The 52,304-nt window shown below is 42.1% G+C and carries 46 protein-coding genes and 1 tRNA gene (1 of these 47 cut by a window edge); 27 read left to right on the top strand and 20 right to left on the bottom strand.

The window, feature by feature from the left end:
- Nucleotides 1–359: 359 nt before the first annotated feature.
- Nucleotides 360–1,271 (top strand): manganese catalase family protein, encoded by a 912-nt coding sequence (locus tag RMY31_RS04435; RefSeq protein WP_322657068.1) that lies wholly within the window; start codon nucleotides 360–362, stop codon nucleotides 1,269–1,271.
- A 209-nt stretch (nucleotides 1,272–1,480) separates the two neighbouring features.
- On the opposite strand, the gene RMY31_RS04430 is transcribed toward RMY31_RS04435, so the two are convergent.
- Both RMY31_RS04430 and RMY31_RS04425 read right to left on the bottom strand, forming a co-directional pair.
- Nucleotides 1,481–1,750: a hypothetical protein gene (locus RMY31_RS04430; RefSeq protein WP_409877304.1), complete on the bottom strand. Its 270-nt coding sequence runs from the start codon at nucleotides 1,748–1,750 to the stop codon at nucleotides 1,481–1,483.
- 98 nt (nucleotides 1,751–1,848) lie between these two features.
- A complete protein-coding gene (locus tag RMY31_RS04425; RefSeq protein WP_409877302.1) occupies nucleotides 1,849–1,974 on the bottom strand; it encodes a hypothetical protein in 126 nt (41 codons plus the stop codon).
- Nucleotides 1,975–2,400: 426 nt separating this feature from the next.
- On the opposite strand from RMY31_RS04425, the gene RMY31_RS04420 reads away from it, so the two are divergent.
- Nucleotides 2,401–2,598 (top strand): DUF2811 domain-containing protein, encoded by a 198-nt coding sequence (locus RMY31_RS04420; protein ID WP_322657066.1) that lies wholly within the window; start codon nucleotides 2,401–2,403, stop codon nucleotides 2,596–2,598.
- Here the strand turns inward: RMY31_RS04420 and RMY31_RS04415 are convergent.
- Together RMY31_RS04415 and RMY31_RS04410 are read right to left on the bottom strand one after the other, a co-directional pair.
- Complete coding sequence (locus RMY31_RS04415; protein ID WP_409877300.1) at nucleotides 2,595–2,756, bottom strand: hypothetical protein; 162 nt, start codon at nucleotides 2,754–2,756, stop codon at nucleotides 2,595–2,597. The genes RMY31_RS04420 and RMY31_RS04415 overlap by 4 nt on opposite strands.
- A 257-nt stretch (nucleotides 2,757–3,013) precedes the next feature.
- On the bottom strand, nucleotides 3,014–3,733 hold the full coding sequence (locus RMY31_RS04410; RefSeq protein WP_322657065.1) for a response regulator transcription factor: 720 nt from the start codon (nucleotides 3,731–3,733) through the stop codon (nucleotides 3,014–3,016).
- Nucleotides 3,734–4,400: 667 nt separating this feature from the next.
- On the opposite strand from RMY31_RS04410, the gene RMY31_RS04405 reads away from it, so the two are divergent.
- Nucleotides 4,401–5,027, top strand: a complete 627-nt coding sequence (locus RMY31_RS04405; protein ID WP_322657064.1) for a CPP1-like family protein — start codon at nucleotides 4,401–4,403, stop codon at nucleotides 5,025–5,027.
- Nucleotides 5,028–5,212: 185 nt separating this feature from the next.
- On the opposite strand, the gene RMY31_RS04400 is transcribed toward RMY31_RS04405, so the two are convergent.
- Nucleotides 5,213–5,905, bottom strand: coding sequence for an HAD family hydrolase (locus RMY31_RS04400; protein ID WP_322657063.1), 693 nt, complete (start codon nucleotides 5,903–5,905; stop codon nucleotides 5,213–5,215).
- Between the two features lie 148 nt (nucleotides 5,906–6,053).
- Between RMY31_RS04400 and RMY31_RS04395 the strand changes: the two genes are divergently transcribed.
- Entirely contained in the window at nucleotides 6,054–6,659 is a 606-nt protein-coding gene (locus RMY31_RS04395) for a YdcF family protein (protein WP_322657062.1), read from the top strand.
- A gap of 132 nt (nucleotides 6,660–6,791) precedes the next feature.
- Entirely contained in the window at nucleotides 6,792–7,343 is a 552-nt protein-coding gene (locus RMY31_RS04390; RefSeq protein WP_322657061.1) for a hypothetical protein, read from the top strand.
- Nucleotides 7,344–7,407: 64 nt separating this feature from the next.
- On the opposite strand, the gene RMY31_RS04385 is transcribed toward RMY31_RS04390, so the two are convergent.
- Entirely contained in the window at nucleotides 7,408–7,653 is a 246-nt protein-coding gene (locus tag RMY31_RS04385; protein WP_322657060.1) for a hypothetical protein, read from the bottom strand.
- A gap of 396 nt (nucleotides 7,654–8,049) precedes the next feature.
- Here RMY31_RS04385 and RMY31_RS04380 point away from each other — a divergent pair, with 396 nt between their 5' ends.
- The 4 genes from RMY31_RS04380 to RMY31_RS04365 all read left to right on the top strand — a co-directional run bounded on the left by RMY31_RS04380 (nucleotide 8,050) and on the right by RMY31_RS04365 (nucleotide 15,616).
- Nucleotides 8,050–8,364, top strand: coding sequence for a hypothetical protein (locus RMY31_RS04380; protein ID WP_322657059.1), 315 nt, complete (start codon nucleotides 8,050–8,052; stop codon nucleotides 8,362–8,364).
- Entirely contained in the window at nucleotides 8,354–8,722 is a 369-nt protein-coding gene (locus RMY31_RS04375; RefSeq protein WP_322657058.1) for a pentapeptide repeat-containing protein, read from the top strand. Before RMY31_RS04380 ends, RMY31_RS04375 begins: the two co-directional genes overlap by 11 nt.
- 1,101 nt (nucleotides 8,723–9,823) lie before the next feature.
- Complete coding sequence (locus RMY31_RS04370) at nucleotides 9,824–15,220, top strand: translocation/assembly module TamB domain-containing protein (RefSeq protein WP_322657057.1); 5,397 nt, start codon at nucleotides 9,824–9,826, stop codon at nucleotides 15,218–15,220.
- Between the two features lie 195 nt (nucleotides 15,221–15,415).
- Nucleotides 15,416–15,616: a hypothetical protein gene (locus RMY31_RS04365; RefSeq protein ID WP_322657056.1), complete on the top strand. Its 201-nt coding sequence runs from the start codon at nucleotides 15,416–15,418 to the stop codon at nucleotides 15,614–15,616.
- Nucleotides 15,617–15,666: 50 nt separating this feature from the next.
- Here RMY31_RS04365 and RMY31_RS04360 read toward each other — a convergent pair whose 3' ends face one another.
- Nucleotides 15,667–20,259: an ATP-binding protein gene (locus tag RMY31_RS04360; protein ID WP_322657055.1), complete on the bottom strand. Its 4,593-nt coding sequence runs from the start codon at nucleotides 20,257–20,259 to the stop codon at nucleotides 15,667–15,669.
- A gap of 382 nt (nucleotides 20,260–20,641) precedes the next feature.
- Between RMY31_RS04360 and RMY31_RS04355 the strand changes: the two genes are divergently transcribed.
- Nucleotides 20,642–21,031, top strand: a complete 390-nt coding sequence (locus RMY31_RS04355; RefSeq protein ID WP_322657054.1) for a pentapeptide repeat-containing protein — start codon at nucleotides 20,642–20,644, stop codon at nucleotides 21,029–21,031.
- Nucleotides 21,032–21,209: 178 nt separating this feature from the next.
- Here the strand turns inward: RMY31_RS04355 and RMY31_RS04350 are convergent, their stop codons facing one another.
- Nucleotides 21,210–23,189 (bottom strand): protein kinase domain-containing protein, encoded by a 1,980-nt coding sequence (locus RMY31_RS04350; RefSeq protein WP_322657053.1) that lies wholly within the window; start codon nucleotides 23,187–23,189, stop codon nucleotides 21,210–21,212.
- 163 nt (nucleotides 23,190–23,352) lie between these two features.
- On the opposite strand from RMY31_RS04350, the gene RMY31_RS04345 reads away from it, so the two are divergent.
- Complete coding sequence (locus tag RMY31_RS04345) at nucleotides 23,353–23,841, top strand: hypothetical protein (protein WP_322657052.1); 489 nt, start codon at nucleotides 23,353–23,355, stop codon at nucleotides 23,839–23,841.
- Nucleotides 23,842–23,902: 61 nt separating this feature from the next.
- Here the strand turns inward: RMY31_RS04345 and RMY31_RS04340 are convergent, their stop codons facing one another.
- Entirely contained in the window at nucleotides 23,903–25,147 is a 1,245-nt protein-coding gene (locus RMY31_RS04340) for an LL-diaminopimelate aminotransferase (protein WP_322657051.1), read from the bottom strand.
- Nucleotides 25,148–25,399: 252 nt separating this feature from the next.
- On the opposite strand from RMY31_RS04340, the gene RMY31_RS04335 reads away from it, so the two are divergent.
- On the top strand, nucleotides 25,400–26,020 hold the full coding sequence (locus tag RMY31_RS04335; protein WP_322657050.1) for a Uma2 family endonuclease: 621 nt from the start codon (nucleotides 25,400–25,402) through the stop codon (nucleotides 26,018–26,020).
- 36 nt (nucleotides 26,021–26,056) lie between these two features.
- Here RMY31_RS04335 and purD read toward each other — a convergent pair whose 3' ends face one another.
- Nucleotides 26,057–27,334: a phosphoribosylamine--glycine ligase gene (purD, locus tag RMY31_RS04330; protein WP_322657049.1), complete on the bottom strand. Its 1,278-nt coding sequence runs from the start codon at nucleotides 27,332–27,334 to the stop codon at nucleotides 26,057–26,059.
- 421 nt (nucleotides 27,335–27,755) lie between these two features.
- Here purD and RMY31_RS04325 point away from each other — a divergent pair, with 421 nt between their 5' ends.
- From RMY31_RS04325 to RMY31_RS04315, 3 genes are all read left to right on the top strand, one after another.
- Nucleotides 27,756–28,706 carry an NAD-dependent epimerase/dehydratase family protein gene (locus RMY31_RS04325; RefSeq protein WP_322657048.1) on the top strand — a complete coding sequence of 317 codons (951 nt, stop codon included), beginning with the start codon at nucleotides 27,756–27,758 and terminating at the stop codon, nucleotides 28,704–28,706.
- Between the two features lie 354 nt (nucleotides 28,707–29,060).
- Nucleotides 29,061–29,474 (top strand): alternative ribosome rescue aminoacyl-tRNA hydrolase ArfB, encoded by a 414-nt coding sequence (gene arfB, locus RMY31_RS04320; RefSeq protein WP_322657047.1) that lies wholly within the window; start codon nucleotides 29,061–29,063, stop codon nucleotides 29,472–29,474.
- Nucleotides 29,475–29,482: 8 nt separating this feature from the next.
- Nucleotides 29,483–29,992 carry an N-acetyltransferase gene (locus tag RMY31_RS04315; RefSeq protein WP_322657046.1) on the top strand — a complete coding sequence of 170 codons (510 nt, stop codon included), beginning with the start codon at nucleotides 29,483–29,485 and terminating at the stop codon, nucleotides 29,990–29,992.
- A gap of 142 nt (nucleotides 29,993–30,134) precedes the next feature.
- Here the strand turns inward: RMY31_RS04315 and RMY31_RS04310 are convergent, their stop codons facing one another.
- Nucleotides 30,135–30,950: a DUF1838 family protein gene (locus tag RMY31_RS04310; RefSeq protein ID WP_322657045.1), complete on the bottom strand. Its 816-nt coding sequence runs from the start codon at nucleotides 30,948–30,950 to the stop codon at nucleotides 30,135–30,137.
- Between the two features lie 308 nt (nucleotides 30,951–31,258).
- On the opposite strand from RMY31_RS04310, the gene RMY31_RS04305 reads away from it, so the two are divergent.
- The 11 genes from RMY31_RS04305 (at nucleotide 31,259) to RMY31_RS04255 (ending at nucleotide 42,642) form a co-directional block, all read left to right on the top strand.
- Entirely contained in the window at nucleotides 31,259–33,004 is a 1,746-nt protein-coding gene (locus tag RMY31_RS04305) for a DUF3352 domain-containing protein (protein WP_322657044.1), read from the top strand.
- Nucleotides 33,005–33,369: 365 nt separating this feature from the next.
- The gene (locus RMY31_RS04300; protein ID WP_322657043.1) at nucleotides 33,370–33,681 is read left to right on the top strand and encodes a hypothetical protein; all 312 of its coding nucleotides are present in this window, start codon (nucleotides 33,370–33,372) and stop codon (nucleotides 33,679–33,681) included.
- A 598-nt stretch (nucleotides 33,682–34,279) separates the two neighbouring features.
- Entirely contained in the window at nucleotides 34,280–34,540 is a 261-nt protein-coding gene (locus RMY31_RS04295; protein WP_322657042.1) for a CTB family bacteriocin, read from the top strand.
- A gap of 51 nt (nucleotides 34,541–34,591) precedes the next feature.
- Nucleotides 34,592–34,852 carry a CTB family bacteriocin gene (locus RMY31_RS04290; protein WP_322657042.1) on the top strand — a complete coding sequence of 87 codons (261 nt, stop codon included), beginning with the start codon at nucleotides 34,592–34,594 and terminating at the stop codon, nucleotides 34,850–34,852.
- A 50-nt stretch (nucleotides 34,853–34,902) separates the two neighbouring features.
- Nucleotides 34,903–35,163, top strand: a complete 261-nt coding sequence (locus tag RMY31_RS04285; RefSeq protein ID WP_322657041.1) for a CTB family bacteriocin — start codon at nucleotides 34,903–34,905, stop codon at nucleotides 35,161–35,163.
- 151 nt (nucleotides 35,164–35,314) lie between these two features.
- Nucleotides 35,315–36,763: an HlyD family efflux transporter periplasmic adaptor subunit gene (locus RMY31_RS04280; RefSeq protein WP_322657039.1), complete on the top strand. Its 1,449-nt coding sequence runs from the start codon at nucleotides 35,315–35,317 to the stop codon at nucleotides 36,761–36,763.
- Nucleotides 36,764–36,866: 103 nt separating this feature from the next.
- Nucleotides 36,867–39,035, top strand: a complete 2,169-nt coding sequence (locus RMY31_RS04275; RefSeq protein ID WP_322657038.1) for a peptidase domain-containing ABC transporter — start codon at nucleotides 36,867–36,869, stop codon at nucleotides 39,033–39,035.
- A 53-nt stretch (nucleotides 39,036–39,088) separates the two neighbouring features.
- Complete coding sequence (locus RMY31_RS04270; RefSeq protein WP_322657037.1) at nucleotides 39,089–39,391, top strand: hypothetical protein; 303 nt, start codon at nucleotides 39,089–39,091, stop codon at nucleotides 39,389–39,391.
- 62 nt (nucleotides 39,392–39,453) lie between these two features.
- The gene (locus tag RMY31_RS04265; RefSeq protein ID WP_322657036.1) at nucleotides 39,454–40,428 is read left to right on the top strand and encodes a hypothetical protein; all 975 of its coding nucleotides are present in this window, start codon (nucleotides 39,454–39,456) and stop codon (nucleotides 40,426–40,428) included.
- 24 nt (nucleotides 40,429–40,452) lie between these two features.
- Nucleotides 40,453–42,270: a WD40 repeat domain-containing protein gene (locus tag RMY31_RS04260; protein WP_322657035.1), complete on the top strand. Its 1,818-nt coding sequence runs from the start codon at nucleotides 40,453–40,455 to the stop codon at nucleotides 42,268–42,270.
- A gap of 12 nt (nucleotides 42,271–42,282) precedes the next feature.
- On the top strand, nucleotides 42,283–42,642 hold the full coding sequence (locus RMY31_RS04255) for a hypothetical protein (RefSeq protein WP_409877290.1): 360 nt from the start codon (nucleotides 42,283–42,285) through the stop codon (nucleotides 42,640–42,642).
- 304 nt (nucleotides 42,643–42,946) lie between these two features.
- Here the strand turns inward: RMY31_RS04255 and RMY31_RS04250 are convergent.
- From RMY31_RS04250 to RMY31_RS04210, 9 genes are all read right to left on the bottom strand, one after another.
- A tRNA-Lys gene (locus RMY31_RS04250) sits at nucleotides 42,947–43,021 on the bottom strand.
- Nucleotides 43,022–43,484: 463 nt separating this feature from the next.
- Nucleotides 43,485–45,749 (bottom strand): GAF domain-containing protein, encoded by a 2,265-nt coding sequence (locus RMY31_RS04245; protein WP_322657034.1) that lies wholly within the window; start codon nucleotides 45,747–45,749, stop codon nucleotides 43,485–43,487.
- Between the two features lie 671 nt (nucleotides 45,750–46,420).
- Entirely contained in the window at nucleotides 46,421–47,248 is an 828-nt protein-coding gene (locus RMY31_RS04240) for a HEAT repeat domain-containing protein (RefSeq protein WP_322657033.1), read from the bottom strand.
- 138 nt (nucleotides 47,249–47,386) lie between these two features.
- Nucleotides 47,387–47,878, bottom strand: a complete 492-nt coding sequence (gene cpcA, locus RMY31_RS04235; protein WP_322657032.1) for a phycocyanin subunit alpha — start codon at nucleotides 47,876–47,878, stop codon at nucleotides 47,387–47,389.
- 101 nt (nucleotides 47,879–47,979) lie between these two features.
- Entirely contained in the window at nucleotides 47,980–48,501 is a 522-nt protein-coding gene (locus RMY31_RS04230; RefSeq protein WP_322657031.1) for a phycocyanin subunit beta, read from the bottom strand.
- A 592-nt stretch (nucleotides 48,502–49,093) separates the two neighbouring features.
- Nucleotides 49,094–49,840 (bottom strand): phycoerythrobilin:ferredoxin oxidoreductase, encoded by a 747-nt coding sequence (locus RMY31_RS04225; protein WP_322657030.1) that lies wholly within the window; start codon nucleotides 49,838–49,840, stop codon nucleotides 49,094–49,096.
- Nucleotides 49,841–49,851: 11 nt separating this feature from the next.
- Complete coding sequence (locus RMY31_RS04220) at nucleotides 49,852–50,586, bottom strand: 15,16-dihydrobiliverdin:ferredoxin oxidoreductase (RefSeq protein WP_322657029.1); 735 nt, start codon at nucleotides 50,584–50,586, stop codon at nucleotides 49,852–49,854.
- A 301-nt stretch (nucleotides 50,587–50,887) separates the two neighbouring features.
- Nucleotides 50,888–51,469, bottom strand: a complete 582-nt coding sequence (locus RMY31_RS04215) for a phycobiliprotein lyase (RefSeq protein WP_322657028.1) — start codon at nucleotides 51,467–51,469, stop codon at nucleotides 50,888–50,890.
- A 178-nt stretch (nucleotides 51,470–51,647) separates the two neighbouring features.
- Nucleotides 51,648–52,133, bottom strand: coding sequence for a glutathione peroxidase (locus RMY31_RS04210; protein WP_322657027.1), 486 nt, complete (start codon nucleotides 52,131–52,133; stop codon nucleotides 51,648–51,650).
- A 121-nt stretch (nucleotides 52,134–52,254) separates the two neighbouring features.
- Here RMY31_RS04210 and RMY31_RS04205 point away from each other — a divergent pair, with 121 nt between their 5' ends.
- Nucleotides 52,255–52,304, top strand: partial view of a pentapeptide repeat-containing protein gene (locus RMY31_RS04205; protein ID WP_322657025.1) — the start only. It continues 766 nt past the right edge of the window; 50 of the gene's 816 nt are visible here — the first part of the coding sequence; its start codon is at nucleotides 52,255–52,257; the stop codon falls past the right edge of the window.

Genomic DNA, 52,304 nt, shown 5'->3' with positions numbered 1-52,304 from the left:
CTATCGTAGATAGCTTGGCGGAATTTTTCTAGTTGTGTCAGGATCATCACGTCAATGATTTATCGATTACTTTCATTGACTTTACGGCAGTCAGTGTTACTGCTGACTGCTTTTCTCCAGCCTTTTAGTCCAAAGTCCAGTTAGTCTCTGGCTTTTGCTTTATTTATTATAATTTTTTGACTCTGCCATGAAACGATCTGACCTCAGTCAAGATACTTATTTTTTAAGTATTTTTTATGTGACTACAGAATGATGAACAGAAAAGATTTGATAGGTTTCCTAGAAAGCATAGGTAACTGCGCCACAAACACCAGAAAAGTTTGAATGGGTGCTAACCATGCAATCAATGAGGAATCCAAATGTTTTATCACAATAAGAAATTACAGTACTTCACACCACCAGAAAAACCAGATCCAGTCTATGCGAAAAAAATGCAAGAACTCATCGGCGGTACTTTTGGTGAAATGACCGTAATGATGCAGTACCTGTTTCAAGGTTGGAACTGCCGCGGCCCCGCCAAGTATCGAGATATGTTGCTAGACATTGGTACCGAAGAAATCGGTCATGTTGAGATGCTAGCCACGATGATTGCCCATCTGCTAGATAAAGCACCAATCAAATATCAAGAAGATGGTGCAAAAGATCCAGTTGTGGGTGCCGTCATGGGAGGTAGTAACCCAAGGGATGTGATTACGGCGGCCATGAACCCACAACATGCCATTGTCTCGGGTGGGGGTGCCATGCCAGCTGACAGCGTTGGTTTTCCGTGGAATGGTCGCTTTATCGTTGCTAGCGGCAATCTTCTAGCAGATTTTCGCTCTAACCTCCATGCCGAATCTCAGGGTCTCATGCAGGCTGTACGGTTGTATGAAATGACGGACGATCCAGGGGTGAAAGACCACCTCAGCTTCATGATTGCCCGTGATACTATGCACCAAAACCAGTGGCTAGCCGCGATTGAAGATTTGAAAAGTGAAGGGTTTGAGGAGACAGTTGTTCCTAGGGTTGCATACGAATATGGCAAGAACGAGTTTGCCTATCAGTTCTGGAATCATTCTGAGGGTGAAGAAAGTGCCCAAGGGCGTTGGGCAAAAGGCCCTTCAATGGATGGTAAAGGAGAATTCCAGTATGTTGCAAATCCCCAACCTCTAGGCCCTGAACCGCAACCACCACAGCCCGATCCAAAACTACATGCTACACCCCAAACTCCACAACAGCAGGATAATGGTGCCGACGCACCTCCCGCAGTTAGAGTTGAACGTATCGGCTAAATAGTGATACGCAGTTATTGCGAGATACTAGCACGGGCATCTTACCTGTGCTATTGCTTTATAAGTAAAATAAGTCTTCTACTCAAAGCAAGCTTGATGGGAACATATTGGTATTGATGGTGAAGTGCAGCGATCGCATCAAGGAAGTGTAATGTTGCTGTTGTTAGCGCCGATCTAGCTCACACCCCATATATTTAAGAAGTGTCGAGCTAATTAACCTTATTAATCCCAATTTTCAGTTCATTTTTGCTGTGTTTCAACTTTCTCCAGAGCATGTGGATCTGCTCGTAAGCTTCGTCAGGAGAAAGTTTTCCACCAGTTTCTAAGTTGGCGATGTAACTAACTTTGTGAGCAAATTCCTGAAGGTTGGCATTAAACACTAAGTTCTCTGGCTTGATTTCACCGTAGTAGCGACTACGAGGGTAAATAAAGCTGTCTTTGTCTTTTTGGTTAATCTGTACCATCAGCTTGCCCCACATTCACAACCTTCTTTTGAAGACTTATCGGGCATACTCTAAAAATTTACGCAACCTCATTTCATAAGTATTTCAAAGCAGCAAAAGCAGCACAAATGAGGTTAAGCGTCAAACAAAGTAAAGCCAGTATCAGCTTCCGTAAGGAATCTACCACTCGCTAAAATCCAGATTTGGGGATTTGCTTGGAGTAACCACGATAATAGTCGCGATTCTAGCGCAAAATTCATGGGATTTAGATGTCAGCAGAGGATAATATTTTTGTAATTCTTATCATTGACTACAATTTTCCTCACTGATTCCACAAGTTTTCCACAGAGATTTTACAGGTTTTCCACAGATGTTCTACGAGCTAATCAGTTCTTGCAGTTTTACTGGGGATTTTTACTCCCAGAGGGATGAGACAGAAAAGACCGAGTTTATATTAAGTAACGTAACAAAAAATAGCACCAAACATTGATAATTACGTACCAAAATATTTTTTATACAAGCTTTTTTAACATTTCGCAGCATTGACAAACCCACCCCCTATTGACGCACAATGATGCGGCTTGCCTTTTTTGTACTCTGTTCAACTATTGTTGCAGATTGTTAGGCAGGCAGTCTCATTACCAGCAACTTGTCCATCTTGATTGACCTCAGAGAAGGAAAATCTCATGAAAACAACGGTTAGCATCTTCACAGAAATTCCTGAAGCACTCGATGAATCTCTGAAAAAGTACTTAGAAACACATCCCGATTGGGATCAAAACCGAGTATTGACGGCAGCCCTGTCATTATTTTTACTTCAAAATGGAGACAGCGATCGCCGCGCTGCCCGCGTGTATTTGGAAACTTTGTTCCACCACAGCTAAATAGAAATGTTTTGTACCGATCTGCCAGAAACAGCTAATTTACCAGACACCCCCAAGCGCTGTTCTGGCTCATACACATACTTTATGGGCACGGCATACAGTGCCCCCTCAATAAATTGTAGGTATAGGAAGCGATCGTCGAATTGGGGCAATATCACAACAAAAAATAAATGGTATTATTCCTATTTTTTCACTTTGTGAAAGAAAAATACCATCTTTATGTGTATATACGCAAAGCAAATTGCCGCAGTCATCGCGATGTTTTTTATTTAAATCCCTTGTCGAAAAAGTAATTAAAAACAAGGGTTTGCGATTGTTTACTGCCGGATTTAAAAGCAGATTATTTACTTGTACTTACGTCCAGAGTCAAGAGTTAATTATACTTAAAAACTCTAGACTAGAGACGAGTGAAGATTCAAGAATTAGTTTCCAACTGCGGAGAGTGAGTAGGACATTCAAACTTATATCCCACACCACGTACAGTTTGGATTAATGCTGGTTGGCTAGCATCGGCTTCAATTTTCTTACGAATTTGACCGATATGTACATCTACAACTCGCTGATCGCCAACATATTCATAGTCCCAAACCTCTTGAATCAGCTCTGCTCGTCGCCAGACTCGACCAGGATGGCTCGCTAAAAAATGCAGCAAGTCAAATTCTAGAGCAGTCAAGGGCACTGGTTGGTTATTCAGTGACACCTCCCGTCGGACTGGGTCGATCATCAGCTTTTCAAATACCAGGCGTTTCTGTTCGGCGGTAGTTACAACCCGCTGTCGCCTCAAAATTGCTGCTACTCTGACTTCTAGTTCTCCTAGCCCAAATGGCTTGGTGAGATAGTCATCAGCACCTTTAGCAAAGCCACGAATCTTGTCAGCCTCATCTGCACGGCTAGTGAGCATGAGAACAAAAACACCATTACGACTTTGCATCTCTTGGCAGAGGTTGAATCCAATTACATCTGGTAGATTCACATCTAGAATCACCAAATCTGGATTAAATTGCTCAAATAACGCTAAGGCTGTTTTACCATCCTCAGCAGCTTCTACCTGATAGCTCTGCTTGATCAAAAAGCGTTGGATTAAATTCCGAACCGCTGGGTCGTCATCAACTACAAGAATCTTGGCGGGAGCCATGACCATCACTTTGCACAAAAATTCGTAAGATTAACAAGAGAATTGCGTAAAAACACAGTTTCCACTTTGGGGGTTGTTTAAGAATCTACAAGGGCTAGGAATAAATTTCCAGATTATCCAAATAATAGTGTAATCAGGATTTTGGACAATGAATGCAAAAAGATTTTGTTAGTTATCCCGCACTAAAGTACAGGTACTATATCTAGTTGCTCTATATTGTTTGAAGTTAGCCATAGTAGTTCGGTAACCTAGGACACTTTCCTATCCCAATTATGTGGTGATTTAAAACTTTTCAATTTTAAATCTATATGCGGATTGACACCACAATTTACTTTGCAGATAATTCATAAAAAATGTTCAAGGCACGGTAAATTGCCAAATCTGAAACAAAAAAGTTAATTTTTTCATAAAAAATACGTTTTAGGTATCCATAGCTTAAATTCTAGGGTAAATCCCTCAATGGTCAACGACATGAGGGGATACACGGAGTTCTGGCAATATGTTAAAGTGGCTGTAGTTAAAATGCCCAGGTTAATCTAACCCGTGCTACTATCCTGGTAGAGCATAAATATAGGTCGATGCGTTTAGTTTCGATCTAGATAAAACATAAAGTTGTTTTTCCTTAAGCGAAAGACTGCCGCTGACTAAGGCTAAAGTATAAACTCCCATGAGCGATCAAAATCCCTACGACAAACTTGGGGTATCAGAAGATGCTAGCTTCGATGAAATTCAGGATGCTCGCAATCGCCTATTGGAGCAGTACAGTGGCGATGGTAAGAGTGTAGAGGTAATTGAAGCTGCTTACGATGCGATTTTAATGGATCGCTTACGGATGCGTCAGGAAGGTAAAATAAAAGTGCCTGAGCGTATCCGGTTTCCAGAGCTACGAATACAATCGCCTCTTAAAGAAAGTCCAGCCCCTCGCGAGCAGTCACCTGCATGGCTGCAACGAATGCTGGATCGGCCATCACTTGCAGATGTACTGCTACCTGGAGCTTGGTACTTGGGTTTGAGTTCCATCAGTGTATTTTACCCAGCTGCTGGCGATCAAGTTTTGCAGTTGGTGTTAGTGGTTGGGGTAGGAATTAGTATTTACTTTCTTAATCGGAAAGAAGGTAAATTTGGACGAGCAGTTTTGTTCACACTAGTCGGACTAATAACAGGCTTAATTATCGGGGGAATCTTTGCTAGTTGGCTCTTGCCGCAAGTACAATTCCTCAGCTTGAGACCCAATCAGTTGGCTACGGTACTGACATTTATATTGTTGTGGTTGGTTAGTAGCTTTCTACGTTAAATCACTTTTTGGATGTTGGATGGGTAACGAGCAATAAGTAATTGGTAGAATTGTTTGTTATCTATAATTCTTGCTTTCAAAGAAACAGACTCAAGAAGATATCTGGGTTTTAACAAAACTGATTCAGTTATACTCTGGCTCGCTCCCCCTTCCCTAATAGGGAAGGGAATTTTAATTTATGATGATTAAAGCGATGCTCCAGACTTAAGGATTAAATCTACAGCAAAGTTTAAATCTTTCACAATTAGATCGGGGTGATAAAGTTCTAACTGAGCGCGATCGCGTATACCAGACTCTACAGCCATCACCTTAACACCGTGTTTTTTAGCAGCAGTGATATCGGCTTCGGTATCCCCCACCATCCAGGTATCAGCTGCGAGGGGTAGTTCTTCTAATGCCCTAGCCATCAACAAAGGCTTATCTTCGATATCACGAGTTTTAACATAGTCGTTGCTGAGGCAATAACAGCGGTTTTCTGGGAAAAATCTAGCTAAATCGTGTTTTTTAAAAGCATATTCTAATTCCCAAACTCGGCGCATTGTCATCACTGCCAAATCGATGCCAGCCTGTTGAATTTTTAACAGTGCCTCTACAGCACTTGGTACGAGGCTGTCGTAGTCGAAATAAGGTTGTGTATGCACTGTCTTTCGCCGTAACTGGGCGAATTCTTGTGCTTGTGCTTCATCTAGACCAGAATTTAAAGCAATTTGTTTTTCGGGAACCCGCGATCGCTTTAGCTGCCAAAATTCTGCTTTAGCAAGTTGTTGCACTGGTTGATCTGGTCGTCGGGTTTTCTCCAGGCAAAATTGATAAACGCGATAATATCGTTCGGAAACATCAATAATGGGGCCGTCGAAGTCAGTAATTAGTCTCAGCATCGGCGGAAAATGTTAATTTTCTTTAAGATTATCTTACCTAGGTGTCAATAGTCATTACTCAATGGTGAAGAAGGCAGAAGGCAAGGAGGTAGAAGGCAGAAAACCAGCCTTCTGCTTTGTTTTTTGAAAGCAAACTCATCTATTTACCATGTCCATTCACAAAATTAAAAAACAATGGCTAGTTCTGGTGGTACTGGCTTTCATATCTGCCCTACTGCTGGCGATCGCATCCACAGCATTGAGTATCTATTCTTACGGCAACAACAGTCATAATATCAAAGCAGAGGCGGCAATTGTTCTAGGGGCGGCAGTTTGGGGAGAAGAACCATCTCCTGTTTTCAGAGAACGAATCAACCACGCTATCAATCTATATAAAAAGGGGAATATTAGTAAAATCATTTTTACTGGCGGAGTTGGCGAAAGCAATGAACACGCTGAAGCCATAGTTGGTAAACGCTATGCTATGGCGCAACAGGTAAAAGCAACTGATATTCTTACTGAAACTGAATCTCGCACAACTCACCAGAACCTGAAAAACGCTCTTGTGGTAGCATCTGCTTACAAATTAACCAAGTTTCTCATAGTTAGCGACCCATTGCACCTGAAGCGAGCTGTGTTAATGGCACGAGATTTAGGAATGGATGCATATCCATCTCCCACACCTTCCACCCGCTATCGCAGTGTTCGCAGTCAGATGGAATTTCTCGTGCGAGAAACTTATTTTTACTTTGTTTACCTTGTGTTTAAAATTTAACTGCCAACTTGCAAATCAAAAATAAAGGATAAAAGCTAAAGTATATTTCATTGTTTATCGTTCTTCCTTCAACCCGGAAGGCAAGACGGAGTAGTTGAATAAGTACCAGTAACTGACCAAAAAATTTTGCTAATGAGAATGTGGGCTGCGACAGTTGTATTAACTTCTTCTTGGCTGATAGCTGGGGTCATGGCTTCTATTTCTAAGCCAATCAATGCTACTTTGGCTTTCACAGACAATGCTATGGCATCTTCTCAGTCAATTTCTCAGTTAAGTAATACTAAACCGATTGCTGTTAGTAAAGCTGAGTTTGGAGTACTGAGAGTTAGCTTGAATGGTAAAGGTAATTTTACCCCTACTACCAGAGTGCTACTAAATCAGGGTGGTAAATACGGCTGGCGTATTCAACTTAAAGACTATAAGGGTGAAGTAACGTGGCGAGAAGTTTTACGATTGCCAAAACGTCCAGAAACCTGGGCTACAGATGATGGTGAAAACTTCTCAGTATCAAAAGACGGTATTGAAGCTGTAACCAAGCGCACAGAATTAGTATCAAATGGTGTGATTGAGAATTTTTGGACAATCACTCCTGGCGATCCAGGTGGTAAGCACACAATACAAGTCTACGTTGACGATCGCTTGATTGCTGCTTTTGAGTTTGAAGTTATTTCTCTGAGAAGCTAATAAAAAGTTAATTTTTTTAATTAATAAATTTCTCTCAATGCTGAGAGAAATTTTCCTTTACAGCTTAACTACGGACAGTTAAAGCCAGACGATGTGCCAGCAATTCTTTGGCTCGTTCTGCCCATTGGCATTCTTGCTGTTGAATTTCACGGAAAAACTCGCTTAGTTCGGTATCTCCGTTTTCTTCTGCATCTTGGGAGTAAATTTCATAGGTTGCAGCTCCTTCCAAAGCATGGTATAGGACGCTAACCAAGTCGTATAGTTCGTCACTGGTTCCAGTGGTGCGATCGCCGTTCATTGTGTTAGTCATGTGATATCCTCCGAATCAGAAATGTTGTGTTTTTCTAGAAAGTGCGAACAGATACCGATCGTTACTAAGAGAATCTTCTCTAGTACTCTGATAGTAAGTTTTATGTGGCAAGACTATCAGATTTGTATGGTTATCCTAAAAAGATATAACTACTCTTTCTTCTAGCTAACGAAGGTAATAATTTCTTGGCTACTCTTCCTTAAAGAAGGTATCAGTATTAAATTGAAATGTAAGTCTGAATACAAGTTATTTATAAAGGGTTCTTCAGTTTCGCTTATCAGAATTTTTATATAATCTAACTGTGTAGACGTGCGGCGACTTGTAATTTAGATATCACTCACAAGTAAACTGCGAAGTATCTTGGAGATAGAGGTTTATATTTGTTGAGTGGCGATCGTGAATACAGAAGAATTCATGCGGCTGATCGAGAAACAGCGCTCATGTCCCCAGACACTGCCAATAGCGTTGCGAGCAATGTGGTATGACAAGAAAGGTGATTGGGACAAAGCTCATGACACAGTCCAAAATGCCAGTGATGCCGATAGTGCCTGGGTTCATGCCTACCTACATCGCAAAGAAGGCGATTTGAACAATGCTCGTTACTGGTATCGGCGCAGTGGTCAGCCAGAGTTTGTAGGAGAACTAAGCCAGGAATGGCAACAAATTGCTTCTTTATTACTGAAGAAGGTCAACACGACGCATGGATGTTGAAGTACTAAAGAAACTTTATGCCGCAGGGGAGAAATATTTTCCAGCAGCAAACTTAAGTAGAGCCAAGCTGATTGGAGCCTACTTGCCTGGAATAAATTTATGGGGAGCAAATTTGAGCGGCGCTAATCTAGCTAGAGCTAAACTTTGGGGAGCAGACTTGAGTAGAGCTAACCTAGCTAAAGCAAATTTGACCAGAGCTAATTTGAGCGGTGTAAAACTAAATGAAGCGAATCTTCGGGGAGCTAAACTCAACAATACCAAGTTGTATGGAGCGGATCTTAGTGGAGCTTACTATGATGAAAGCACCCGCTTTTCTAGAGGCTTTGATCCTATCAGTAGAAATATGCGGAAGTTATAAGTCAATTTAAGGGAGAAGTCAGAATTCAGAAGCCAGAAGTCAGGAGGATTGTGTATTCTGGCTTTTAGCTTCTGAACAGCAGTTGCTACAACTGTTTTGACCAAAACAACGCACTGAGTTTTGATGATTGTTGACTGATTACTGTTGAATAAGGTATTAACTTTTGCTCGATTCCGATCTAAGAGTGTTTAGGCAGTTTCTCTACCATAAACTGCGTTAGTAAGCTTGATTTTTTTCCAGTAAAGACTGGCATTTCTTGCCAGCAATGACGACAAAACCAAACAATTTCGGAACTACGCAGATGTGCTAAAAGCAATCCAGAACAACAATGGCAGTAATTCATATTTTTCTTCAATCTAAATTATAAATATGACATCCTACTTGTGTGGCTAAGAGGATGTTGAGAAAATTTTTGCTGAAACATTTTGTCTAATTCTAAGTCTAAATTAAGCTTTTTTTGAAATAAAAGCAGTCTGAAAAAGACCTTTATAGTTATGACTTGGAAAATAACAAAAAAATTAATTTGTAATATTTAGTTAGAAAAAGTCATATAGATGAGATTTATTCTTAATCGCGATTAGTACAGTTATCTTACCGAGGTTACGAATAAGATTTTTTAACGAACTACATTGATGAACCATTGGAAGTTCCTCTTATAAGTCATTTACAAATCTTTTTCTATAAGACTCTTGACAAAAGTGCAATTTTCTTATTTCAGCAATCAGCTAGAGGAAATGAGAATATCTCTATCTAAAGACATAAATATTTTTTACAAAAGATAGTTGCTCGTAATACATCCACTATGCGAAAAGATGTGTAACCTATTACTTTCCCCAAAATCAAGAGAGACAAAATTTGTCAAGCAACTATTTGGATGACCATAGACCTTTAAAAGGTAAAGCAAAGAATAAATACATTTAATACTTGACTTTAAACAGCATCAAAAAGCACAATGTTTCAAACAAGAGTTTCAAATTTCAATACGAGAAAAACTAATATCGGTCACAAATAATCTTGTGAGGTCATAACTTATAGTCTGCTGATGTAAATGCAACCAAACTGTCTGTTTGCTGACTCCAGATAACGGTACTGGTAAATAAAATGACGCGCTCTCCCAACTCAGGAAACGATAGAGAACCATCTAATCCTCGTTTGTGGCTTCTCCTTTTAAGACGTACTAGTGTTGTTCTAATTGTGCTTTTGCTTACAGGAATTGCAGCAGGTGTTTGGTGGGCGAGAAATTATGTATACAACGATTTAGCACCGCTAGTAGAGCAAAATCTGGAGCAATTGCTTGGACGACCAATAAAAGTGGGGAGAGTTACAAGTTTTTCGCTTTCTAGTCTGAGATTTAGCTCTTTATCGATACCAGCAACTGCTACAGATCCAGATCGAGTGACAGCAAAAGCAGTGGACGTGCAGTTTTCGCTATTATCAGTCATCTTAACCCGATCGCTGCCATTAGATGTCACATTAGTTCAGCCTAATGTTTACTTGCAACAGGATCGCGCTGGTCGCTGGGTCAGGACTGAAGTTAAATCCAAAGAGGGACAAGGTGCTATTCAAACACAGTTGCAGACACTAAAGATTGTTGATGGAAAAGTGGAGTTATTACCAGCCCCCGCCCCAACTAAACCGAAGGGTTCTGTAGTCATCAATGGATTCGGTGGTGTTGCCCGATTTTTACCTAATAACAAAGGGGTTAATTATGACATAAATGGGCAACTCGCTAGAGGAGGTGGAGTTAAAATTGCTGGTGAAACACAACTAACAACACAACAAACCAACCTCAAACTTTCAGCACAAAGTTTACAAGCATCTGATGTGACTCGTTTAATTGAGTTACCAATTGCCTTGCAAGCTGGGCAAGTAGATGCTGACTTAGGAGTTCAGATTCAAGCTACTCAGCCTGCGGAAATAGCGATTACAGGAACGGCTACCGCTAATCAAGTCACCGCCCAAATTCCCAATCTTCCCCAAAAATTTGCTAATTCTAATGGGAAATTAGAATTCCAAGGTCAGAAAATTGCTTTAGATAATCTGAGTACGAACTTTGGCAAAGTTCCGCTACTGGCAAATGGAGCGATCGATACTAAAAAAGGTTTTAACCTCTCAGCTCAGATAAAATCAGTTACTGCTAAAAATCTCTTAGACACGCTGAATGTAAAATCGCCAGTCTTAGCAGCTGGAGAAGTACGAGCAGATGTCAAGGTACAAGGGCCGCTTCAGCAACCAGTTCTCAGCGGTACGGCAAGCAACACAAAACCTATTCAAGTCGATCGCATTCTATTCCAAGCTGTCAATACCGATTTCCGTTTGAGTGTATCTAAAGCTGCATCTGAAATTGCCGTTGACAATCTGAAATTAGTCCCAGCCGCAGGTGGTGAAATCACTGGAAGCGGTCAAGCCCAACTAGGCGGTCGAGTAAACTTTAACATTGATGCTGAAGGAGTGTCAGGGGATGTACTGGCACGCAGCTATGGCGTTACTCCACCTATCAACGTTGGCAATGTCTCAGCGACAGCAGAAATTTCTGGCTCACTTGGCAAACAGCCCTTGACACTTGACATTTCTAGCGTTCAGGTGAAGCCACCAGCCGGAGGGCAAATTGTAGGAAGCGGTCAAATGCAACTGGCTCCTCAGGGCAGCGTGGTGTTTAATGTGAAAGCACAAAATTTACCAGGGGATGCGATAGCTAAAACTAACAACACCTCATCCACAATCAAAGTTGGTACTGTCTCGGCAAATGCCAAGATTTCCGGCACTCTAGGGAACCTGCGGGCAGTAACGCAAGTACAAGCACCCGCTGCCACTTATCCGACTACAGGACAAGTTGCGATCGCTCAACAAGGCAATAGTATTCTAGTTCCAAGTGCTGTTGTAAATGTGGCAGGCAGTACAATCAGAGCCAGAGGACAGATTGCACAACAACGCTGGCAAGCTTTTGTCAATACCGGACAAGTACAATTAAGCCGTTTTAAGCAGATTCCACCTCAGTTCCAGGGAGTCTTAAATAGTGCCTCAGCGAACTTGTCAGGCAGCACTACTTCTTTCCAACCCTCAACCATTCAAGCTACAGCACAAGCAAACTTGAGCGTGGCGGGAGGTACGGTTAATCTCAGAGACTTTAACCTGAATGCTGGTCGCTGGCAAGGAGTTGTCAACGCTTCCCGAATCCAACTCAACCGTTTCTCACCACAACTAACAGGACGGCTGAACAGTAACGTCCAGTTGGCAGGTACAACAGCATCTTTCCAGCTTGCAGATATTCGAGCCGCCGGACAAATCCGCGCCCCCCAAGGAATAGCACAGCTAGCGCAACCGCTGACAGCCCAATTTCAATGGAACGGCAAGCAGATTATCGTGCAACGGGCGACAACGCCCGGAGTTAGTGCTAATGGTGCGATCGCAGTACAATTACCAGAAACGGGTACGCCCAAAATCGCCGGATTTAATTTGAATGTGCTAGCGCAGAATTTTAACCTCAACAATACTGGTGTTAAAGTTCCTGGAGACATAGCATTATCAGGGTTTCTTGATTTTAATGGCAAAGTTACAGGTACTCCAGAAATTCCCCAAGCCAATGGCAATATCCAACTGCGGAATTTCAATGTCAGTAATTTGGCATTTGACCCAGTTTTAACTGGCAATGTCAATTTTCAAGGAGGACAGGGGGCAAGTCTGCAACTTGCTGGCAAACAAGACAGAATAGCGCTTAACTTGGGTGCAAATTATCGCCCAACTTCATTTTTAGTCAAACGCGGTCAGGCAGTTAGCACCGGGAGAACTCAAGGAGATAACTTAATCGTCAACGCTCAACAGTTTCCTATAGCTCTTGTTGGCGGCTTTTTACCAGACAATCGCTTGAAACCTTTAGGAGGACAATTATCTGGCAACTTAGTTGTTAATCTTAACAACTATGCAGTTGACGGAAACGTTGCGATCGCCCAGCCTCGGATTGCCAGAGTCTCAGCAGATGAATTTAGAGGTAATTTCAATTATGCCGATGGGGCTGCTAACTTGACTAACGGTCAACTACGGTTAGGAGAAAGCATCATCGCCCTCAGTGGAAATTTGCAAACAGGCAATGACCCGAAATTTCAAGTCCAAGCAGATTTTAATCAAACCAGAATTGAGAGACTTTTACAAGCGTTCAATATCTTCGACTTTCAAGACTTCGGTGGAGGATTGGAGGCTCCAACGTTAGCGGGAGCTGAAGCACTCGACACTATGCCTGTGAGATTACCCAATGCAGATTTGCAAACACAGTTAGAATATTTCTCAAAAATTCAAACATCGGTAACACAACAACAGCAACAAGAGACAAAACAAGCAGCAACTTTACCCACCCTTGCAGAATTAACAGGTGCTTTAACTGGCTCAATTACAGCATCTGGCTCGTTAAAGTCTGGATTGAATGCTGGCTTTAATTTTGAAGGTGCTAACTGGCAATGGGGTGAATACTCTATCAACGAAGTCATTGCTAGAGGCAATTTTGCAGATGGTGTTGTGACACTTTCGCCATTAAGTGTTGGAATCGATGGAGGACAAGTAGCTTTTTCCGGACAATTAGGAACCGAACAACTATCCGGACAGTTGCAGGTAGCTAGTCTACCTTTATCACTTTTACAGCCTTTTATAGAAAAATACCCTGTAGATATAACCGGTCAAGTAAATGCTGTTGCTAACCTAGCAGGTAATTTAAAAGATCCAAAAGTTGCTGGACAGGTGACGCTAGCAAATGCGACTTTAAACAAGCAACCCGTACAAACAGGACAGGTGAAATTTGGCTACAACGATGCGCGCCTGAATTTTGATAGCAATTTACTGCTGACAGGAACACAGCCAGTTGCAATTACAGGTAGCGTACCCGTTCCGTTGCCATTTGTGACAGCGCAACCAGATAGCAATCAAATCAGCGTTAACGCCAGCGTGCAAAATGAAGGTTTATCACTATTAAATGTGTTTACCAACAATCAAGTTAGTTGGGTAGACGGTCAAGGGCAAGTAGATGTTAACGTTCGGGGTACTTTAAATCAGCCAATTATTAATGGCAATGCCACACTCAACAATGCTACTTTTCGCGCTCAAGCGTTATCTAACCCACTTACGAATGTCACAGGAGAAGTGCAATTTAACGGTAATACGCTGAATGTCGAAGGTATTCAAGGTGTTTATAATAATGGGCAAATAACTGCATCAGGAATCCTGCCGATTTTTACTCCTGGGGAAGGTGCAGCCAATCCTCTGACAGTATCAATTGAAAAACAACTGGATTTTCAAATTCCAGAATTATATCAAGGTGGTGTCAGCGGTGATGCTGTAATTCGGGGAACAGCACTCAAACCTCGAATTGGTGGAGAAATTAAGCTAAGTGATGGTCAAGTTCTGATTGGAAAATCTGCTACTACTACCTCACAACCAGCAGCTTCAACAGAAAGTAATACTCGCACCGTAACTCTAGCAGAGGCTAATAACGCTGCAAATACAGCAGAGGGAAATAGTAGTGCGGCAAATACAGCAGCAGTGGGAAGTAATAATACTAATACAGCAGCGACTAGCACTAGTACCACAAATGCAGCGCCAACTTCACCCAAATTACCTGTAGAGTTTGCAGATTTACGGCTAATTTTGGGCGATGATGTTAAGGTTACTACTCAGTCCCTACTGGGTTTTGTGCCTGGAGCAGCAGCCTTTAGTCAGCCGATATTAAGTTTTAACGCAAAAGGTGAATTAACTATCAATGGGACTTTAGCCAAACCGCTGCCTGAAGGAGTGATTAGTCTGACAGGAGGACGAATCAGCTTGTTTACAACTGAATTTACTTTAGAACGCGGCTACGAACAAACCGCACGGTTTACTCCTAGTCAAGGACTTGACCCAACTTTGGATGTGCGGTTGCTGGCAATTGTACCTGAAGCATCGGCAACGAGCAATCGAATTTTGGAATCTCCTTTGTCTGCTGAAATCAGCGATGCTTCTGTTTCTGCTAATGACTTTGGTACTTTACGTACCGTTCGCGTTCGAGCAAGAGCGACAGGGCCAGCTAGTGAATTGAGCGATAATTTGGAATTGACGAGCGAACCTAGCCGTAGTCGAGGAGAAATCGTCGCATTGCTGGGTGGCTCCATTTTGAATAATTTTGCTCAAAGAGGAGATGCAGGACAAGGGCTGACTAATTTTGCCAGTTCTACTATTTTAGGTAGTCTGCAAGGAACCATTACTGCGATCGGACAGGCTGTTGGTTTTAGCGAATTTCGGATATTTCCCACCCCTGCCTCTAATCAAGCATCACGAGCTTCGGTTCTTGATTTGTCAGCAGAAGGTGTGTTTAATGTTAATAGGAATTTGTCTGTTTCTTTATCGCGGGCTTTTTCTAGCAATGAGTCTTTCCGTTACAATCTACTCTATCGACTTAATGATGAAATTCTGGTGCGAGGCTCAACTAATTTGGATAATGAAAGCCAACTCATACTTAACTATGAGACAAGATTTTAATTGATAAATAGATAGGTATAAATAAATATAATATGGACTGTCATTGCGTTCGCGTAGCGTCTCGTAGAGAGGAACGAAGCAATCCCAGTCATTGCGATTGCTTCGTCGTTCCTCCTCGCAATGACACGTAGCAGAATTCAGGAGTCAGAATTCAGAAGTAAAACAGGCTTTATCCCTGACTTCGAGACTTAACTGGTGTACTTCACCCTGCGGGTGACGCTCGAAAACTCGCGCTTCGCTGTGCTAACAGCAGTCGATCGTGGCGAGCCAGTGCGTTGGGCGGCTTTGCAGACTTGTAGACGCGCCCTGCGCGGCTTCCCGCAGGGTAGCAACTGGCGTGGAAACCCCCAAGATTGCGCTGCTTCACCAACTTTAAATCCGCTATATTACATTTAGAGTAGGAATAATTTTGCAAAATTGGTATTGGGCTAAAGCGCATTCAGGTATCATAAATACAGCGATCGGTCAACAGTTTGACCAATTAAAGTTGCAATTACATTGACTAACTCTTCTGGTTCAATGGGTTTGGCCAAATGTTTTTGAAACCCTGCTTTCAGGGCTTGTTGCTGGTTGAAGTCTCCAGCATAAGCAGTTAAAGCGATCGCGGGAATTTGTTTGCCATGTGCCTGCAATGCTTTCACTTGGCGCATCAACATATAGCCATCTGTCTCTGGCATCCCAATATCACTCAGCAAAATATCTGGTTCTGACTCTGCCAAGGCTTGTAGTGCTTCCACTGCTGATGCCACAGCAATCACTTTGGCTCCAGCCAGTTCTAGCATGAATGTGTAGAATTCACGGGTATCTGTATCATCGTCTACGACTAAGATTTGGATGCCTGTCAAGATGGAATTGGTCGGAGCATTTAAGGTAGTAAGATTCGGGTCTTTTGTTGGGGTTAATTCTTTCTGAATCAGCGGTAACCTGACTGTAAAAATAGCTCCTTGCTCTTCTCCTAGACTTTCTGCCCAAACTGTACCGCCATGTAGCTCAATTAAATGACGGACAATTGCTAATCCTAAGCCCAACCCGCCAAAGGTTCGAGTTGTGGTGCTATCAGCCTGACGAAAATATTCAAAGACATGAGGCATGAAGTCAGGACTAATCCCTTTGCCTGTGTCGCTGACAATAATTTGAGCATGAGCGTCAACATGCTCCAGTTGAATAGTAATTTTTCCTCCTTCAGGAGTGAATTTAACGGCATTAGATAAGAGATTCCAAATTACTTGTTGTAAACGACCAGAATCACCCAAAACTTGCCCAACAGCAGCATCCAGCATGGTTTGAATCTGAATCTTTTTAGCTTCTGCTGCCAAACGCGTTGTATCCATTGCCGCCTCAATCACGGTCACAAGGTTGACGGGAAGCATGTTGAGGTTGAGCTTGCCTTGCAATATCCGAGAGACATCCAGCAAATCTTCAATGAGTTGAGCTTGTAATTTAGCATTACGCTCAATTATGGCAATAGCTTTCTTCAGTATGTCTGAATCAAACTCACGGGTCTGTAAGAGTTTTGCCCAACCGAGAATGGGATTGAGAGGCGATCGCAATTCATGAGACAGCACCGCCAGAAATTCATCTTTAATACGGTTGGCTTTTTCGGCGTTGGTTCTGGCAACTTGCTCGAGTTCCAAGAGGCGATCGCGTTCGGCTTCTGCTTGCTTGCGTTCTGTAATGTCAATAACTGAGCCGATGTAACCTTTGTATTCACCGTTCACTCCAAACCAAGGGCTAGCAGCATCGATGCAAAAGCGATACTCGCCGTCTTTTCGCCGCAAGCGGTACTCCAACTGAAAGCCTTGGCAGCGTTCGTTGGCTTCGAGAAAATTTTGCTTGGTATATTTCCGATCCTCTGGATGTACTGCATCTATCCATCCCAATCCCAGACCAGTCTGTTCAGTCTGCCCGGAAAATTCGTACCAGCTTTTGCTGAGGTAGGTGCAATAGCCAGTGGGGTCAGTCACCCAGACCATGAAAGGGGCATTGTCAGCCATGTTGCGGAATCGTTCTTCGCTTTGACGCAGGGCTGCTTCTACTCGCTTGCGGTAAGTAATGTCTGTAACAAATATGCTCACCCCGTCAGCAAAGGGGTAGACGCGATTCTCAAACCAACAATGCCAGGTGGGATAAAAGTACTCGAATCGAACCACCGTTTGTTGGGCGATCGCTCGATGAACCTGGGTAAAAAACTCAGTTTCGACCAGCTCTGGAAATAGTTCCCAAATACTCTTACCTAGTAACTCTTCTTTTTGCTTACCCACAACTTCCGCTACGCGATCGTTGACAAAGGTGTAGCACCACTCTCGATCCAACACAAAGAACTGGTCTTGGATACCTGCTAGCACAGTCTCTAGGTGTGCTTTTGCAACTTCAGCTTCCTTTCTTAACCCTTGCTCCCTGAGCATTGTCTCCTGCCGAAGACGAGCCATTTTTAGGGCTGCCTCTACCCGCGCCAACAATTCACGGGCAGAGAACGGTTTGATCAGGTAATCATCCGCTCCTGCTTCTAAACCTTCCACCCGTGCTTCTTCCCCCGCCCGTGCAGATAGCAAGATAATTGGAACTTTTCTGGTTTGCGGATCGGCCCGTAATTGTTGCAGTAGTCCAAAGCCATCTAATCTCGGCATCATAACATCAGTCAGTATCAAGTCTGGGAGATGCTGACGAGCAGAATATAAAGCAGATAAACCATCCGGCAGAGCTTCCACCTCATACTGCTGACTTAACAACCGCTTGACATAATCGCGCATATCTGCGTTATCGTCAGCCAGGAGAATACGGGCGGTTCTGAGCGAAGGGGTAGAGGGGCAGAGGGGCAGAGGGGAAATTAGGCTCTGTTGACCCTCCGCTCCCCGAAGTTTGCTTGGAGGGAAACCCTCCTGGCAACTTCTCTTCTTGCTCCCCGAAGTTTGCTCGGAGGGAAACCACGCCACTTGCTTCAAGCCGGGTAACCCGTCCAACGCAGTGGCTCCTCCTGGCAACTTCTCTTCCTGCTCCCCTGCCTCTTCTGGTAGCCAACGCTGAACTTCTTCTAAATATGGGGTCGCGCCTAATGCGGTTGAAGTTAAAGTGCGAGTAGCACTAATCCGGTTTGGCGGCAAATGAGCAGATCCCGTAGGAATCAATATGGTAAAGCAACTGCCTTCTCCCACAATACTGGTTACTCGAACTGTGCCGCCGTGCATTTGCACCAATTCTTGCACCAGTGATAATCCAATGCCCGACCCTTCAAAAGTACGTCCTTGCGCTCCTTTGACGCGGTGAAATCGTTCAAACAGGTGAGGTATTTCTGCTGCTGGAATACCGATTCCTGTGTCTTGTATCGACAGTTCGACGAATGCAGAAGCGGGGAGGCGGGGACGCGAGGACGCGGAGAGTTTCTTATTTGTATTCTCTGTGTTTCCCGAAGTTTGCTCAACGGAGGCAACCCTCCAAAGTTCGCTTGGAGGGAAACCCTCCTGACGACTTCTCTTTGCACGCAACTTGTCTCGTTGTCTGGTTGTCTCCGTATCCCCGTGTCCCCCTGTCCCCTCGTCCTCTTCATCTTCTACCCACTGCAAACTGACTGCGATTTTTCCTGTAAAGGTGAACTTGAATGCATTCGAGAGTAGGTTAAGGACGATCTTTTCCCACATTTCTCGATCTACATACACGGGTGCGGGTAAAGGAGGACAATTGACCAATAACTGCATTCCTGCCCGTTCTATAGTTGAACGAAATACACTGGCTAGTTCTGCGGTGAAAATGGCAAGGTCGGTGGGTTCGTATGAAGCTTGCACGCGTCCGGCTTCAATGCGCGAGAAGTCTAGCAGGGTGTTAACCAGTTTCAGCAGGCGATGTCCATTGCGTTGTACCATTTCTAACTGCTCGCGTTCGTTGGGTGGCAGCAGGGTGGCACAATTGATTAAGGTTTCCTCTAGTGGCCCCAACATGAGGGTTAGTGGGGTACGGAATTCGTGGCTAACATTGCTAAAGAAGACGGTTTTAGCGCGATCGATTTCTGCTAAGGCTTCAGCGCGTTTGCGTTCTTCCTCGTAAGCTTGAGCGTTGGCGATGCTGGCTGCAATTTGAGCCGCAACCAAATCAATAAAACCTCTATAATTGTCGTCGTAAAGCCGGAACGGATTCAAACCAACAACTAGTATACCAGCCTTTCCCGTCTGTCCTGATGATGCAATTGGCACAGCCACCGCTTGATGTGGCGATCGCTGCCAAACAGCCGACGGTAAACCGCTAAAATATATTTCTAAATTGAAAACTATTTTTGCCTGATGCGTTTTGATGACTTCCGCAAAGGGCCAAACTGTATCAGAATCGAGAGCGACTGTTCCTGGTACTGCTTTGTGGTTCCGTTCAATGCCGCAAGTTCCCGCCAAAAAAACATGCTGCTTATCCGGATCGACCAAATAAATCATTGCGAAGGGTAAATCGTAAGGGTTGGTTTCCAGACAGCTAGCACTAAGCGTACAGGCTTCATCAAATGACCGTGCATCTACCGTCTTAGCTGCCAGTTCCCGCAACAACATCAACTGACGCTCATTGACGATCCGCTGGGTGTCGTCTGTGTTAGCGCAGATGATACCACCTGTGTCGCCTTGGTCATTAGGAACTGGGCTATATGAAAACGTGTAATAGGTTTCCTCTGGGTAGCCGTTGCGTTCCATGATTAGCAGCAGTGCTTCATCGTATGTGCCCTCATTCTTGAGCATTGCTGATTCCGCCCTAGGGCCTACTTGATCCCATATTTCCCGCCATACATAGGAAGCTGGCTGTCCAAGTGCTTCTGGATGTTTACCACCTACTATAGTCTTGTAAGCATCATTGTAAAGGTTAATCAGTTCCTCGCCCCACCAGACAAACATGGGTTGACGGGAAGTCAGCATAATCCGCACAGCCGTTTTTAGGCTCTGCGGCCATTGGTGTGTTGCACCCAGCGATGTTTTCGACCAGTCTTTTTCTCGCATCCGCGCACCCATTTCACCCCCGCCAAGAAGGAAATTTACGTCAGCGTTGCTTGCTGAGGTTGACTCATTCTTCATTCGTTCCTCCTCATTGGTCATGCTTCTGTCACAAAGCTCAAAATGTGGTCAACTGCTGGTCAAAATTCTCTTTATATACGGTACTGCGCTCTTAAACAATAACTGAACCTTTATGAGGCAGAGCAAAGTTAATAGATCGCCATATACCAATTTTGGCAGCAGAATAGTCTTTTGGGTCTATTACTCCCCAGATAGAGATTGTTATACCAATTTGAAACTAAAAGAAAAATTTCAGAAACTAGTGAGGAAGTAGAAAATTTCTCAAAATTTCCAATAGCTGCCGATTTGTGCATCAGCAGGCTTATGATTAATTGGTGTGGTAGAGACCATCGTTAATGAGTTTCGACTACAGCGATCGCGAGACAAGCTCTAAGGCGGTTCTATGTCTGAAACAAATTCTCAAAATATCGTTAATACTGCCGTGACTCTCATAGAAAAGTATGCAGAGGGAAAACGGGATTTTAGTAGAGCAAACTTGGTTGATGCTGACTTACGAGGTCTCGATCTCAAAGGGTCTGACTTCAGCTATGCTGACTTAAGTGAAGCTAATCTCAGTGGTGCTAATCTTAGAGGCTGTGACCTCAGCTTTGCAAATCTCAGTCAAGCTAATTTGCAAGATGCCGATCTCCGGGGAACTTTGTTATTTTCAGCGGATCTCTGTCAAGCCGATCTTAAGGGAGCGAAACTGGAAAAAGCAGATTGCGATCGCACTACCCATTTTCCTCAGGATTTTAATCCAGTGCAAGTAGGATTGCAAATTAGAGAGAGGTAGAGTCTACACAATCTCTCTGTTGGACAGATAAACTTAATTGATGTTTCCTACTTTTGCCAAACTCGATTGGACAAGACGGGAATTTATGCGATCGCCCAAATCATCGAGATGTTGATTTCGTCCCGTTCCCCTCTTGTATTTTTACCTTTACCTCTAAAAAGTAGTTAACCAACCTTGATTAAAAACTGCTTTGAGGAGTTGCTACAGAACTGGGACTTTCTGTAGCATCTAGTGTATCTGTATTGGGAAGTTCCTGTTTAGAATCATTCTGATTATCTGGTGTATCTGTATTGGTTACTTGCTGCTGGGAATTATTTTGATTATCTGGTTTCTCAGTATTAGAAAGTACCTGTTTTGCCAAGTTTTCGGCTGCTTGTTTAAACAAAGGTTCTATTTTCTTTCGCCAGTACTGAGTGTTGGGTAACTGTTCTGGATGGTTTTTATAATCCAAAACTTTATCCCATTGACCACTCTCTAACGCCTTATTGATGTCATTAAATAGTGCATCTGCCTTAGCCCAATCTTGCTGCCACTGGTTAATTATTGCGGCTGTTTCTTTAATCCCAGAAGAAGCACTTGCTGGAATAGACTTTAGTAGTGCGATCGCTCCAACTAAATCTCCTGAATCATACTTCTGTTTTGCTTGTTCTACAATCTTGCCAGTGTCAACACTAGGCTGCGATTGAACCGATTTTTCAGTGTTAGAAGGTGGTAATTTTGATATTTGTGACGACGGAATTACTCCATCTCTAGATTTTTGTCTTGGTTTGGGAACTGGTAAAGCAGTAATTAGAGAACTATCATCTACTGTCTTAATTGCAACGCCTTTATCCCGCAGACAAGAAATCCATTCGTCATTATTAACTATCACATCCGAGTGTGCCCAAGCCAAACGATTAGAGTTTAGTTTAATTTCTATCCAACCTCGTTTTGTTCGCTTGCCAGTAACCTCAAATTTGGTGTTATCGGCAACTGTTTGCAAAACATTATCAGAATTAATAGAACTAGGTTCAGAACGCACATTAGAATTACCTGTAACTACAGCCAAACATTTGTTTGTTGTAGTACTATTACTGCCTGTGAAATTAGCAGCGAAATTTTTGACATTTGGATATACATTAGCTGCTAAAGCCGCAGCACCACCCGCCAATAATATGCCAATTAACAGCGGCCATGGGTCGGGTTTGTGAGAGTTTTTCCGACGGGATGGTTTAACAGTAGCAGGATTTGCGGGTGCAACTGCGACGGTTTGCTGCCGAGATACTTGAGATGGAGAATTATTTAATTCGTAACTGCGGTTTTTAGGCGATTCTTGTGATGTAGCAGCTGTCAACACAGGATTAATAGCGTTTTGACATGCTTGCAGTGCTTCTGTTGCCGTTTGGTAGCGGTCTTTGAAATGATAACGCACCATCTTGGTCAACACTGCTGCCAGTCGATAGTTAACAGGTACTAAATGCTGCCAGAGGATTTCGCCTGTATCGGGGTCTTCTTGCAATTGTGTTGGCTGTACTCCTGTGAGTGCTTGAATAGCGATGATGCCAAGAGAATAGATATCACTATTAGGGCGGGGTTTACCTTGCCCTTGTTCCGTAGGCATATAACCGGGAGTACCAATAGCCACTGTAGCAGAGGGTTGTCCGCCAACTGTCACCATTGGCGTACGCAATTGCTTTACCGCTCCAAAGTCTACTAAAACTAACTTCTGGTCGGAGGCGCGCCGAATAATATTATCTGGTTTAATATCGCGGTGAATCACCCCTTGAGCGTGAACAAATTCCAAGATGGTGAGAACTTCCTGTAATAGTTGAATTACTTGGTCTTCACTCCAACGTTTACCAGGTATGAGTTCCTCTGTGAGGGTATGTCCTTCAATAAATTCTTGTACTAAATAAAATTCTTGGTTCTCGTCAAAATAAGCTAGCAACCTAGGTATCTGATCGTGATTACCCAATTGTTCTAAGGTTTCAGCTTCGCTATTAAATAGACGCTTAGCAGTCTCAAAAACTCTGGGGTCAGTTGCAGGTTGTAGGTGCTTGACAACGCAAATGGGGTTACCCGGCCGCCTAGTATCTTGGGCAATGTAAGTTTGACCAAATCCTCCCGCGGCAAGGACTTTAATTATTTGGTAACGATGGTCTAATAGCTTGCCTATCATATTCATTCCCCAGAGTTATTACCTAAATTTTTCAGCTGGTAATAAATATCTCCAAATTTTCTGCAATGAAATCCGTTATCTTGAGAAAAGATTTAGACTAAATCCAGCTTTTTAATAAACGCAGACTGTAAATTTTTCTTTATAGTGCCCCTGTTAACGACCAATGCCACCCAGAATAACAAATCCAGTAACATGGCAACGTGCTGAACTTCTCATGCAACCTGCTTTCATTCGTGTTGTCGATAATCTTCGCAAGCATCTCGACACATCTACTTGGACAGGAACTTACGAAGATGTATTGATTTGGCCAGCTAGCACCACAGATCAAACGAAAGCGTTGGTAACTCAGTTGTTGCAAGAAATGGAAAACGCCACATCAGAACAAGCAGATGAAATCAGAAAAACCCTCAGCCGTCTGCCAATGCCCCATCCAGGATATCATCTGAATTTGCAACGTCAAGGGCAACAAGTCAGTATCGATTTGTGGGAATTGTGTTATCAAGTGTGCTTTTTGGACTACAGTCCAGATAATGAGGCAGTTAGTATTGATACCAGTTTAATTGATGAACTCGGTGAAGTAGATTGGCTACGTTTGGAAGACAAGACTAAGGAGTTAGTTAAGCAAGTGTTTGAAAATTTACCAAAAGATTAATAATAATTCGTAATTCGTAATTAGTGAGTAGGGAAATCCCTACTCCCTACTTCCTACTCCTTCATTTCATAAATGCTGTAAATTTTTCGGTAATTCGCTTGGTTGCCTCTTCTACATTTTCTCGACTATTAAATGCTGAAATGCGGAAGTAGCCTTCACCCGCAGCACCAAATCCAGAACCAGGTGTTCCCACAACATTGACGGTGTGCAGCAGTTTATCAAAGAATTCCCAACTGGATAAATCATCGGGGGTTTTCACCCAGACATAAGGTGCATTTACGCCACCATATACATCCAATCCCGCTGCTGTCAGTTGTTCGCGAATAATTTTGGCATTTTCTAGATAGAAACCAACCAATGCCTTAATTTGGGCTTGTCCGTCTTGGGAGTAAACAGCTTCGGCTCCCCGTTGTACGATGTAGGATACGCCATTGAACTTAGTGGACTGGCGGCGATTCCACAGCTTCCATATTTCCACATCTGAACCATCTGCGGCTTTTGCAGTCAGCGTCTTCGGTACGACGGTTAAGGCACAACGGGTTCCTGTAAAGCCTGCATTCTTGGAGAAAGAACGGAACTCGATCGCAACTTCCCTTGCACCTGCAATTTCGTAGATAGAGTGAGGAATATCAGGATCGGTAATGTAAGCTTCGTAGGCAGCATCAAAGAAAATAATCGAGTTATTAGCTTTGGCATAATCTACCCATGCTTTTAAGTATTCTTTGGTGGCGGTTGCACCGGTGGGGTTGTTAGGGAAGCAAAGATAAATTAAATCGACTTTTTGAGAGGGAATTTCGGCGGTGAAGTTGTTCTCAGCGGTAATTGGCAGATATACTAAGCCTTCAAACTCGCCTTTCTCGTTGGCAGCCCCAGTATTACCCGCCATGACATTTGTATCTACATATACGGGATAAACGGGGTCTGTAACGGCGATAATGTTGTTATGTCCAAAGATTTCCAGAATGTTGCCTGTGTCGCATTTGGAACCATCAGAAATAAAGATTTCGGAAGCATCTATATCTGCTCCTCTAGCTTGAAAATCTTGAGCAGCAATTTTCTCCCTTAACCAAGCATAGCCTTGTTCTGGGCCGTAGCCTTTAAAAGTATTGCGATCGCCCATTTCTTCCACTGCTTTAATCATTGCTGTGCGGCAAGCTTCCGGCAGAGGTTCTGTGACATCGCCAATGCCCAAGCGGATAATTTTAGCATCGGGGTTGGCTTCGGCGAAGGCGTTAACTCGTCGCGCAATTTCGGGAAACAGGTAACCAGCTTTCAGCTTCAGGTAGTTATCGTTAATCGTTGCCATAGTGGATTGTGAAAGACGCACTAAAACAGCTTACTGCTAATTTATCTGTAGGATACCTTTGTTGCTTTTGGTAATATCACTATTTAATTTTCGAGAAACTCAATATGGTAGGCGATCGCTCCCAAATTTTATTTTATGCTGGAGACTAGACCAGCCAGTAAATTTAAAACTGGCGCACTCAGTTAATTGCGCCTACTTACTTAGCTACAAGAAAATGTAATTTTCATTTTGGTTTTTTAAGGAAGTGTTGTTATGAGCATTCCACTTGTCCGCCAGCCCACGGAAGAAAAACTGGTAACTCTAAAGGATGTTTCTTGGGAGCAATTCAAAGCGATCGAGGCGCAACTTAAGCATAACCGAAATGTCCGACTGTCTTATTTGTCAGGAATATTAGAAATTATGTCACCCATTGGAGATAAGCATGAGTATGTGAAAAGAACTCTCGGCTATTTACTAGAAGCTTATATGAGAGTGTTGGGCATCCGCTTCTACGGTCGTGGCGGTTTTACTTTAGAAGAACCTGGGTATGCTTCTGGGACACCTGATGAATCTTACTGTATTGGCAGCTATAAAGAAACACCTGACATTGTTATTGAAATTATAGTCATTAGTGGCACTATTAACAGAAAAGATTTATATAAGCCCAAAAAAGTGCCTGAAGTGTGGTTTTGGAAATCTAACTCTATCAAAATATTTCGTCTTACTGAAGGTGGCGAGTATGAACAAGCAAATAGAAGTGGGTTTTTCTCAGATTTAGACCCTGCTTTGCTATTGCGTTATATCGCCATACCTGACCAGTACGACGCTGTTGTTGAATTTGAGCAGGCTATCCGTAACAGAGCAGGGGAGGCAGAGGGGCAGAGGAGAGAATGATAATTCCTGACCACTGACCAGACTACTGACCACTGACTACTGACTCAACACTCGATGTCCGATATCTCTGCGATAATACATCCCTGGAAAGTGAATTGACTTGATTCCAGCATAAGCCTGGGCGATCGCTTGCTCAAAATTTTCTCCAATCCCAGTAACATTTAACACTCTACCTCCATCTGTTACTAGTTGTTGCTGGTTTAACTTAGTACCTGCATGAAATACAACTACGCCTGCTGCCTCCGCCTCTGGAATGCCAGTCATTACCTGACCTTTTTCGTATTCTCCTGGATAACCGCCGGAAGCTGCAACGACGGTGGCAGCAGCACCCTCGTGCCAAGCAATGGGTGGCAATTCGCCTAAACGCTGCTGTACGCAGGCTAAAATCAACTCTTCTAAAGATGTTGTCAACAGTGGTAAAATCACCTGCGTTTCGGGATCGCCAAAGCGACAGTTAAATTCTAGAACTTTAAAGTCGCCATTGGGTGCGATCATTAACCCAGCGTAAAGCACGCCTCGGTAGTCAATGCCCTTGGATCTTAAAGATGCGATCGTTTTTTCTAAAACTTCTGTTTGAATGCGTGCCATTAACTCTGGTGTAGCAATAGGTGCTGGCGCATAGGCTCCCATCCCACCAGTATTTTCTCCCGTATCGCCTTCACCAATGCGTTTGTGATCCTGAGCGGGTAGCAGAGGTCGAATTGTTAAGCCATCTGTTAATGCTAAAACTGAAACCTCTTGCCCAATCAAACATTCTTCAATGACAACCAAATTCCCAGCACTGCCAAACTGCCCTTGGAAAATTGCATCAATTGCCATCTCTGCCTGTTCCAGTGTTTGGGCAACTGTCACACCCTTACCAGCTGCCAAGCCATCAGCTTTAACAACTATGGGCGCTCCCTGTGCTTTTACATAAGATTTCGCTGCTGCTGCCTCTGTAAATACCGCAGCCTTGGCTGTAGGAATTCCTGCTTCTTGCATCAGAGCTTTTGCCCAAGCCTTACTCGCTTCAATCTGCGCTCCTGCTCTAGTAGGCCCAAATACCATTAATCCTTTGCTTTGCAGGTAGTCTGTAATTCCCTTGGCTAAAGGCACTTCTGGCCCAATTATCACAAGAGTTATGCCATGTTCTAGAGCATATTGGCTGATGCCCTCAAAGTTATCTACTGCTAGAGGCAAATTCTGGCAACGTTCCATAATTGCCGTACCCCCATTTCCAGGTACACAAACAACTTGCTCAATTTGCTTCGATTGCAATAGTTTCCATGCTAGAGCGTGTTCGCGCCCCCCGTTACCTACAACTAAAACTTTCACTGATTTCCTCGTGCGTCCCTTGCGATACGAGAATGCCCTAAGACTACTCGCGGATCAATTTTTCACTAATTCTCATGCTTATGCAAGCCCCCTCTGCGATGACTAAGCGAGAATAACTGAAAAGTAACTTCACATATTGCTCTATGTTTAAGTTTTATTGCTGTTATCTGCTTACTATTAGGTAATACTGAATTTGTTAGTTAATTATAATTTGTATACTTTAAATGCAATCAGAAGAGAAAATCCTAAATAATTTTACTTAAGTTTTTTCGTTATTATGAAATTAACTAAGTATTTATAATTACTTTTTCTCAAGTTCAAAGGTTTGATTTAAAAATACTTGGCAAGTAATGACGTTTAATCATCTTAAGTATTAACCTGTGAATATTGAAATTCAGAATATATCCAAAAACTAGGGGTTATGGCTAAAATTATCGTTACTGGAGCAGCAGGATTTATTGGTTCTCATCTTGTAGAAGCATTACTGCAACAAGGAGAAGAAGTAATCGGCATTGATGAATTCAATGATTACTACGATCCGATGTTGAAGCACAAGAATATTGCACATTTACAGTTGTCGCCTAATTTTAGTTTAATTGAAGGAGATATTCAGTTTTTAGATTTGCAGACAATTCTTGAAGATGTTGATGTTATTTATCATCAGGCGGCACAAGCAGGGGTAAGAGCAAGTTGGGGTCAAGGTTTCCGTTTTTATACTGAACGTAATATCAGCGCTACACAAGTTTTACTGGAAGCAGCAAAAGATGCTAAACACCTGAAAAGATTGGTACTTGCCTCTACATCTAGTGTATACGGCGACGCTGAAACTTTGCCTACCCACGAGGGAATTTGTCCCCAACCTGTATCTCCTTACGGCATTACTAAGTTAGCAGCTGAACGTTTATGCGGTCTATATCACAAAAACTTTGGCGTGCCTTTTGTGGCGTTGCGATACTTTACAGTTTATGGGCCGAGACAGCGCCCAGATATGGCATTTCATAAGTTTTTTAAATCTATTTTGCAAGACGAGGCAATTCCTGTTTACGGTGATGGACAGCAGACACGGGACTTTACATTTGTTAGCGATGCTGTTGCTGCCAATTTAGCTGCTGCTGCTGTACCTGAAGCGGTGGGCGAAATCTTCAATATTGGCGGCGGTAGCAGAGTGGTTTTGGCAGAAGTCTTAGACACGATGGCAGAAATTATTGGGAAACCAATCAAAAGAAACCACATAGAAAAAGCTATGGGAGATGCACGGCACACAGCTGCTGATGTATCTAAGGCACGGAAAATTCTCGGATATCAGCCGCAAGTTTCCCTAAAAGAGGGTTTGACGCGGGAATGGCAGTGGATTAAATCTTTGTACAGTTGATGAAATTTGGAGGCGGAAGGCAGTCTTAATGAAATAAGTTTCATCATCATGCATGAAAATGTCTCTCAGCCTCCTCAGTTATCTCATGATATCAATACTGTATGAAGATGCGCCCAATTATCCTTATTGTGTCACTCTTTGAAAACAAAAATTGAAGGAAACTTTTAAAAATCTGACTGGATTGGGTTTGTGGCTTGATTTTCTAATATGGTCGATATAGTCATTGCTTTAGACTAAAACTCTTGTGTAATAGGGGTTACATCTTTTCATCTGGGGAAGTGACACAAGAGGGATATTTTCAAAGAGGAGGCAATTGGCGAACAGCGATCGCCCCCACTAAGCTATATATAAGTTATGCTGCAAATTTCTAATAAAATTATCATCCCCGATAGCGAACTCGAAATTAGCGCGATTCGTTCTCAAGGAGCAGGGGGTCAAAACGTGAACAAAGTTGCTACAGCCATCCACTTACGCTTTGACATTGAAGCTTCATCATTACCCACTTTCTATAAACAGCAACTTCTAAAGCTAAACGACCGACGTATCACCCAAGAGGGAGTTGTTGTCATCAAAGCTCAAGAACATCGCAGCCAAGAAAAAAACCGTGAAGAAGCAATGCATAGACTCAAGCAACTCATACTAAGCGCAGTTGTCTTGCCCCAAATACGTAAACCCACTAAACCAACTCGCAGTTCTCAAAAAAAACGTCTTGACAGTAAAACTAAGCGCGGACAAATTAAGTCCATGAGAAAGCAGGTCATTGATTAAAATTTGAAATGATCGACATCCGTTGTGAAAGTTTGCCAGACTATCCAGCAATAGCTGAGGTAAATAAATTAGCCTTTGGACAGGAAAACGAGGCTAAACTTGTAGATAAAATTCGCCGTTCAGACCGTTATATTCCAGAACTTTCGCTAGTAGCAAAGATTGGCAATGTCGTAGTCGGTCACATTTTATTTAGCTATATCGATCTCGTGAATGAAGAAAAACTACAGGTAATTGGTTTAGCACCTTTGGCAGTTCGTCCACAGTTTCAAAGACAAGGTATTGGTAGCGCACTAGTAGAAGCAGGGTTAAAAATAGCAGATGTAACAGGAGAAGCCATAGTAATTGTATTAGGTCATCCCCATTTCTACACTCGCTTTGGCTTTCAGTCTTCTATTGTTTATAGAATTGAGTCTCCTTTTCCAGTACCAGAGGATGTTTTCATGGTTAAACCACTGCAAAATTATCAGCAAAAGTATATGGGGAAGGTTGTTTATCCACCTGCTTTTGATGAGGTGTAACCGTTACCACACAAGTTTTAGTCTCAAGCAATAGTTATATTGAACGTATTATAAAATCAAGCCACAAACTCAACCCTAATTAGAGTTTTAAAAGTTGCCTGGAATATTTGTTTTCGGAGAGTGACACAAGAGGGATAACCAATCAACAAGTTTCCTCTAGTGGAAAAATCTCACCTTTTAAGTAAGATTCAAAGTGTTTCTTAAAGTACTGAATACTCGTCATATTTGGCTCATCGCTTTCCATAGGTGCAAATTCATAAATTGGTACTTTTTCCCTCACTAACTGAACCAATTTAGGATTAAGTTCTTCAAAAGAATTAACTCTAGATATTGTTGTTTCAAACCTTAATTTAGCTTGATGACCATATCCTAACTTCATCCACGGCATCCAAGAACAGTCCCTCGCCCACTGAGCAGGAGGGACATTAGAAACATTAGGTCGGCAAACATGTGATGTAAAGTATTCGACTCCCCTAAACTTTTCGCCAGGGCAATAGTCTAAATATTTACTATCTTCTGCTAATGGATGCGGGTATTCTAAAGGAATTTCCATCACAGAGGTGATATATTCACTGCCTTTGGGTATGAGATATTTCTTGGGTTTGACCGAGCCTTGTACAATTCGATTAGCAATATGTACTACTGGTATTGCTTTACTTGCCTTTGGTGATTTCCACGAAGTGAGAATTTCTTGCGTAACTGGGTCGCAAAATAAACCCAATTCTCTATTGATACGATACCCGACTTCACCGTACTCAGGATCGATTTTGATAAATACTTTCGTAGCATTCATACCAATAATAGAGAATAATTTCTCCTTTGGCTTGTCTGGTTCTTCTTGCCACCAAATTTCTCCAGACCAATTGTAATAAAGCTGTAATCCATGATTTTTTCTGTAAAAATCTAGATTATTAACTTCGTAGTCATCCAAGCGATCGCTCATGTCTGTTTTATTCATCTTCACATGCCTTGGATCGTAACTATTATCAGGGTAGCAATTAACTTGCGCCTGGGATTGCTACTCTACCTTGTGGGTTCTGCAAAGCAATACGAGAAGCCGCAAGCCTGCTGGTACTCCAAAGGAATACGCATCTATGCTTTGCTCGCATTCAGGTTGCTACAAGTGGACAGTCGAAAAGTAGAGAAGAGTCATTTGTAGCTGTGATTTAGACAACTGATATTAATTTCTGCTAGTTTTGGAAGTTACTGGGTTTATGCTAGCGAAAATACTACGCTATTATCTGACACAAAAGTCACTACATCATAATGATATTACCAGTTGCTACCCTATCACTCCTGTCCGCGTTGACTGTCGCTCCCGTTCCTGAGATGAGCCAGCCATCTCCATCTCAAACTCCTGCTGTTACAAATATTTTGCCAGCCAATACACCCTTAGTAGGGTTGATTAATACGAAAGGAAAAACTTGGGCTACTTTAAATCGCTTTTATTTGTTTCAAACCGCTTCTAAAGCAGTGTCGCAGTTTTTACCATCCCTCTTTGAGTTGGACTATGCAAAAGATATAGAGTCTTGGTTGGGAGAACAAGTGGCATTTGCGTTTCTGCCAAAGGTTGGATCTGCTCCTGTCAGCATAGATTCTAACTTTCTCATACTGGCTCCGGTGAAGGATGAAACGCGCTTACAGCCGCTTTTGGAGAAACTCAAGGCAGACACATCACGAGTTAAGGAGCGGGAGTACAAAGGTATTACAATACTAGAACTGAATGCTCCGGAAGTAGCTCCACCTAGAAACACGTTACCCTCTTCTGTCCGCAGGCTCAAGTTGTCTTCTAAGCCTAACTTGGTGAAGCCCGGCTTGCCGAAAAAGAAACGTGGGATTGCGATCGCTACTCTCCCAGGATACGTTGTTACTAGCATCACTGCTCAAGCTATTGAGCAGCTAATTGATGCTTCAGAAGGAAGCACCACTTTAGCACAAAATCCTCAGTTTCAAGAGACACTTAAGCAGTCCCAGTCCGATGGGGTGCTGTTTACATTTTACGAAAACTTAGCTACGTTGATTCCTTTAATCAGCGACATCTCCAAAGATCCAAATCTGCCTTTTCCCGTCTTTGGTGCTGACACAATCGATCTGGAAGAAGTAAAAGAATATGGCAGTGTCAATGGCTTTGTGACAACACAACCAGAAGGGCTGCGCTTACAAGTCAGTGCCTATCGCCAAGCACTCAAATCTAAACAAAGTAAAATTGTTACAAAAAAAACTGGCACTATGCTAGACCGGATGCCTGGTGCTACCTATTCCGCTCTGACTGGTCGCAATCTAAATCAACAGTGGCAACAGCTAGCTAAAGGATTCAGTACCAAGCCGCAACTCAAAGAGTATCTAGAAATGTTCCGTAATTTTGTCCGTACTAGCACAGGGCTAGATTGGGACAAAGATATTCTGGGTTGGATGGACGGTGAATATGGCTTTTTTCTGTTTCCCACAAAGGGAGGATTGTTTAAATTTGTTGCCGGCTCCAACTTTAATATGGGCATAGGTGTAGCTGTACAAACTAGCAACCGAACCGCAGCAGATGCAACTCTCAAAAAGCTAGATGAATTGATCCAATCCTTCTTGATGGGGGGAGTGGTGGTTAATACTCACAATATTCAAGGTCAACCTGTTACCAGTTGGGATATTGGAGGCGATTCTTCACAAAGCTTGCTTGCCTATAGTTGGGTAGATGACAACACTGTCATTGTGACAACTGGATTTGGGGCAATTGCAGACTTAGTGCCGCAGCCTTATATATTGTTGCCTTCAACTTATAATTTCCAAACTGCTACCAATTCCTTACCCTCTCCTAACCACGGTTATTTCTATGTAAACACGGGATCTTTCTTATCATGGCTTTACGGTTTTTTACCGACAGTGTTTAACGACCAAAACTTTCAGCCTTGGAAACAGATTATCGGTTCGGTTTACAGCATTAGTGCGACGACTTCTACAACAGCAGAGCGAGAACAATTTGACATTTTGCTTGTCTTGGCTCCCAGTAGAAAGGAATAGCGGAAGAACAGGGAAAGAGGACACGGGTACACGGAGAGAAGTTGCTCTTGTGGGTTTCCTTCCAAGCGAACTTCTCCCATGTCGAAGCTGTGCGAACGGAGGGTTTCCACTGCCCTTGCAAACTTCGGGGGACACAGGGAATTTATCGCAAAGATGCGGAGAATCTTTGCGCCTTTCCCTCTGCGCGTCTTCTTCTCCTGACGCTGTTACAAAAATAGTAACGAAAGCGAGCCTAATTTAAAAGATTTGTAAGATAGCAATAAATTTTCAGTAATCGCTCTGATGACAGGTGAAGAAATAACTAAGAGCAGCATTACCGATGTGCATGATTGTTGCTATAACTTCTTATTGGCTGGGGCATGAGAATGAAGACAGTAAAGCTACCGTATACATTTTGGCGTTTAATAACAAATTTTACCTACTATTGTTTAACTTTGTTGGGCGGTGTGGTTTTGATTTGGGATGCTGTGGGAATAATACTTAAAAAGATAAGGTTGCAGATAGCACAACAGTCGAGAAGAATGCTACGAAATGGGATCGCGGCTCAACGAAGCTATGTATGGGGACAACAACTGTGGGATAAAGCAGCACCAGAAGTGTCGCAACAATCTCAAATTCTCACAAATGATTTAGGAGTGCTATATAACTGCAAATGCATTAACTCTAATTTATTGTAATAATAAATATAGATATACAAAAAAATAATGCTATTGTTTCTAAATTAAGCATTTTTGGGATTAAATAGAAATTCAAAAAATTAATATTAACGAGTGTAATAATTTTGCCTTTTGTTTAATTTTGATAGTTTAGCTTTTAAAGCTATTAATTAACTTTCTAAAACAACGTCAGACGTATCTGGCGTTGTTTTCTTTTCTATTTCTAATAATTCCTCAATTGTTAGGGACATAAATGTTTTAGTTTATTCCAAATAAACCTAGCTTTTTTAAACATTGTTTCTTCTATTTAGACTCACACCTATTCTTGAAATAAATAATGGATTTTTTAGTCTATTTCTATACAATAATTACAAAAAACTATCACTAAAAATGTAACTTTTATGTCCTTTTGACCTATCTACTTTTATAGACAAAAGCTATGTTTTCTATTTAGACTGTATTCATGAATCAAGTAAAGGTCGCTTGAAAAAAACAGTCGGTTATACAAAATATTCTTGCTTTACTGCATCAATTAATTATGTATAAGGTTGAGAAAAAATAAAACTGACTAACACTACCTAAAAATCAACAACAACTACACTTAATTGAGGTAAAAATTATGTCTGATTCAATCATCGTATCTGATTTATTAGTAGACTTATCTGCGGAGCAAGAAGAAACGATCGCAGGCGGTTTGAGTATCGGCAATATTGATGGTATTGACCTAGCTAATAAAGTTAATACAGGTTTTTCTGAGCAAAAACTAGCAACTGTTTCCGATGTCCAGTCTGGTCCTGGTGGCAGTCGAGTTACACGAGCTACCGCAGCTTCTAATGTTAACACCTTCGCTAACGAGTTGTTCAAGATCGATCTCGGTTAACTGAGAGCTTAAATTCAGTTCACATTCAACATTCAATTGAGGTAAAAAATCATGTCTGATTCAATCATCGTATCTGATTTATTAGTAGACTTATCTGCGGAGCAAGAAGAAACGATCGCAGGCGGTTTGAGTATCGGAAATATTGATGGTATTGACCTAGCTAATAAAGTTAATACTGGTTTTTCTGAACAAAAACTAGCAACTGTTTCCGATGTCCAGTCTGGTCCCGGTGGCAGTCGAGTTACACGAGCTACCGCAGCTTCTAATGTTAATACCTTCGCTAACGAGTTGTTCAAGATCGATCTCGGTTAACTGAGAGCGTTAATTCAATTCACATTCAACATTCAATTGAGGTAAAAATTATGTCTGATTCAATCATACAATCCGAATTATTAGTAGATTTATCTGCGGAGCAAGAAGAAACGATCGCAGGCGGTTTGAGTATCGGAAATATTGATGGTATTGACCTAGCTAATAAAGTTAATACTGGTTTTTCTGAACAAAAACTAGCAACTGTTTCCGATGTCCAGTCTGGCCCCGGTGGCAGTCGAGTTACACGAGCTACCGCAGCTTCTAATGTTAATACCTTCGCTAACGAGTTGTTCAAGATCGATCTCACCTAACTGAGAGCATTAATTCATTTGAATTAATGGCATCCTTAAAGGTCGATATCAAGGGTAAAGGATGAACACAGAATTAGATTTTTTGTTCTTTTATCCTTTGCCCTTTATCTTTTTTATCTTTAATCTTTTTGAATTAACACGATTAATAACTATGCTAGAAACTCCAACTCCTGAACATCTGCCAGCAATTCAAGGAAATGAGTTTCTCCCTCGGATTAGTCCTTGGGTAATGATCGGGGGAGCATTTCTGATTACTATTTTTGGTGGGGCAGTTGCCCTATCTACAGTTCTTAAATATAATATTGCAATTAAAGTTCCAGCAACAATTCGCCCAGCAGGAGATTTGCGGTTAGTCCAAGCAGCCGTGGAAGGAACAGTAACAAAAATTTTGGTTAGTGATAATCAACAGGTGAAACAAGGGGACGAAATTGCCCGTATTGATGACTCCCGTTTGCAAACCCAAAAAAGCCAACTGCAAAGCACCATTCAACAAAGTGAGTTGCAAATTCGGCAAATCGACGCACAAATCAAAAATCTGGAATCACAAGTAGCCGCAGAAACTAGCTTAATAAACCGTAACGTCTCCGCCGCTGAAGCTGAGTTAGCAGGGACAGAACGCAACTATCAAGACCTACAGATTAAGGCACAGACAGATAAAAATCAAGCGGAAACTGCTGTACAACTAGCAAAGACCCAAGTTGAAAGATTACAGAAAGAACAAGTATTAGCTGTGACTGTCAAAGAAGCAGAAGCTGGCCTGCAACTAGCCAAAACCCAACGGGATAGACTGCAAGCCATTGTAGAATCTGGGGCAATTCCCCGTAATCTTTTAGAAGAAAAAGAACAAGCTGTTAAAGCTGCCCAAGCAAGACTAGAACAGGCGAAAATTTCGGCAAAAAATATTCTAGAAGAGAAACAACAAGCCCTGAAAGTTGCTCAACTCAACCTGCAACGGGCAAATACCGCTATTAACCCCAGCAATGCAACCGTCACTGTGGCGGTGGAACGCATCAGTCAAGAAACAGCTAAGGGAAAAGCCAGCCTCGCCGCGTTGGATAAAGAAAGACAAACATTGCTGCAACAAAAATTAGAACAGCAAAAACAACGCGATCGCACTCAACAAGAACTGCAACAATTAAATAGCGACCTCAACAACACTATCATTCGTGCTTCCACCACTGGAACCCTTTTACAACTCAGCCTGCGTAACCCTCAACAAGTCGTTCGTTCGGGAGAAGCAGTTGCTTACATCGCGCCTCAAAACGCACCCCTCGTTATCAAAACCCAAGTCTCCGTTAGCGATATCGACAAAGTTAAACCAGGACATGCTGTACAGATGCAAGTTTCTGCCTGTCCTTACCCTGACTTTGGCACTCTCAAAGGCACTGTCAAAACTGTCGCGCCAGATACTTTGCCCGATTCCGGAAATCAGACTTCTGCTTATGTAGTAATCATCGAACCCGAAAAGATGTACCTCGGCGACAGCAAACACCAGTGCCAACTACTACCGGGCATGGAAGGCAAAGCCGATATCATCTCCAGTCAAGAGACAGTCTTGACATTTATCCTCCGCAAAATGCGTTTGATATCGAATATTTAACTTTTTGATATCTCTGCGTTTGATCTAGTCTTATCTCACGCAGAATGGCCCAGATGTGGAGAAAAGGGAATTTCAATCCTGCTAATTTTTCGATGAATGCCCTATGGTTTCTTCACCTATTCGCCGCAATGCTTATCAATGTGTTCTCCAACTAAGTGAGGAAGACTGCGGTGCTGCTTGTCTTGCTTCTATCTGCAAGTATTACGGACGCTTGATTAGTATTAGTCGCAGTCGGGAGGCTGTGGGAACGGGGCAGTTAGGAACTACGCTACTAGGTTTGAAACGAGGATTTGAAAATTTAGGTTTTAAAACCCGTTCTGTCAAAGCTTCTCCAGACATTTTAGACCGTTTAAAAGAACTTCCTTTACCAGGTGTTATCCACTGGAAAGGCTACCATTGGGTGGTTCTGTACGGTAAACGCGGTAATAAATACATAGTAGCTGACCCTGCATTAGGTATCCGTTATCTCAAACGTGCGGAGTTAGTAGCATCATGGAATGGCATCATGTTGCTATTGGAACCGGACGTAGCGTCTTTATCTCAGCAAAGCGAAACAGACACTGCGACTGGCTTTGGGCGTTTTCTGGGACGTATTTTACCCTATCGGGGTTTAATTTTTGGGGTTTTACTCATCAATATTGTTTTGGGTATCCTGTCTCTTGCTAGTCCATTTTTACTGCAAATCCTTACAGATGATGTTTTAGTTAGACAAGATACGCAATTACTCACGGTGGTTATTGTCGCCGTGGTAGTGATGACCTTATTTAATGGTGCATTGCAATTATTACAATCTACTTTAGTTGCTCATTTTAGCCAAAGATTACAGTTAGGATTTGTCTTAGATTTTGGTCGCAAAATTTTAAATTTACCTCTGAGTTATTACGAAACTAGACGAAGTGGTGAAATTGTTAGTCGCCTCCGAGATATTAATGAAATAAACCAGTTAGTCTCGCAAATTGTCGCACTGTTACCAAGCCAATTTTTTGTAGCATTTATTTCCTTCTGTTTCATGGTTTTCTACAGTTGGAAGCTAACGTTAGCTGTGACTCTGATTGGGGTGTTAATGACCTGCTCGACACTTCCTTTCATGCCGATTTTGCAACAAGCGACTCGTAAATTATTAGTCTTATCTTCAGAAAACCAAGGAGTATTAGTAGAGACTTTTAAAGGTGCATTGGTAATCAAAGCGACCAACGCCGCACCACAATTTTGGGAAGAATTTCAAACTCGATTTGGACGTTTAGCAAATATTACCTTCAATACCGTCCAAATTAGCATTGTCAATGGAATTTTTTCGCAAATGGTCAGTAGTATTGGTAGTATTTCTTTACTCGGTTTTGGTAGTTTACTAGTTATTAGTAAAGAATTGAGTATCGGACAACTTCTAGCTTTTAATAGTTTGCAAGGAAATGTTCTGGCATTGATGGGTTCTTTAATCGGCTTAGTCGATGAATATTACCGCACTCAAACAGCAGTCACTCGTTTAGGAGAAGTAATAGACGCGACACCAGAAATTACCACAACTACGCAAAAACCACATGCTCAGCTTCCGGGTAGTGCAGACATTATTTGTAAAAGCCTCAACTTCCATCATGCTGGAAGGCTTGAGTTAATGGAGGATTTTTCCGTAACACTTCCAGGAGGATGTGCGATCGCCCTTATCGGCAGATCGGGTTGTGGCAAAAGCACCCTCGCCAAACTGATTGCTGGATTATACCAACCAAACTCTGGTAATATCCGGATAGACTGCTTTAACCTCCAAGACTTATCTCTAGAATGTCTGCGTCAACAAATCGTCTACGTTCCTCAAGATCCACATTTTTGGAGTCGCAGCATCATCGAAAATTTCCGCTTAGGCACACCTTATATCTCTTTTGAACAAATCGTTAAAGCTTGTCAAATCGCTGACGCTGATGATTTTATCAGCCAATTGCCTAATAAATACCAAACAGTTTTAGGCGAATTCGGCGCAAATTTATCCGGGGGACAAAGACAAAGATTAGCCATAGCCAGAGGAATTGTTACAGACCCCCCTATCTTAATTTTAGATGAATCTACAGCGGGATTAGATCCAGTTAGCGAAACAAATGTTTTAGATAAATTACTGGCATATCGTAAAGGTAGAACTACCATTATGATTACCCATCGTCCAAGTGTTATCGAGCGTGCAGATTGGGTGACTTTATTAGATAAAGGTAAAGTATTGGTACAGGGAGATTTGCAAAAATTACGTTCTTTCCCTGGAGAACATTTAAAATTTATATCTTACTAAACTCTTCATTGCACAAACTTTTTTACTGTAATTACCAACACTTGGATAAAGCTATGGATAAACTCGATAAAACAAATAAATCCGATGGTTTAATAGACCTATCATCTCAAGAACAAGAACAAATTAATGGAGGATTTGAAGGCTTGTTCTTTCAACAAACAGCAATAGATTCTTTTGCTGAAGACAATACCAATATCTCTAGTAATAACGGTTCGCTGAATTTATCATCTTCATCTAGAACAGGCTATAGTTTCCGTCAAATCACATTTGGATTTACCTCTTCCTTCTCTGGGCGTGTTCGTCGTGGCAAACCTCTACAGTTTCTTTATCGACTGATCCGCAATTTTGGTTTTTAGGATTAGGGTTCTGACAACTTACGACTTCACGAGTTAACTTTATTGATGCCGATCTACCTTATATGAATATCACCCCAGCAAAAAATCCCAAAACTTTTAGCTTATTAAGTATTGGTCAACGTGGTGTAGGCAAAACAGTTTTCTTAGCAGGAAGTTACGCCGAATTACATGCTGATACTCTCGTCAATAACCCCCATAATTTCTGGTTTGATTGTCAAGATACCGATGTCCAAGCAAACATGGAAAAAATTATTAACCATGTTGCCAATACAAATCTTTATCCACCCGCAACAATTAAAATTACTAGCTTTAATTTCAGCTTAAAACGTCACAGTCTTTGGGGGATGAAAACCCTCTGTAACTTCCGCTGGTGGGACATTCCGGGTGAATCATGTGATATCCGCAATCCAGATTTTCAGGAAATGATCTTAGCTTCCCATGGCTGTTGCGTATTTATTAACGCTCATGCGTTATTACATGACACAAAATATAGCCAAACATTAGAAGATATCTTTCATCAGGTAGTAGCGATCGCTTCTCTTACTTCTCAACATCGTCTCAAATATGTCTTTGCTATTATTCTCACAAAATGCGACCTTTTGGAACAGGGTACAGTCACCAAATTGAAAATTGAGCAGAGTCTCCAACCTTTAGTTTCTCGCCTTGATGCTGTCAAAGCTAATTATCAAAAATTTTATTCAGCTATTCCTATCGTCTCTATGGAAGGTGTTGCTGCACTCAGGGCGAGGGGTGCTGCTGAACCATTACTTTGGTTGCTAGCGGAATTAAATAAACATCACCATTTTCTTGCACAACAAAATCTTGCCAACGGACTGAATCAAAGTTTATTTATCGGTCAGGTTATATCACCGCAAATGCGGCGGTATATTTTAATATTATCTTTGGCAAGTGTGAGTTTATTAGGAGTGATTTCTTCTATATTATTTGCATTTGGTGTTTTTACCTTTCCCCCAGAACAACTACCTTTGAAAGAACAACCACAAAGTCAAATTCAACCAAGTCAGACTACACGTTAACATAATTTATTTCCCCTTTTCGCCATGTCTCAGCTTTTTGGACAGCTTATTTATACTAGCTTTGCTGGCGTGGGGTTTACAGTCCTCAAAAGTGCAGAGGTTCCCCCAGAAGTCCAGCAATTTTTTTTGCAACAGATAGTTTATCAATATTGGGATGCTTACGCTCCACCTAGTATAGGCTATAAAGCTATATACTTACATCAAATTTCTTCTGACCAAACTTTATTTGGTTGGCTTTATAATGATGGTTTCGACGATTTCGGACGCGCTCATGTACCTTACTTTATTTGTTACTATTTTGCTGGAAAATTACAAACTTCGTTATTAAATAATATTTTTAATTGTTTGCAGATTGGAACTGCATCACAGATAGATAGGGAAGTTTTACCTGATTTTATAGAAACCATATTTATTACAGATTTCAATAAATATACATCTGTGCGTGATGGAATCGCAGTTTCTTCAGAGGTGTGCGAACAAAGTAATATTGCATTAGCACAGGGAAATTTACTGAATTTATTTATCTCAAATAATGCTGAGATTAAATTTGTAAAAACTACACAGATGCCAAAAGCATCGGCAAAGAATGAAGCTAAAGTAAGTAATTTTAAAAGGAATATTGTCAAGACTCAAATACAAAGCGTTCCTACCCAAATACAAAAGGTACATACTCAAATACAGAATGTAAAAACTCAGATACAGGGAGAAAACAAAAAATATCAAGTAGAAGATTATCGTCAAATTATTTTAGCTAAAGCAGCACTGAGTGAGACGACAGGAAAAGGAATGGAGGCTATTTTCAATTTTGATAATAGCTTTATATGGGGATGTACAGTGGGAATTGCTTCACTGTTTGTACTCATGTTTGGGAGTTTTTATATTTTTCGTTTAATGACTCTTCCTGTAATTGATCCAGAGACTACAATGCATGTTTCAATAACACCAAATATTCAAAAAATAGGAAATATTAACCTGACTAAAACACTCACTGGACATACTGATGCCGTTTGGTCTGTTGTTGTAAGTAAGGATGGTAAAACTGTAGTTAGTGGGGATGAAGATTGGAAAATTAAAGTTTGGAATTTAGAAACTAACATTGAAGATAATTTAATTGGTCATACTGCTACTATCAGGTCTTTAGTGCTTACTGATAACGATAAAACTCTGATTAGTGGTAGTGATGATGGAAAAATAAAAATTTGGAATTTGCAAAAAAATCAATTAGTTAACACTCTGTTTGAGTGTAATAACCCTATTTGGTCTGTTGCCATCACTCCAGATGGAAGTACAATTATTAGTGGTAATGAAATTGGTGAATTAAGATTTTGGAACTTCCACACTGGTAAATTATTGCGTACAAATCAAGGACATAGAGGCAGGATTTTTACTGTAGCTATCAATCCTGACGCTCAAGTGTTGGCTACTGGTGGCATAGATAAAAAAATTAAAATTTGGAATTTAAAAACTGGTGCTTTAATTCGTACGATTAGCTCTCATACCAATGCAGTTCGTTCTCTTACTTTTAGTCCAGATGGTCAATATTTGGCTAGTGGTAGTTGGGACAAAACTATCAAGGTATGGAATTGGCAAACAGGAGAATTATTCCAAAATCTTGAGGGACATGCTGGCAGAGTTGTATCTGTCAACTTTAGTAGAGATGGAAAATATTTAGTTAGTGGTGGTCTTGATAATAAAGTGAAAGTATGGGATTTACAAAGTGGTAAATTACTCCATACTCTTTCTAATCATTCTGATTGGGTATTAGGAGTTGCAACAAACTCCGATAAAATAGTGAGTGCTAGTAAAGATAAGACTGTAAAAGTTTGGAATTTTTCAGACTGATAACCCTTACGGGTGACGCTCGATGACTCGCTAACGCTGCGCTATCGCTTTCAGTGTCACCCCTTAGGCGAGGACTCGCACTTCGCTGCGCTAACGGCAGTTCCTCATGGGGAGCCACTCCGTTGCGGTAAGCAGTCCGTTGGGCGGCTTCGCCGACTTGAAGGAACTGCGAACCCGAAGGGGGGAACCCCCGTTGTAGGCGGAACGCCTTCCCGCAGGGTAGGAAGTGGCGTGGAAACCCCCAAGACTAGACTGCCTCACCGTCAAAAGTTAACGACCGTAAAGAGTGTTTATGCTTTTTTATCGCGCATCAACTTACAATCGCTCCAAGGAAATGTAAGTTGCGATGTGATTCAAACTATAATGATATGAAACCTATTGCAAAAATAATTTACGGTACAAGAGCGAGCTTTAAAATTTGCGTTCCATTTGAATCAGACATAACAATGAGGTAATAAAAGTTCTCTGCATCAATTTGGATGTACATTTTTAAGAAAATATTTTATTATACGACAAAATAATTTTGTAAATATCTCTACTAGAGAAGCTGCATTCTAGTTATCTAAAGTGAGATTAATTTCTCAAAGATGATATTAATCTGTTAACAGTGACAATAATTTGTTAATTGTGACATCAATCTGTTAACAGTGACAAATAATTAGTTAATGTACATTGTTGGTGGGTGACGAGGGATTTGAACCCGCAACCAATAGATTAAGAGTCTACTGCTCTACCGTTGAGCTAGTCACCCGCATAGAAAATAATAATAGCAAATTTCTGACGGTTTTACCAGTACTGATGTCTAGCATGAGTTATGGTGCAGTTGCTCTAGCGTATGGCTTTGTTGCATCAAACAGAAAAAAAGACACACCTTTTCTCAATAGAGTGGTGAGTTAGTCTTCCACTTTGTAGCTATCTGGTTTGCCCAATTGGATCGTGCGATTAAGCGCAGCACCGCAGCAGAAATAATTCGACAGCTTGGTTATCAAAAAAAAACGTCGTCTTAACTTACCCCCAAAAATGCTTTTGAGTCGAAACATAGCGGTTTCGGACAAAGAACGTCTATTATAATCAGACTCCTGTTTCTATGGTTTAGATTCAACAGATTGCCAATTACGAACTTTATACCTGGCTTTGGCTTTCGTGTTCATAATTAGGCTATCAGGGTCTTTAGTAGAGAAGGGATATTGGATAGGTATAATTTACCATTTTCCTTAATCGTGCAACAACGCTCTGGGAAATTTAACAATGAAGGTAGTTTGGCCAGCTGCACTTTCTACCTGAATTGAGCCTCCTAAATGTTTGACCATTTTTTGCACTAATGCCATTTCTAATCCAGTGCCACTATATTTCCAGGGATCGTTTTTGGAAAGGCGATAGAATGGCTCGAAAATCCGTGACAGGTCATGAGCGGTAATTTCTAATCCGGAATTGGTGATACTTAACTGCACTGTATCGCCTGTTAGGCGAGCAGATACTGTGATTGATTCCCCTGCTGGAGTGTATTTGCAAGTATGGTTTAATAGTTCGGTGATAATTCGCTCTAAATCGGTGATATCTGTCTCTAATGGCAAAAGTGCAGTCTCAATCGTTAGCTTTAATTGCTGTTGCTGGCAACTAGTAATATCTCGAAAAGACTCAACAATTGGAGGAAGCCAGGTTTGTAAATCAATGGGGATTAAAGTCGGAGGAGCAGGGTCGGTTTCTAGGTATGTGAGTGTTAGCAAATCGTTAATTAATTTGCTTTCTCTTCCACACTCGTTATGCAAAATCTGCAATAGTTGCGGTACTATCTCTATATCTAATATCCCTTCTGGTGTCAGCACACTTTCGAGAGTTTGAGCGGCTAGGCTAATGCTAGTTATGGGTGTCCGCAGTTCTTGGGACAGGGTTCTAAGAAATTCGTTTTTGAGGCGTTCTCGTTTTTCTAATTCTCTTACCTGCACTTGAGTATTTTCGTAAAGCCGGGCTTGGCGAATTGCGATCGCACATTCATTTGCTAGCTGCTGCACTAGTTCTATTTCAAACTCGTCAAACATCTCCTGTGTGGGTCGCAGTAGCCAAAAATTTCCCAGAATTCCTTGGTCGTCAAAGATGGGACAAGCTAGCTGGGTGACTACATATAACTTGGGATGCCATCCAGGAACAATTTCTATTGATTGTCGATATTCTTTAGCCAAGAGTAGTTGATAAATTTCAAGAAAGTCTCCAATCTTTCTAGTAAATCCCGTTTCTGGAGGTAAATTGGTTGTTGCGTATTTGTATGCAACACTAACGCTAGTGCGGCAGTGGCTATAAAGTTCGATATAGCAAGAGTCAAGTTTCAGTAATCGTGCCAATTCCTGAGTGGCTGTTTGCAGTACCTGAGTTTCATTTTTATTGTCGCGGATTTGTTCGGTAATGCGTTGCACCAGTGCTTGAAAGTTCTGTGCCTGCTGTAACTGAACTTGATGCTGCTGCGCCTGCAAATCCAATTTGGCTCTCAACTGCTGTATTTGTTGATGTAGTTCTGCCTGCTGAACAGCAATTCCGATTTGGGTTGCCACTTGTTTGAGCAGATCGATTTCTATCTGCTGCCATTGATGGGGTTCATAGCAATGCTGGGCACTGAAAAGCCCCCACAAGTCTTGCTGTAACAAGATTGGCACTACTAAATTGGCTCTTACCTGCAATGAGGCGAGAAAATCTATATGTTCGGGATGTAAACCTGCTGCATAGATATCTTCAACAATTTGAATACAACCCCGTCCGTAGCGTTCCTTATATTTGGCACTAAAGCCAGGATCTCGGAAGTTTTTGCCTAAAAGCGAGCCCCCAGCAGTTACGCTTGATTCGGCTACAATTGTGCCACTGCCATCAGGCTGGATATGGTAAATCAGGATGCGATCGCAATTCAGACACTGTCGAATTTCTTTGACTGTTTGCCGGAGAATTTTCTCTAAATCTAAGAATTCGCGAATCCGTTGAGCGATCGCTTCTAATAATTGCTCTCGTTCAGCTTGAATTCCCCTTGCTTGTGCTACCTGTTTAGCAGGAGTAATATTACTACTAGTGCCAATTAGTCGATAAATCCTGGAGTTACCATCCCGCAGTGGCGTGAGAGTCGTACTCCACCAAGTCGCAACACCCTGAAATTGCAAGCATTGTTCGTAGGAAATAGTTTTGCCAAAGCGCACACAATCAGCGTAATGCTGACGCACTCTAGCAGCATCAACTGGTGAGAGAATATCTTCTGGTTTTTTGCCCTTTAGATCCTCTGAGCTAATTCCTAACCATCGCTCATGAGTGGGATTGAGTGCCACATACTGAAAATCACCATCTTCCAGAACATCTACCACAAAAATAGATGCCTGCACAGAATCATACATGCTCAGTAGAAACTGTTCGTTACCACTGTTTTCGTCTAATTCTGTTCCGAAGAGAATATGAGGATGTGATTTTTTCAAATCTCCAATCGATTCAGCTGGATTTATATTCATGCGAGAGTCCCTATCTGCTATTACTGACTCTTCTAGGCGCTCTCTTATAATTTTGCTTTCAGAAAATGCCCTATAGCGCCTAATTGCGAAGCATTTTCAGTATTTGCTGACAATGATTTTATTTTTCTCTACTTCCGATCGGAAATCCAGACAAGTCAATAGCAGTAAGTGTAGCAAATTCTACTTTTTCACGGTTAAAACGCATTTGCAATTTAGGGCAATTTTGCTGATATTTTCTATTAATAATTTTTAATATTGCATATATTTCACTAAATTCAACTAATAGATTAATTAAAATGTTACATTTTTTAATAAAGTTATAATTACATAACTAAAAGAAGGTAACACAAAAGCAGGATTTGTATAGTAATAAATTAAATATCCGAAATTATAGTAAGCAAATAAACAGCAAATAAACGTTTAGTTTACTTGTGGAGGGTGATAGAAAGAAAGATTTACCTAATATTTTGTACTACGCAACTGGAAGTCGCAACTATACAGGCAAAACCCCTTCGGATGATGCTCAAGGACTAGCTAACACTAAGAGCGTTAGACGAAGGTGAGTATAGATTAAGAAATTTCGAGGAAATCACCGTATCGAGTCTTCAACATTTCCTGAGTGCAATTGTCAAATAAAAACTAGTTATTTGTTATCAAATGCTGTGATACTTCTAAAGTAATTCATCCATCAATGTCATCACTTTAATTGCCCCTGAAGATAAATCTGGTGGTGTGGTCTGTTGCAATTGCTTTTCTAGTAAACCTTTGAGGGCGATTAGTTTGAGACTGTTTTCTGCTAGAGTCTGGGCGATCGCTTCGGCGGCAGGTAAATATCCGATTGCTCCTAAGTCAGCTAGGACAGTGCGGCGCAGTTGCAAATTGTCGTTGGAAAGTTCTTGCACAAGGCGATCGCCATAATGATTTGCTGTCTCTGGATCGGCGGTTAACAAGTACATCGCCCGCGCTGCGGAATATTGAATCCGAGGTATGAAGTGATCTAAAAAAGGACAAATATCTGGAATTGTATCCGTTGCCCCTAGGGTTCCCAAGGTCTCTAAAATCGCATCATAGGGTTGAGCCAGCTGAGGGGGTTCCGGAGCAGGTAGGGTTCCGGGAACGTTGTCTTTGAGTAACTCAATCAAGATAGGAATGCAGGACAAGTCCCCCAACATTTCTAGGGACTGGGCTGCTGCTTCCCGCACATAAAAATCAGAACATTCCAGTGCCCGGATTAGTGGCGCGACCGCACGCCGATTGCCGAGTTTTCCCAACGCCCGTGCCGCATTTCGTCTGAGGGGATAGCCACCAACTTCTGTGCGATCTTCCTCATCTTCTAATGCAGCAATTAATACATCAATCGCTTCTTGGGCATCAACCCGAAAACGCCCTAACCACCAAGCAGCATACACCCGTAATCCCAAATCCTCACCTTGGAGATTCGCGATCGCTTGCTCTACTGTTAATTGATTATCGTCCTGGATATCATATTTGTTTTCCATAGCTAAATAATTAAAAATTAAAAATGCAAAATTTAAAAAGTTATAATTTTCAATTCTCCATAAAAAACAATGCCCGGAGTTGTATGCAATCACCAACACCTGTCAGTCATTGCATACCCCTCCGGGCAAAATTATCAACTAGCTTAAAGCATTGATAGCGTAGTCGATGTACGAGTTAGCTTCAACAGCTGGGTCGCCGCTAAGACCATGGTTAGCCTTAACATACTTCAAAGCTTCAATGTACCAGCTGGGGGAAAGCTCGAATGTGCGGTTGATTTCAGCTAGACCACTGATTAAATAATCATCCAATGGGCCAGTACCACCAACAACTAGAGCGTAAGTAATAATGCGGAGGTAGTAACCGATGTCACGAACGCACTTATCCTTACCAGTCTGAGTAGAAGCATAGTTGGGGCCTTGGGTGCTGGTGGTGTAGGGGAACTTTTGGTACACCGCATTGGCAGCAGCTTGAGCTAGGCTTTGAGCGTTTGCACTCAAGGCTTTAGCAGCTTGTAGACCAGCTGGAGCTTGACGCAAGCGACCAAATCCAACTTGAAGTTCGGAGGAACTGAGGTAGCGTCCTTGAGAATCAGCAGCAGCTACTGCTTCGGTTAGAGGTGTTTTCGTCATTTTTTATCTCCCAATTATTTTGTGAAAAATGTAGCAATGGACTGATCGCGAATAGCTATAAAGATACAACTCTGATGAGTCGCCTGTACCGCAGTTAACTATTAAGCAACAGCAGAAGCAGCTTTATCAAAGTAGCCACCCAGTTCAGAAATCAAACTGCTGCAATCACCGTAGGTAATACCATTGGTGTTATTGGCGATCGCGATCGCTTTATCTTTGAGCTTCTTAACGCCCACTGCCACAGAAGCACCGGGAGTACCTAGAGCTAGGTAGGTTTCTCTCAGACCGTTCAAGCAGCGGTCATCTAGGATGCTGGAGTCTCCAGCGAAAATAGCATAGGTGACATAGCGCAAGATAATGTCTAAATCGCGTATGCAAGCAGCTGCCCGACGGCTGGTGTAAGCATTGCCTCCAGGAGCAATCAACTGGGGCTGCTCAGCAAACAGTTCGCGAACCGCATCAGCAACAATTGAAGATGAACTACCGGTAATACGGTTTACGATGTCCAAGCGCTTGTTGCCATCAGCAACCAATGCACTCAGAGCATCTAGTTGAGAAGCGCTGAGGTATTCACCTCTTGCATCAGCTTGAGAAACTACCTTTGCAAATGCGTCGAGAACCATATTAATCTCCTATGTGTTTTCTTGAGCAGGGTTTAGACTACAACCGAATTTGGTTAAGTTTGGCGTAAAACTACCTAGGCAGCCTGGGCAAGGCAAAGCCTGTTGATGAGTCACCAGCGAAATGTTTCCGTTTTTTCCGAATTAGGAAATTGGGAAAATTTTACATTTCTTAGTATAGGTTAACTTGCACTAGCCTGAATAACTAGGTGGTCAGACAACCTGTACCTATCTTTTAGACCTGCATTTAAACCTCTTTATTTGTTTATACTATGTCGTTGGATCATTTTTTGTTACGAATTATCATGAGTTTTGTGATAATTTCCTTAACATTCCTTAACACTCCAACTCATAAAGGGGGATTGGGGATAAGAGAGCAGGGGAGGTAGGGGAGGCAGGGGGACATGGAGAGAAGTGCGGTCTTGGGCTTTGCCCAAGAGAAGCAACTTTGGGGGGTTCCCCCGCCCTTGCAAACTTCTCCTATGGTCGACGCTACGCGAACGGAGGACGCGGGGACAAGGAGACGGGGACGGCAGGACACAGGGAAAAGAAGAATGGCAACTTACAACTGACAACTGACTCCCAACTCTCTAATTCAATTTACTGCTGCCAGTTTTCTTTCTAAGTCAAATAAAAAGCCGTGGATATATTCTTCTGTCCACTCTGGCCCATAAAAACGGGTGAACATTCCCCTTGCTGGGTCTTTTTCAGCGCGATAGCGCAGATAGCGCAGTTGAGCTTGTTCTATGTCCGCAAGGGAATGAGAGTCGGTTACTGGCTGTGCTTGGTCAACAAAATTTAAGTAGGCTTGGAGGTAGTCTTTAAAAGCTTCAAATACGTGCGTTTCCACTGCTTCATGTTGCTGTGGGCGAGTCCAGAGAAATGCTGGCGAGAAAAAGGGACGCGCTTCTTCGGGAAAGTCTCCTCCCCAAGGGAGGTGCTGTTGATATGCTTCAAAAATGGGCAATATGGGTTGAGTATACTTCGCTTGGTACGCTGGATTATCTCGAAACAGCGGTTGCATATCCAGGGCTATTAAGTGTCCTCCTGGTAGCGTTACCAAGTCTGCCCCAAAGAAAGGCAGGTCATAGTTCAAGTGAGGAAAAATCACAAAATTGAGAACCTGAAGTGATTTACCACCCTGCACATGAGCAGCTCGGATCTGACGCAGTTTCGGGGCACTAAATGCTGTGCTGGTGGTTAATACCTCTTCTTGATGTTTGCCCTTACCTACAAGCGCCGATTTAGATTCAAATCCTGTGGGAATCGGATATGGTTGCAGGTCGAGGCGTTCGTGTAAGAGGGCGATCGCGTAATCCAAAAAAGGCTGATATAAAGTCATAGGAAATATAATTACTTTTTGACTGAGCCGGCAGCTAACGGCACAGCATCCTCGAACAAAAATTCATATAAGAACCGTTCCGACCATTCATGCCCAAAGTAGCTACTGAATAGACCGGATGCTGGGTCACGTTCTGCGCTGTATTGGTCGTAGTCTTTCTGGGCTTTAACAATCCGCTGAATGTCTTCAGAATTGGTTAGGGGTTCAGCTGAGTCTAGCATCTGCCAGTAAAGATTCAGATAATCTTTAAACGCTGTAAACACTCGTGTTTTTACTGTTTCTGCATCTGTTTTGGCAAACAGCAGATATTTTGAGAAGTACTGATTAGCATCGTAGAACTTCATTTCCAAATCTTGCGCCAGTTCAGGATACTTATCTTGCAAGGCTTTCAGGGGATAGATATACTTTGCTAGGTAGGCTTCATCTTGAAACAAAGGTTGAAAGTCCATAACAATCAAGTTTTTAACCTGACCGAAAGATAGAAAGTCTATACCGAGTAAAGGTAATTCATAGTGGGGACTGGGATAAATAACACTATTGAGGATTTGGGCACTTGCCCCTGCGTCAATACTTGTATAGCGAATTTTTCGTAATTCTGGACACTGATAGCACCAACTACGGATAGTCGCGGGGTTTCTACCGCGATCGCTTACCTTATACTCTAGACCAGTTGGAATCGGACGACTTTGTAAATTAAACCGTTGAAATAGTGATTGTTCTAGATGCTGAATAAAGGTTGTATACATCGATTGTTATGGACTCATATACCTTTAACTCCTGAGAATACGAAACATCGTGAATCCGCGTCCCATTTCTCATCAATAAAGCAACAATCCTTAATTTTTTAAGGGACTGGGTATTTGGGACTGGAAACTAGGAAACTTCTTTGTTTGTCTTCCTCATCCCTGCGTCACCGCGTCACCCTTACGGGTTCGCCAGTTGCCTACGGCGGGAGACCCGCCTACAGCACTGGACTCACCGCGTTACCGCGTCTTCTTCATCCCCTCATCTTCCCCTGCCTCCCCTGCTCCCCCTGCTTTCCACTCCCTACTCCCTCAACAAATTGCGTTGAACCATTTGAGCTAAAACTTCATTGGAGACACAACGCCGTTCGGAGCAATAGGTCATTAAATAAACGCCGTTCATCATGCGAACCGTACTGGCACGCACGCGGAAATCATCTGTAAGGAACCAGCAGCGCTCCTGTCCTTGATTGTTGTCATACTCTGTATCAATAGTCAAAATGCCGTCTTTGCCAAACCAGTAACGACTGACTACCGGAATTTTTTCTACATAGCCTTGGTTGCGTAAGAGTTTACCCGACTGCCCCGTTTCATCATCTGGCACATCAATTAATACTGCTGCATATTCCGGATTTGGTTCTTGGACATCAGTATTCTCTTGCCACATGAAGCTAGCGCCTCCTCTTGCCCTTCCTGCGTCAATCCCCTGCTGTTCGCAGATAGTTTTGACTCGTGGGTCATGCTTAGCAATGACACTTATATAAAGATTTGATTCCCCCGACTCATCCGTCACTAAATCAAAATGATGCACCGTGCGTTGGATAAACCAGACTCCTTCGCTTTTGCGAAAGAAATCATTCATTGTCATAGGAGGGATGAGTCCCATTTTTTCTACCTCAGAGTGCTTCTAAATTAGGTTATTCCCTTCTGCCTCGAAAATGGGTGTAGGGGTGTAAAGGTAAAGGGATGTAGGGGGAATTTATCCCTTGTCCCCCTTGTCCCTTTTTCATGCATGGCGGTGAAATTTTTTCATTGGGACTGCTCCTGCCTTCTGCCTTCTGCCTTCATTGAGCTAGTTCTTTCTCAATCGCAGCTACCAATTGGGAGTCATTGGGTGAAACAGCACTCTTAAACCGAGCAACGACTTCTCCTTTTCTATTGACTAGAAACTTTTCAAAGTTCCAGGAAACATTGCCAGTGGGTTCTACGGCTTTGGTGAGGTGGGCATAAAGTGGATGCTGTTGCGAGCCTTGAGCGTGTACCTTATCAAACAACTGAAAGCTTGTACCGTAGCGGGTTGTGTAGAATTGTACAATTTCTTCGTTAGTTCCTGGTTCTTGCATTCCGTAGTCGTTGCAGGGAAACGCTAAAATTTCCAGCCCTTTAGCGCGATATTTCTGGTATAGCTCTTCCAATCCTTTGTACTGGCTAGTGTAGCCACAATAAGATGCTACATTAACAATCAACAGCACTTTGCCAAGATATTCGTTTAAGAGCTTGTCTTTGCCATCAATGGTTTTGATAGAAATGTCAGCGATCATCCTGCTCATGTCGGGTCAATCTGAATTTTTTCACCATTCCTCATCCTACGATGATTCATGACAAATTTACCGATAGATTTTCTAGGGTTCAAGGGACTATATAATACCCCTAAACGATTTATCTCAATTCATGACAGGCAAGGAGATGCAGCTACCATCCCCAGAGGTTTTAGCTTCCCT

The sequence above is a fragment of the Dendronalium sp. ChiSLP03b genome, from assembly GCF_034531165.2.
In the GTDB taxonomy this organism is placed as follows: domain Bacteria; phylum Cyanobacteriota; class Cyanobacteriia; order Cyanobacteriales; family Nostocaceae; genus Dendronalium; species Dendronalium minutum.
The sequence above is the reverse complement of the archived record's forward strand: the minus strand, read 5'-3'. Positions and strand labels throughout refer to the sequence as shown.

What these genes read in the sequence shown, in the direction of transcription:
- RMY31_RS04395 (WP_322657062.1), top strand. Translation starts at nt 6,054, where the DNA reads ATGTCCATTCACAAAATTAAAAAACAATGGCTAGTTCTGGTGGTACTG.
- RMY31_RS04210 (WP_322657027.1), bottom strand. Translation starts at nt 52,133, where the DNA reads ATGAGCAGGATGATCGCTGACATTTCTATCAAAACCATTGATGGCAAA.
- arfB (WP_322657047.1), top strand. Translation starts at nt 29,061, where the DNA reads ATGCTGCAAATTTCTAATAAAATTATCATCCCCGATAGCGAACTCGAA.
- RMY31_RS04430 (WP_409877304.1), bottom strand. Translation starts at nt 1,750, where the DNA reads ATGTGGGGCAAGCTGATGGTACAGATTAACCAAAAAGACAAAGACAGC.
- RMY31_RS04315 (WP_322657046.1), top strand. Translation starts at nt 29,483, where the DNA reads ATGATCGACATCCGTTGTGAAAGTTTGCCAGACTATCCAGCAATAGCT.
- RMY31_RS04335 (WP_322657050.1), top strand. Translation starts at nt 25,400, where the DNA reads ATGAGCATTCCACTTGTCCGCCAGCCCACGGAAGAAAAACTGGTAACT.
- RMY31_RS04390 (WP_322657061.1), top strand. Translation starts at nt 6,792, where the DNA reads ATGAGAATGTGGGCTGCGACAGTTGTATTAACTTCTTCTTGGCTGATA.
- RMY31_RS04260 (WP_322657035.1), top strand. Translation starts at nt 40,453, where the DNA reads ATGTCTCAGCTTTTTGGACAGCTTATTTATACTAGCTTTGCTGGCGTG.
- RMY31_RS04405 (WP_322657064.1), top strand. Translation starts at nt 4,401, where the DNA reads ATGAGCGATCAAAATCCCTACGACAAACTTGGGGTATCAGAAGATGCT.
- RMY31_RS04310 (WP_322657045.1), bottom strand. Translation starts at nt 30,950, where the DNA reads ATGAATAAAACAGACATGAGCGATCGCTTGGATGACTACGAAGTTAAT.
- RMY31_RS04345 (WP_322657052.1), top strand. Translation starts at nt 23,353, where the DNA reads ATGCCACCCAGAATAACAAATCCAGTAACATGGCAACGTGCTGAACTT.
- RMY31_RS04285 (WP_322657041.1), top strand. Translation starts at nt 34,903, where the DNA reads ATGTCTGATTCAATCATACAATCCGAATTATTAGTAGATTTATCTGCG.
- RMY31_RS04355 (WP_322657054.1), top strand. Translation starts at nt 20,642, where the DNA reads ATGTCTGAAACAAATTCTCAAAATATCGTTAATACTGCCGTGACTCTC.
- RMY31_RS04280 (WP_322657039.1), top strand. Translation starts at nt 35,315, where the DNA reads ATGCTAGAAACTCCAACTCCTGAACATCTGCCAGCAATTCAAGGAAAT.
- cpcA (WP_322657032.1), bottom strand. Translation starts at nt 47,878, where the DNA reads ATGACGAAAACACCTCTAACCGAAGCAGTAGCTGCTGCTGATTCTCAA.
- RMY31_RS04265 (WP_322657036.1), top strand. Translation starts at nt 39,454, where the DNA reads ATGAATATCACCCCAGCAAAAAATCCCAAAACTTTTAGCTTATTAAGT.
- RMY31_RS04350 (WP_322657053.1), bottom strand. Translation starts at nt 23,189, where the DNA reads ATGATAGGCAAGCTATTAGACCATCGTTACCAAATAATTAAAGTCCTT.
- RMY31_RS04325 (WP_322657048.1), top strand. Translation starts at nt 27,756, where the DNA reads ATGGCTAAAATTATCGTTACTGGAGCAGCAGGATTTATTGGTTCTCAT.
- RMY31_RS04270 (WP_322657037.1), top strand. Translation starts at nt 39,089, where the DNA reads ATGGATAAACTCGATAAAACAAATAAATCCGATGGTTTAATAGACCTA.
- RMY31_RS04360 (WP_322657055.1), bottom strand. Translation starts at nt 20,259, where the DNA reads ATGAAGAATGAGTCAACCTCAGCAAGCAACGCTGACGTAAATTTCCTT.
- RMY31_RS04300 (WP_322657043.1), top strand. Translation starts at nt 33,370, where the DNA reads ATGAAGACAGTAAAGCTACCGTATACATTTTGGCGTTTAATAACAAAT.
- RMY31_RS04230 (WP_322657031.1), bottom strand. Translation starts at nt 48,501, where the DNA reads ATGGTTCTCGACGCATTTGCAAAGGTAGTTTCTCAAGCTGATGCAAGA.
- RMY31_RS04435 (WP_322657068.1), top strand. Translation starts at nt 360, where the DNA reads ATGTTTTATCACAATAAGAAATTACAGTACTTCACACCACCAGAAAAA.
- RMY31_RS04375 (WP_322657058.1), top strand. Translation starts at nt 8,354, where the DNA reads ATGGATGTTGAAGTACTAAAGAAACTTTATGCCGCAGGGGAGAAATAT.
- RMY31_RS04290 (WP_322657042.1), top strand. Translation starts at nt 34,592, where the DNA reads ATGTCTGATTCAATCATCGTATCTGATTTATTAGTAGACTTATCTGCG.
- RMY31_RS04400 (WP_322657063.1), bottom strand. Translation starts at nt 5,905, where the DNA reads ATGCTGAGACTAATTACTGACTTCGACGGCCCCATTATTGATGTTTCC.
- RMY31_RS04370 (WP_322657057.1), top strand. Translation starts at nt 9,824, where the DNA reads ATGACGCGCTCTCCCAACTCAGGAAACGATAGAGAACCATCTAATCCT.
- RMY31_RS04220 (WP_322657029.1), bottom strand. Translation starts at nt 50,586, where the DNA reads ATGTATACAACCTTTATTCAGCATCTAGAACAATCACTATTTCAACGG.
- RMY31_RS04385 (WP_322657060.1), bottom strand. Translation starts at nt 7,653, where the DNA reads ATGACTAACACAATGAACGGCGATCGCACCACTGGAACCAGTGACGAA.
- RMY31_RS04240 (WP_322657033.1), bottom strand. Translation starts at nt 47,248, where the DNA reads ATGGAAAACAAATATGATATCCAGGACGATAATCAATTAACAGTAGAG.
- RMY31_RS04305 (WP_322657044.1), top strand. Translation starts at nt 31,259, where the DNA reads ATGATATTACCAGTTGCTACCCTATCACTCCTGTCCGCGTTGACTGTC.
- RMY31_RS04340 (WP_322657051.1), bottom strand. Translation starts at nt 25,147, where the DNA reads ATGGCAACGATTAACGATAACTACCTGAAGCTGAAAGCTGGTTACCTG.
- RMY31_RS04215 (WP_322657028.1), bottom strand. Translation starts at nt 51,469, where the DNA reads ATGGGACTCATCCCTCCTATGACAATGAATGATTTCTTTCGCAAAAGC.
- RMY31_RS04410 (WP_322657065.1), bottom strand. Translation starts at nt 3,733, where the DNA reads ATGGCTCCCGCCAAGATTCTTGTAGTTGATGACGACCCAGCGGTTCGG.
- RMY31_RS04295 (WP_322657042.1), top strand. Translation starts at nt 34,280, where the DNA reads ATGTCTGATTCAATCATCGTATCTGATTTATTAGTAGACTTATCTGCG.
- RMY31_RS04425 (WP_409877302.1), bottom strand. Translation starts at nt 1,974, where the DNA reads ATGAATTTTGCGCTAGAATCGCGACTATTATCGTGGTTACTCCAAGCA.
- RMY31_RS04245 (WP_322657034.1), bottom strand. Translation starts at nt 45,749, where the DNA reads ATGAATATAAATCCAGCTGAATCGATTGGAGATTTGAAAAAATCACAT.
- RMY31_RS04225 (WP_322657030.1), bottom strand. Translation starts at nt 49,840, where the DNA reads ATGACTTTATATCAGCCTTTTTTGGATTACGCGATCGCCCTCTTACAC.
- RMY31_RS04275 (WP_322657038.1), top strand. Translation starts at nt 36,867, where the DNA reads ATGGTTTCTTCACCTATTCGCCGCAATGCTTATCAATGTGTTCTCCAA.
- RMY31_RS04420 (WP_322657066.1), top strand. Translation starts at nt 2,401, where the DNA reads ATGAAAACAACGGTTAGCATCTTCACAGAAATTCCTGAAGCACTCGAT.